Origin of the sequence: Stenotrophomonas sp. LM091 (genome assembly GCF_001806305.1) — a bacterium.
GTDB lineage: Bacteria > Pseudomonadota > Gammaproteobacteria > Xanthomonadales > Xanthomonadaceae > Stenotrophomonas > Stenotrophomonas bentonitica_A.
Map to the genome: position 1 here is coordinate 2,056,211 of NZ_CP017483.1, position 56,290 is coordinate 2,112,500.

Here is a 56,290-nt window from a genome sequence, read left to right on the forward strand (position 1 = left end):
TTTCGGGAAGCTCAAGCATCCTCGCGGATTACTTGATCTTGCCTTCCTTGTACAGGACGTGCTTGCGCACGACCGGATCGTACTTCAGGAATTCCATCTTCCCGGGGGTGTTCTTCTTGTTCTTGTCCGTCGTGTAGAAGTGGCCAGTGTTGGCCGTCGAAATCAGACGGATCTTATCGCGCTTGCCTGCCATGATCGTTTACTCCTCAGACCTTTTCGCCGCGCGAACGCAGCTCAGCCAGAACGGAGTCGATGCCGTTCTTGTCGATGGTGCGCAGGGCATGCGCGGAAACACGAAGCTTGACCCAGCGGTTCTCGCTGGCAACCCAGAAGCGGCGCTCGTGCAGGTTGGGCAGGAAACGACGACGGGTCTTGTTGTTGGCGTGCGAGACGTTGTTACCCGTCTGCACTCGCTTGCCGGAAACTTGGCATACGCGGGACATTGCGCACCTCGATAAAGTAGTTGTCAGCCCATAGCCCGGGCGACGGCGGCCTCGGCGGTTTCCCGCCACACGTCATGAGAATCAAAGGGTTACGTTGTCGAGGGCGGGCCGGATGACGTGTTCCCGGCCACCGATCCAAAGGTTTTTGGACACAGCGAGCCGCGCATTATGCCCGCTTGAAGGGCCTGCGGCAAGCTGGCATGGCCCGGCGGAGCCATGCCGGTTCCATGACGGCCCCTCCGCTAGGCTGCCCGGGCATCGAACCCGGACTGAATAGATGACCCCAGCGCCTCCCCTCCCCCTCGCCCGCGGCCTTTCATGAAGCTGCTCGCCCTGACCTACGGCACCGAAGGCGACACCCGCCCGCTGGTGATGCTCTGTCATGGGCTGATCGGCGCCGGCCATGAGGTGCTGCTGCTGGCCGAGCGCGGCACGCTCGATACCGCGCGCCAGCTGGGTGTCCCGCATGCCGCGCTGGAGGGCGACATCCATGACGAGGTGGTGGCGCTGGTGTCGCGCGGCAACGCCCGCCTTGCGGCCTCGCGGGGCTTGGCGCGGATGGCGCAACGGCACGTGCCCGGCTGGATGCGCCAGGCCGACGCGGCCGCCGCCGGGTGCGATGCGGTGCTGAGCGGCGGGCTGGCCGCGTTCGTGGGCCTGGCCGTGGCCGAACACCATGGGCTGCCGGTGATCGGCACCGGGATGATTCCGCTGACCCCGACCGCCGGCTTCCCCTCTCCGTTCCTGCCACGGCTGCGCCTGCCCGGCGCGCTCAATCGCCTCAGCTACACCTTGGTCAACCAGGCGGTATGGCGCACCTTCCGCGGTCCGGTCAACGCCGCGCGACGGGCATTGGGCATGCCGGGGCGCGCCTCGCCCTGGCGGGATCTACCGATGCTGTACGGCATCTCGCCCAGCCTGCTGCCCCCGCCGCCGGACTGGCCCGCCAACCACCGAATCTGCGGCCAGTGGCGAGCACCGGAGCACGGCTGGCAGCCGCCGCCGGCCCTGCAGGCCTTCCTGGACGCCGGCCCCGCCCCGGTCTACCTCGGGTTCGGCAGCATGACCGGCTTCGATCGCGACCAGGTGCTACCCGCGCTGCTGGCGGCCCTGGCGCCGCGGCGGGTACTGCTGTTCCCGGGCTGGGCCGGGCTGCCCAGCGCCCCGCTTCCGCCAAACGTGTTCGTGCTCGGGCCGACCCCGCACGAAGCCCTGTTCCCGCGCTGCTCGCTCGTCATCCACCACGGTGGCAGCGGCACCACGCACTCGGCCTGCCGGGCCGGGGTGCCGTCGCTGGTGATGCCGTTCGCCGCGGATCAGTTCTTCTGGGCGGACCGGTTGCAGCAGTTGGGCGTGGCACCGGCGGCGCTGTCGCCGAAGCGGTTGGACGCAAGGACACTGAGGCGGGCCATCGCGTTCGCCGAACGTGCCGATACCCGTGCCCGCGCCGCCGCGCTGGGTCACGCGATGACTGCCGAGAACGGCGTCAGCACTGGCGTCGCTGCCATCGAGGCGTGGTTGTCACCTCGATAGCAGCGGCCACGGCGCGCACATATTTTTCTGTGCCGTCTGAAGAATCACCCGACCAATGGTCGGGTGCTACCCCATCGATGAAGGGTTACCCCACCACCTGTGCCGCCTCATCCTTTCCGATGCAGCCAGCGATACAGCACCGGCAGCACCAGCAAGGTCAGCAGCGTGGACGAGACGATGCCGCCGATCACCACGGTCGCCAGCGGACGCTGCACCTCCGAGCCGGCGCCCACGTTGAAGGCCATCGGCAAGAAGCCCAGCGAGGCCACCAATGCGGTCATCAGCACCGGGCGCAGACGGCCCAAGGCACCCTCGCGTACCGCCTGCGGCAATGGCATCCCCTGCTCGCGCAGGCTGCGCACGAAGCTGATCATCACCAGGCCGTTGAGCACCGCCACGCCGGATAGTGCGATGAAGCCGACACCGGCCGAGATCGACAGCGGAATGCCGCGCAGCGCCAACGCCAGCACGCCACCGGTAAGCGCCAGCGGCACGCCGCTGAACACGATCGCCGCATCCTTGACCGAGCCGAACGCCCAGAACAGCAGCGCGAAGATGATCGCCAGCGTCACCGGCACCACGATGGACAGGCGCTGGCTGGCCGAGATCAGCTGCTCGAAACTGCCGCCGTACTCGATCCAGTAGCCGTTGGGCACCTGCACATCGCGCCCGATCGCCTGCTGCAGATCACCGACAAATCCACCAAGGTCGCGGTCACGCACGTTGGCGGTGACCACGATCCGGCGTTTGCCGTTCTCGCGGTTGATCTGGTTCGGCCCTTCGCTGTTGCTCAGCGTCGCCAGCTCACGCAGCGGCACCGTGCGCGCACTGCCACTGGTCCAGCTTCCGGGGCGGCTGGACTCGTCAGCGTCATCGGCCAGTGCAGTCTCCAACGACACCGGCAGGTCCGCCAGCGCGGCCGGATCCTGGCGCAGCGCTTCGGGCAGGCGCACCACGATATCGAAGCGGCGATCGCCTTCGAACAGCTGCCCTGCCACCTGGCCACCCACCGCAGTGGCCACGGTCGACTGCACCTGGCCCGGGTTCAAGCCATACCCGGCCAACGCGGTGCGGTTGGGGGTAACGGTCAGCAGTGGCAGGCCGCTCGTCTCTTCTACCCGCACGTCGGCCGCACCCGGCACGCTGCCGGCCACCGCCGCGATGCGCTTGCCGACCGACAGCAGCGTCTCCAGGTCATCGCCGAACAGCATCACCGCCACGTCGGCACGCACGCCGGAAATCAACTCGTTGGTGCGCATCTGGATCGGCTGGGTGAACTCGTAGTTGTTGCCGGGCAACTGCTCGACCGCGTCTTCCAGCTCGGCCAGCAGCGCCGCACGTGTCTTGCGCGGATCCGGCCAGGCCTTGCGCGGTTTCATCATGATGAAGGTATCGGCGACCGACGGCGGCATCGGATCGGACGCGACCTCCGGCGTGCCGATCTTGGAGAACACCTTGTCCACCTCGGCGAACTGCACCAGCCGGTTCTCGATCTGCTTCTGCATCTCGATGGACTGGGTGAGGCTGGTGCCGGGGATGCGCATGGCGTGCATGGCGACATCGCCTTCGTCCAGGTTCGGCACGAACTCGCTGCCCAGCCGCGTGGCCAGCAGGCCGCAGCCGATCACCAGCACCAGCGCGCCGGCGACCATCCAGCGGCCGCGCCGCAGGGCGAAGGCCAGCATCGGCTCATAGCGCCGCCGCACCCAGGCCATCAGCCGGTTTTCCTTCTCCTGCACACGGCCGCCGAGGAACAGCGCGATCGCGGCCGGCACGAAGGTCAGTGCCAGCACCATCGCGCCGGTCAGGGCCAGCACCACGGTGATCGCCATCGGGTGGAACATTTTTCCTTCCACGCCGGTGAGCGCGAAGATCGGCAGATACACCGCGGTGATGATGCCCAGCCCGAACAGGCTCGGGCGGATCACTTCGGCGGTGGCGCTGGCGGTTTCGGCGAAGCGTTCTTCGCGGGTCATGTCGCGGCCGAGCACGTGCTGGCGTTCGCCGAAGCGGCGCAGGCAGTTCTCGATGATGATCACCGCACCATCGACGATCAGGCCGAAGTCCAGCGCGCCCAGGCTCATCAGATTGGCCGACACACCGCCCCGGGCCATGCCGGTCAGCGTGAACAGCATCGCCAGTGGAATCACCGCCGCGGTGATCAACGCCGCACGGAAGTTGCCGAGCAGCAGGAACAGCACCACGATCACCAGCAGGGCGCCTTCGATCAGGTTCCTGGCGACAGTCTCGATAGTGCGGTCGACCAGCGCGGTGCGGTCGTAGCTGGCGGTGACGGTGACGCCCGCGGGCAGGCTGGCCTGCGCCTGCTGCAGGCGCGCGGCCGCGGCCTGGGCAACATCACGGCTGTTGGCGCCGATCAGCATCACCACCGTGCCCATCACCACTTCATGGCCGTTCTGGGTGGCCGCGCCGCTGCGCAGTTCCGGGCCGTCCTGCACCTGGGCCACATCGTGCACATGGATCGGCACGCCTTCGCGGCGGGCCAGCACGATGTTGCCGATCTCCTCCAGGTTGGCGACCTGCCCGGGGATGCGCACCAGGAACTGCTGGCCGTTGCGTTCGATGTAGCCGGCGCCGACGTTCTGGTTGTTGGTTTCCACCGCCTGGGCGACATCTTCCAGGGTGAAGCCCAGCGCGCGCAGCCGTGCCGGGTCCGGGGTAATGTGCACCTGGCGCTGGAAGCCACCGATGGTGTTGACCTCGGTCACGCCCGGCACGTTGCGCAGCTGCGGGCGGATCACCCAGTCCTGCAGCGTGCGCAGGTCGGTGGCGGTGTAGGGCGTGCCATCGGCCTTGCGCGCCTTGGGATCGGCGTCGATGGTGTACATGAAGATCTCGCCGAGGCCGGTGGAGATCGGCCCCAGCTGCGGATCCAGTCCCTCGGGGATCTGCGATTTGACCTGCTGCAGGCGCTCGGCGACCTGCTGCCGGGCGAAGTAGATATCGGTGCCGTCCTTGAACACCACGGTCACCTGCGAGAGGCCGTAGCGTGACAGCGACCGGGCCTGCTCCATCGCCGGCAGGCCGGCCATCACCGTTTCCACCGGATAGGTGATGCGCTGTTCGGTCTCCAGCGGCGAGTAGCCCGGCGCGGCGGTGTTGATCTGCACCTGGACGTTGGTGATGTCCGGGGTGGCGTCGATCGGCAGCTTGGTGAAACTCCAGCTGCCCAGCGCGATCAGCACCAACGTCAGGGCCATCATCAACCAGCGATGGGCGATGGCGGCGCGGATGATGCGCTCAAGCATGACGGCGCCCTCCGGATGCGGGGCGTGGCGAGGCGTCAATGTTCATGCGATGCCCCCGCCTTGCCGATGTCGGCCTTGACCACGTAGCTCTGCTCGACGACCACCTCTTCGCCGAGGGTCAGGCCATCGAGCACTTCCACCTTGCCGGCATCGCGTGCACCCAGCGTCACCGCGCGTGCGGTGTAGGTCTCGCCTTCGCGCACGAACACCACGTCCTTGCCGTCCATCGTCTGCAGGGCGCTCAGCGGCACCACCTGCGCCGCCGGCGTGGTAGCGACCACGATGCGGGCCTTGACCGCGGCACCGGGCCGCCATTGACCGTCATCGTTGCGCAGCGTGGCACGGGCGACCGTGCTCTGGCTGGCGGTGGCGGTACCGGGCAGCACACGCTCCAGCGTGGCGGCCTGGCTGACGCCATCGGTCATCCGCGACACCGTGACCGGCACACCGGCGGTGATGTGCTGGGTGTCGTTGCCGAAGATATGCAGGTCCACCCACAACGTGGACAGATCACCGATCTCGAACAAGGGGGTGCCCTCGCCGGCCACGCCGCCGACCTGGGCCTGGCGCGCGAGCACCACGCCACCGATCGGTGCGGTCACGGTGTAGGTGGTGAGACTCAGGTTGCTCTCGATGCTGGCCAGCACCTGGCCGGCGCGCACCCGGTCGCCGACATTGGCGCGCAGCGAGCGGATCGGCCCGGGGAAGCGCGCCATCACCTGCGCGACGCGGCCATCGACCGGGGTCAGCAGGCCCTGCACGTCGTGCTCGTCGGCGATGGTGCCGGCCACCACCGGCGCCACCCGGATGCCGGCCTGTTCGGCCATCGCTGCGGCGATGGTGGTGCTTTCCGGGGCGTCATGGTCGTCATGATCATCGGCATGCCCGGCCTCGCCATGGCCGGCGTCCGTCGCAGCGGCCTTGGTCGGCGCTGCCGCGGGGTCACTGCTGCCGCAGCCGGTGAGCGCCATCAGCGCGATCAACAGGCTGCCGGCCAGCACGGTACGGGTCAGGGAAGCGGTCATCGGCGGTCCTCCGTGGACACGGTGTCGGTGGCGGCGACCATGCTCTGGCCGGTCAGCCGCTGGATTTCAATGAGGGCGGTCTGTGCGGCGATGGCCGCTTCCAGCTGGCGCTGGCGTGCTTCGATCCGCATCGCCTGCAGCTGGGCCCATTCCATGTAGCTGATGGCGCCGGCACGCCAGGCCTTCTCGGCGGCATTCTCGGCGCGCTTGAGCTGGGGCAGGACGTCGCGCGCCATGCGCGTGACTTCCAATCGCGAGGTCAGGTAGCGGCCATGCGCTTCAGCGAGCGTGGCGTACAGCTGCAGCCCGCGCGCCTCGCGCTCCACGCTGTTGAGCGCCAGCTCGGCCTCGGCCGCGCGGATCTCCGGCTCGGCGCGGCGCACGCTGCCCAGCGGCAGGCTGAAACCAGCCACCAGCGAGGTATCGCGGGTATCGCGGCTGTTGCGCACGCCCACCTGCCAGCTGACGTCGGGCCGTGCTTCGGTTCGGGCCAGCTGCACCTGCGCTTCGCGGATGCGGCGCTCACCGGCCAGCACCGCCAGTTCCGGCGTGCGCTGGAGTTCGTCGGCGAGCACGGCAAAGTCCTGCAGCGCGGGCAGCTGCATCGGGTCGCCACTCACCACATCGAACCCGGGATCACGCTGGTGCCACAACGCCGACAGTGCCGCACGCGCGGACTGATCCATCTGCGTGGCGCGATCGCGGTCCAGCTCAGCCTGGGCCAGCATCGCCTGGGCCGTCATCAGCACCGATTCCGGCGAGGCGCCGGCCTGCAGGCGCAGCCGCGCGGCGGCCACCGCGCGCCTGCGCTGTTCGATATCGGTCTCGGCGATGCGCAGCTGCTGGCGCGCGTCGGTCACCGCCAGGTAGCGGCGGGCGACTTCGGCCATCAGGTCCAGCCGCGCGGTTTCGCGCTGGGGGGCGAGGCTGTCGAGGTTGGCCTGGGCCACGGCGCGGCGGGCATCCAGCTTGCCGCCCCGCTCCAGCACGCCGGCCAGGGTGACGGTGACCTCGGCGGCATCGACGCCGCGGGCCTCGCCGGTGCCGAGCGCGTTCTCCAGTTCCACGCCCACGGTCAACGGCGGCGACAGGCCGGCCGCGTCACGGCGGGCTTCCCACACCGGGCGCTGGGCCTGCGCCAGGCGCAGGTCGGGGTGGTACTGGGCGACGCGCGCGATGGCGTCGTCGAGGGTCAACGGTGCAGCAGGTGTCGTGCCCTGTGCGTATACGCACGGCACGAACGCAATGGCAGCCAACGCTGCCAGACGCATCCACATGGGAGTCTCCAGAAAACAATCAGATGGCAAACGGCGGCACGCGGCCGCAGGGCATCAGATCGCTATCGGAGGACGCAGCAGGTTCTCGGGCGGCTGGGTGCGCAGTTGCGCGACCAACCCGGCAGGGACGCCGTGGCTGGGGGCGGCGGGCAGGCTCCAGGCCATCGCCGCCATCGGCAGCACGCCGCCGTGGCCATGGCAGTGGCCGCAATGCACCAGGGCATGCAGCCAGTCTTCGTTGCCGTCGTCGTCGCTGGAGGCGGTGCCGGCCGTGTCATCGCTGCCATGCAGCTCGCTGCTGTCGGCATGCACGCTCAGGTGGATATCGGCCAGGGCCGAGGCCAGCGAACTGCCGAACACGCCCACACCGACCACCACCAGCATCAGCAGGCGGAGCAGCAGGGACGGACGCGGGCGGGCACGACGGAGCATGGCCCGCAGGGTAGCCGGGCGTGAAGCCGTTACACAATCGCAGGCCGGCAGGTCGGTTCACGTTGACGGGGCCGGCGCGACGGCCGGCCCCCGCGCACCTCAGCTGGCGGCAGCCTTGCGCTGGGCGATGAAGGCCTGGATCTGCGCCTCCAGCACCGGCAGCGGCACCGAGCCCTGGCTCAGCACGGCGTCGTGGAAGGCCTTGACGTCGAAGCGGTCACCCAGCTCCTGCTCGGCCTGCGCACGCAGGCGCACGATCGCGATCTCACCGAGCTTGTAGCTCAGCGCCTGGCCCGGCCAGGAGATGTAGCGGTCCACTTCGGTGGTCACTTCATGCTCGCTCAGCGCGGTGTGGTCGCGCAGGTAGGACAGCGCCTGCTCGCGGCTCCAGCCCTTGTGGTGCACGCCGGTATCGATCACCAGGCGCGCGGCACGCCACATCTCGTAGGTGAGGCGGCCGAAATCCTCGTACGGGGTTTCGTAGATGCCCATCTCCACGCCGAGCTTCTCGCAGTACAGGCCCCACCCTTCGCCGTAGGCGGAGATGTAGTTGTTGCGGCGGAACGCGGGCTGCTCGCCCTGCTCGGCCGCCAGCGCGCCCTGCAGGGCATGGCCCGGATCGGACTCGTGCAGGGTCAGCGCCGGCAGGTTGTACAGCGGCCGTGCCGGCAGGTTGTAGGTGTTGAGCCAGTAGGTGCCCATGCCACCGCGGCCGGCGGTCCAGAACGGGGCGATGTCCGGCGGTACCGGCACGATGGTGAAGCGCGCGCGCGGCAGGGTCATGTACTTGCCGATCACGCCATCCACGCGCTTGGAGATCCACGCCGCGCGGTGCAGCAGCTCGTCCGGGGTCTTGGCATAAAACTGCGGATCGGTGCGCAGGAAGGTCAGGAACTCGGCGAAGCTGCCCTTGAACTCGACCTGCTTGATGATGCCGTCCATCTCGGCCTGGATGCGCGCCACTTCCTTCAGGCCGATCTCGTGGATCTGCTGCGGGGTCAGGTCCAGCGTGGTGTACTCGTGGATCTGCTGCTTGTAGTACGCCTTGCCGCCGGGCATCGCTTCGGCGGCCAGGGTGGTGCGTGCCTGCGGCACGTACTCGCTGACGAAGAAGGTGCGCAGCTTGGCGAAGGCCGGCACCACGCTGCCGCCGATGGCCTGGCGGGCCTGCTCCTGCAGCTGTGCCTGCTCGGCGGCCGGGATGCTGGCCGGCAGCTTCTTGAACGGCGCGTACAGCGGCGACTGGGTCGGGTCCTTCAGTTCGGAGACCGTGGCGATGGACACCTCGCGGCCATCGAGCACCGCGCGCGGCACGCTGAAGCCACGCTTGAGGCCGGCACGCATGTTGTCGGTCTGCTGGTCGAAGTAGCGCGGCACATCGTTCAGGCGCGCGATGTAGTTGCGGTAGTCCTGCGCGGTCTTCATCTCGCGCCGGGCCATGAAGGACAGGTTGGACCAGAACGAGGAGTCCGCGTTGAACGGCATTTCGTAGGCGCGCAGGCGCACATCGGCGGCCAGGTTGAACACCTGGTCGCGGTAGATCGCGTAGTTGATGCGGTTCTCGGCCGAGAGCGCCTGGGTGTCGACCTTGTCCAGCTGGGCCAACACGTCGTCCCAGACCTTCAACCGGCCCTGCTGCGCGGCCGCGCCGACATCGGGCATGCGGGTGGCGTTGGCCGGGCCGTCGCCGTCTTCGCTGGCCTCACCGCCACCGGCTTCGCGCCAGGCCCATTCCTTCTCGTAGATGGCGCGGAACTGCGCATCGGCGGGGCTTTCGGTGGCCAGGCTGGCCGGGGCGGCGGCCGGGGCAGCTGGAGGCGCGGCCAGGGCGGCGCCGGCAGGAAGGGCCAGGGCGAGCAGCAGCGCAGCAACGAGCGGTGATTTCACGATCAGGGTTCCCGGGGGACGGCAAACCCCGATCATGGCACCCGGCGAAGGGGCCGCGCATGGATCAAAGGTCCTGCCCGCGTCGTGGGCAGGACCGGGGACCGGCCGCAGGCTGGGACCCCAGCGCCGAAAGCGCGAGGTAGCCACCGACCGTTGGTCGGTCGGCACGCCCTCAATGCGCCGCCTTGTCCCGCTTCCACCCACGATGGTCGATATCCAGCTTCAGGCTGTACAGCGCGGTGAACGCCGGGAACAGGTTCTGCAGCACGCCCACCGAGTCCTGCTTGGCCGAGAACAGGAAGTAGCTCAGCGTCATCAGGCTGCCGACCACGCTCATGTACCAGAACAGGCGCGGGATCACCGGCTTGCCGGCACGGCGCGAGGCGATGAACTGGACCAGCCAGCGGCCACCGAACATCAGCGCGCCGGTGTAGCCGATCAACTTCCAGCCGGTGACGTGCAGGCCGGTCCAGTAAAGCCACGTCAGTGGCTGGTCGAGCCAGTGCAGTTCCATCAGCGCTCTTCCACGGCGGTGCGCTTGCTGCGCGTGATCAGCCAGGCGACCCCGCGCAGGTCGCGGATGCCGACCAGCGCGCGGCCCAGGTTGTTGTACTTGGACACACCCGCGGTGCGGTGCCGATGGTTGACCGGCACGCTGGTGCTCTTCCAGCCGGCCCGTTGCATCAGCGCGGGCAGGTAGCGGTGCATGTGGTCGAAGTACGGAAGCTCCAGGAACGCCGCACGCTCGAACAGCTTGATGCCGCAGCCGGTATCGGGGGTATCGTCGTGCAGCATGCGCGCGCGGATCGCATTGGCCCACTTGCTGGCCCAGCGCTTGCTGCCCGAATCCTGGCGGTTCACACGCCACCCGGCGAACAGCTTGACCTCGGTGGCGGCCGCCGCGCGCGCGGCGAGCAGCTTGGGGATGTCGGCCGGATCGTTCTGGCCGTCACCGTCCAGGGTGGCGATCCACGGCGCGCGGGCGTGCTTGACGCCGTTGCGCACCGCGGTGCTCTGCCCGCTCTGGGTGACGTGGTGCAGTACCCGCAGCTCGGGCGTGGTGGCCTTCAGGGCCTGCAGGACCGCCAGGGTGTCGTCGCGCGAGTGGTCGTCGATGTAGACGATTTCGAAATCGACCTGCCCGCGCAGCGCGGTGGTGATCTCGTTGATCAGGGGCGTGACGTTGTCGCGTTCATTGAAGACCGGGACGACGACCGACAACTGGGGTTGGCTCATGGTCGGGCTCTGCGAATGGCCAGGATCGAAAAAGAGCGCGCATTTTCCGCACCCGAGGTTATCCGAAGATGAATCGAGGCGTGTGTGTCAGGCGTGATCCCCGAAATAATCCCGGCACCAGGCCACCACCGGCGGCAGACCGCGCTCGATCGGCATCGCCGGCTCGTAGCCGAAGGCGTCATGTGCCCGCGTGGTATCGGCCATCGTGCGGACCATGTCGCCGGGCTGCATCGGCTTGTAGACCTTCTGCGCCGGGCGTCCGGCGGCGGACTCGATGACCCCGATGAAGTGCTCCAGTTCGATCGGCGTGTGGTTGCCGAGGTTGAACACCCGGTGCGGCACCGTGTCGCTGGACGGATGCGCCAGCGCGCCGAGGATGCCATCCACGATGTCGGAGACATGTGTGAAGTCGCGCTGCATTTTTCCGTCGTTGAACACGTCGATCGGACGGCCGGCCAGGACCGCGCGCGAGAACAGCAGCGGCGCCATGTCCGGGCGGCCCCACGGGCCGTACACGGTGAAGAAGCGCAGCCCGGTGGCATGCAGGCCGAACAGCTGGGCGTAGGTGTAGGCCATCAGCTCGTTGGCGGCCTTGGTCGCGGCGTACAGCGAGCGCGGCTTGTCGATGCGCTGGTCTTCGGAGAACGGCGGGGTGGCCGAATCGCCGTACACCGAGCTGCTCGAGGCATACACCAGATGGGCCACGCCGCGGTGGCGGCACAGCTCCAGCATGTTGACGAAGCCGGTCAGGTTGCTGTCGACGTAGGCATGCGGGTTTTCCAGCGAGTACCGCACGCCGGCCTGGGCAGCCAGGTGGATGACCCGGGTCGGCTGCACCTCGTCGAACAGCGCGGCCAGGCCGTCGCGGTCGGTCAGGTCGAGCACGCGGATATCGGCCTGCGGGCACAGCGCAGCCACGCGATCGCGCTTGATCTGCGGATCGTAGTAGTCGTTGTAGTTGTCCAGGCCGACGACGCGCTCACCGCGCGCGAGCAGGGCCTTGCAGGTGTTGGCGCCGATGAAGCCGGCAGCGCCGGTCACGAGAATGGTCATGGGGTCCGTCCGTCCTACTTGCCACGTATCAATACAGTGCTTTCCCGGGACGCCCGCGTGGCGTTGCACACGTCCCGGTGGTCCGCTTCACCAGAGGCTGAGCGGCGCTTCCTTGGCCAGGGTGGCCTTGCGTTCCTTGCTGAAATCCCACCACGGCCGCGGCGCTTCGCCCTGCATGAAACGCAGCACCGACAGGAATACATCGATCACGCAGGGGTCGTGCATCACCCCCGTGCGCAGGCACAGCTGCGCGTACATGTCATAGGCATCGCGACCGCGCAGATGCGCTGGCACGCGGATGCCGATCAGACGGAGATCTTTCTCACAGGCCGGCCCGACATTCGGCAGGTCGGTCAGACGCAACAGATGGTTGCGGTCGACCTTGGTGGGGTTCATTGCTGGGGGGAAATCCTCTGACGCCTGCGGGGGACTCAGCCCTTCTGTGCGCGAAGTCGGTCGAGCACGCCATCCAGCGTGTCCAGGTCGGTGTAATGGATGATCAGCTTGCCCTTGCCGCCGCGGCCGTGGTTGATTGCCACGCGGGCGCCCAGCGACTCGGACAGTTCGGTTTCCAGCGAGGCGATGTCGGCCTGCGGTGCAGCGGCGGAGGGCTTCTTGCGCAGCGCGCCGGGCACCTTGCCGGCAGCGAACTGCTGCGCGCGGTGTTCCACTTCGCGTACCGACCAGCCCTGGTCGGCCGCTTCCTGGGCGAGCTTGCTGGCCAGTTCCGGCGCCAGGGTCAGCAGTGCGCGGGCATGGCCCATTTCCAGCCGGCGGGTTTCCAGCAGCAGGCGGATCGCGATCGGCAGCTCCAGCAGGCGCAGCAGGTTGGACACCGCCGCACGCGAGCGGCCCACGGCCTGGGCGGCCTCGGCATGGGTCAGGGCGAATTCGCTGATCAGCCGCTGCAGGGCTTCGGCTTCCTCGAGCGGGTTGAGGTCTTCGCGCTGGATGTTCTCGATCAGCGCCATCGCGATGACGGTGCGGTCTTCCAGCTCGCGCACCACCACCGGCACTTCGTCCAGGCCGGCCAGCTGCGACGCGCGCCAGCGGCGTTCGCCGGCCACGATCTCGAAGCTGTCCGGGCCGAGCTGGCGGACCAGGATCGGCTGGATCACGCCTTGGGCCTTGATGGACTCGGCCAGCTCGGCGAGCTTGGTTTCATCCATGTCGCGGCGCGGCTGGTATTTGCCCGGCTGCAGATGGCCCACCGGCAGCTTGCGCAGGAGTTCACCCGGCTGCGGTTCGACCACGGCCGCTGCCTGCACCTGTGTCACCGCCCCCTTGGGCCCCAACAGCGCGTCGAGGCCACGGCCGAGGCCGCGTTTCTTGCCGAGGGCAGGCTTGGTGCTCATCAGGCGGTCTCCATGGCCTTGTCGGCCTTCTTGCGTTGGTTGTTGCGACGGATGATCTCGCCGGCCAGGCCGAGATAGGCAACGCCACCGCGCGAGGCACGGTCGTACCCGACGATGCTCTGGCCATGGCTGGGCGCCTCGGCCAGGCGGACGTTGCGCGGCACGATGGTGCGGAACACCTGCTCGCCGAAGTGCTCGGTCAGCTCGGCCGACACGGCATTGGCCAGGTTGTTGCGCACATCGAACATGGTGCGCAGCACGCCCTCGATTTCCAGCGCGGGATTGAGGTTGGCGCGCAGCGCTTCGATGGTTTCCACCAGCGCGCTCAGGCCTTCCAGCGCGTAGTACTCGCACTGCATCGGCACGATCACCGAATCGGCGGCGGCCAGCGCGTTGAGCGTCAGCAGCGACAGCGCCGGCGGGCAGTCGATCAGGATGTAGTCGTATTCGTCGCGGATCGGGGCCAGCGCGCGCTTGAGGCGCTGCTCGCGCTCGCTCTGGTCCATCAGCTGGATCTCGGCGGCGGTCAGGTCGATGTTGCCCGGGAGCAGGTCGAAGCCCTCCGGCGTCTTGACCCGGACCTCGGCCGCGGTGCTTTCGCCCAGCAGCAGATCACAGGTGGAGGCGGCGACTTCGCGCTTGTCCACGCCGCTGCCCATGGTCGCATTGCCTTGGGAATCGAGGTCGACAAGAAGCACGCGCTTGGGTGCAGCAGCCAGGGAGGCGGCCAGATTGACGGCGGTCGTGGTCTTGCCGACGCCACCTTTCTGGTTGGCGATGGCGATGATGCGGGCCATGCGGGTGAGCCTCATCGGCAGGGAGTGGGACTGGTCATTATGCGTATATGGGGCGTGTCATGCACTGTGAGATGCGCGGCAGGCATGCGCCGCAATGCCGCAACGACGCCCACGGGCACGCCGGTGGCGCCGCATGGGGCCACCGCGGGAGGGCGCCGGGACGACGCTGGGGCGGGCGATGCGGGCGCGGGAGTCACCGGCTCACGGGCCGGTGACCACCACCAGATGGCGCTCGCCGGTCAATCCAGGGACGCTCAACGGCAGCACCTGTTCGACCGACCAACCGGCCGGCAGCTGCGCGATCTCGTCGTGCGGGTACACGCCTTTCATCGCCAGCAGGCGGCCGCCCGGGCGCAGCAGGTGCCCACCGACGCGGATGATCCCGGCCAGGGTGTCCATCGCGCGCGCGGTCAGATGGTCATACGCGGCCGGTTCGGCCAGCGCCTCGGCGCGCGACTCGGCTACGCGGGCGTTGCCCAGGCCCAGCTGGCGCACGGCCTCGCGCATGAAGCGGGCCTTCTTGCCATTGCTTTCGACCAGGGTCACCTGCAGCTGCGGGCGCGCGATCGCCAGCGGGATGCCGGGCAGCCCGGGGCCGGTGCCCAGGTCCGCCAGGGTGCCGCTCTCCAGGTACGGCTGCATCGCCAGCGAATCGAGCAGATGGCGGGTGACCATCTCCAGCGGGTCGCGGATCGCGGTGAGGTTGTAGGTGCGGTTCCAGCGATCGAGCAGGGTCAGGTAGATCAGCAGCGGCGGTGCCAGCGCGGCGTCCAGCTGCATGGCGGCCAGGCCGCGCTCAAGCGCGTCGGCCACGCCAGCGGGGAGGATGTGTTCAGTCATGGCACCATTATCGCAGGTCGGTAGAGCCGACCGTTGGTCGGCTGCCTCCGCCCGCACACCCAATCGTTGGCCACGCCCTCGATTTCACATCGCATGCCAGGCCAGCGCCGCGCGGAAATCATCCGCCGCCTGCCACTCATGCAGGTGCCAGCGCTCGGCCGGCCCCAGTTCCGGGTCGCACCAGGCCAGGTACAGGCCTCCGTCGATGCCGGGGGCCAGCTGCAGCCGGTGCAGACCAAACGAGATGCCCTGCCCCTGCGCCTTCAGCAGCGCCTCCTTGGCGCACCACACCCGGAAGAACCAGTGGTTGCGGGCGTTCTCGTCCAGCGATTCCAGCCAGGCGATCTCGGCCGGGTGGAAGAAGCGCTGCACGATCTCCAGCATCCGCGGCCGCGGGCGCAGCGGTTCCAGGTCCACGCCCAGCCGCACCCCCTCACCCATCGCGACCAGCAGCAGGCCGTGGCTGTGACTCCAGCCGGTGCCCACATGGGCCAACGGGCCATGCAGCGCCGGGCGGCCACGCGGGTCACGCTGCAGCGGCAGGTCCTGCGGCGCCCCGCCCAGCTGCTCGGCCAGCAGCACCCGGGCTTGGGGCTCGCCGCGGGTGCCCGGCACATGCGGCAGGCGCCAGACCGTGACCGGGCCGAAGCGCCAGGGGCCGTCCAAGGTCGCCGGCAGGGTCATGCCACGCCCCCGCCATACCGGCTGCACGACGACTTCACGGGGTGTGCCGTCAACTGCACAGGTCGCATCCGCACAGAGGGAGTCAACGCTATGGGCATCATCATCTGGTTGATCGTCGGCGGCATCGTGGGCTGGCTTGCCAGCATCATCATGAAGCGGGACGCGCAGCAAGGCATCATCCTCAACATCGTGGTCGGCATCGTCGGCGCATTGCTGGCCGGTTGGCTGTTCGGCGGTGGCATCAATGAAGCGATCACCATCCGCACGTTCCTGTTCTCGTTGATCGGCGCAGTCATTCTGCTGGCGATCGTGAATCTGTTTACGCGTCGAAGCGTCCGCTGACGCGCTCACGTACTTCGTTCGATCAACAAGGCCCGGCACTGTCGGGCCTTGTTGTTTACGGCGCCAGCTCCACCCACGCCGGCGCATGGTCGCTGGGGCGCTCCCAGGTGCGCGGCTCGCGGTCGATGCCCGAGGCCAGCGCGCGCGCCTTGAGCGCGTCGGAGACCAAGGTCAGGTCGATGCGCAGGCCCAGGTTGCGGCGGAAGCCGGCCGCCCGGTAATCCCACCAGCTGAACACACCTTCTTCCTCGCTATGCAGGCGGAACGCATCGTGCAGGCCCAGCTGCAGCAGCTTGTTCAGGGCGCCGCGCTCGGCGGTGGAGGTCAGGATGTGGTTCTCGTTCCAGACCAGCGGGTCGTGCACGTCGCGGGCATCGGGGGCGATGTTGAAGTCGCCCATCACCACCAGTTCCGGGTACCTGGCCAGTTCGGCCTCGACCCAGGCATGCACGGCCTCCAGCCAGCGCAGCTTGTAGGCGTACTTGTCGGTGCCGACGTCCTGACCGTTGACGACGTACAGATTGATGATGCGCACGCCGTTGACGGTCCCGGCGATGACGCGCTTCTGCTCATCCTCGAAACCGGGAATGCCGATCTGCACGTCCTGCGCCGGTTCGCGCGAAAGCAGCGCGACGCCGTTGTAGGTCTTCTGCCCGGCAAACACGCTGCGGTAGCCCAGCCCGGCCAGCACCGCATCGGGGAACTTGTGGTCCTCCATCTTGGTTTCCTGGATACCGACCACGTCCGGCGCGAACGCCGTGAGCCATTGTTCCAGGTGCGGCAGGCGCACGTTGAGCGAATTGACGTTCCAGGAGGCGATTTTCATGCGGGCATTCTACCGGTAGCCACCGACCGTTGGTCGGTGGGCGCACGCCCTGCCGGCTGCTGGCCGGCAGCCTCTCGCGTCCGGGCACGCAGATTTTTGCCACACGCCTGCGTCGCCGCTAGGCTGTGGCCCACCCCCGGTAGCGCAGATATTCAATGAACGCAGATGCCTTCGTAGCAAGGTGGTACGCGGAGAAAGCGAACCTGCTCGCCATGGCATGGACCGAAGGCACGGCGTGCGCAGCAAGGATCGCCGCGATGGACCTGTCGCCCGAGCAGACCCAGCTGTTGCGGGAGATGCTCGATGTCTTCACCACCGACACCCTCTATACCCTGCTGCTCGGGTTGGATGGCAGCGCTGCGCTGGGCGGTGACCAGCGCCACTACACCCTGCTGGACGAGGACGGTTCGGTGATCGCCGAGGAAGGCGATCTGGAAGCTGCGGCCCATGCGTGGTTCCACGAAGACCGATCGCCGCAGCCGGGGCGTTGAGGGTGCTTTGCGCCACATGACCTGATTGGCCCGCAGCGCCACTCGCTAGCGGAGGTGCCGGGGCCAGCGGCGCAACACGTTATCCAGTGGGCAAGGGAATATCACACTGCAAATGTTGCAGATGACTCGCAGTTCTGTAGGTGCTTTCGCACATGAAAGCGAGGAGCTTCCCCACTTGCATCGCTGTCGACTGGAGGAAGATTCTCGAGATGTCGCCCGTGACCGCGACATATGCCAGAAGGAGTTCCGCATCCATGCCAGCTGAATTCGCGATCCACGCGTTGAATTACAAGACACTCGCTGCGGTGCTGCTGATCGGCGTCGTCCCGCTGCTGTTGGTCGGCGCGGCGGTCTACTTCCTCGGGCAGGACAGGATGTCCCAGTTGGCCGCGCTCGGCACCACCTCTCTGGCCGTCACCATCGGCCTGCTTGGCGTCTGGCAACTCAGCGCGATCCGGCTGACGGCGGACGCCACGACCCTGACCGTCGGCGGCGGCGCGTATTCCGTTTCCGTTCCGATGGCACAGATCGATCATGCCGGCGCGCGACGGCGTCTGCCCGGCAGCGATGACACTGCGTTGGGTCTACGCACCAATGGCATTGGCATGCCGGGCCTTTCACTGGGGTGGTTCCGCACCGGCAAGGGGAAAGCATTTGCAGCAGTGACCGATCCCGCGAAGGTGGTGATCCTGCCGACCACGGCCGGTTACACGCTGCTGGTATCCCCGGAGGATCCCGACGCGTTCCTGGCCGCGCTCAGGCGTCTGTAGCGGGCGTCCATGCCGGCGGCTCTCACCGCACCATCGCCTTCAACATCCCGGCGATCTTCGAATACGGCGGCTTGAGCAGATCGCTGGCCGCCCAACGTGACTGCCACAGGATCGGCAGCTGCTTGCTCATCGCATCGAAACCGGCGCGCGCGTGGTACGCGCCCATGCCACTCGGGCCGACCCCGCCGAACGGCAGGCCATTGACCGCAAAATGCAGCAGCGTGTCGTTGACGGTGACGCCGCCGGCCACGACCTGCGCCAGCACCCGTTCCACCTGCGCACGTTCGTGACTGAAGACGTACAGCGCCAACGGGCGGTCACGGGACTGTACCTCTGCGATGGCGGCGTCCAGATCCGGATACGCGCAGACCGGCAGGATCGGACCGAAGATCTCTTCGCGCATCAGCGCCAGATCCGCCGGCGGATCGAGCACGATGGTGGGCACGATCAGCCGCTCGCGCTGCGCTCGCTCGGGATCGACCGTGGCCAGTTCGATCACCGGCACGCCCCGCGCGCGGGCCTCTTCGAGATAGCCACGCAGGCGCTGGTACTGGCCGTCGTGGATGATCCGGGTGTAATCGGCGGCGTCGCTGAAATCGCCATAGCGCGCCTGCACCTGGGTCTGCAGCTGCTGCACCAGTTCGCGCTGGCGATGGCCGTCGATCAGCACGTAGTCCGGCGCGATGCAGGTCTGGCCGGCATTGAAGAACTTGCCGGTGGCCAGCCGCGCGGCCGCCTTCTCCAGCGGGTAATCGCTGCAGACGATGGCCGGGGATTTGCCCCCCAGCTCCAGCGTGAGCGGGGTCAGGTGCTCGGCGGCGGCCGCCATGACCTTGCGGCCGATGGCGGTGGAGCCAGTGAACACCAGGTGGTCCAGCGGCGAGCCGGCCACGGCGCTGGCGAGGTCTCCATCGCCCTGCACGACCGCCACGCGATCGGAGGGGAACACCTCCGCCAGCAGCGACTGCAGGAAGGCGCTGGTGCGCGGCGTGTGCTCGGACGGCTTGAGGATCACGTGGTTGCCGGCGGCGATCGCGGTCGCCAGCGGAATCAACGCCAGGTTGACCGGGTAGTTCCAGGGCGAGATCACTCCGACCACACCCAGAGGAACCGGCCGGGTCTGGGCGCGTGCCGGCCAGAACCGCCAGCCGACCCCGACCCGGCGCGGCCGCATCCAGCCGCGCAGGTGGCTGCACAGATGGTCGATGTCGCCGAGCACGGTCATGCCGTCGGCGATCTGCGATTCGTGGGTGGAGCGGTGGCCGAAGTCGGCCGAGATCGCCGTGGCCATCTCCGGCAGGCGGGCCTTGAGGGCCGCGCGCAGGCGCTGCAGGTCATCGCGGCGCTGTTCCAGCGTCGGGCGGTTGGCCTGCCACGCGGCGCGCAGGGTCTGCACGATCGCGGGAAGCGCGGCAGGATCGGTGTGGGCATCGCTCATGGGCCGACTATAGCGGCAGGCTGCGTGATGGCGGGATCGGTAGTGCCGGCCGCTGGCCCGCAGCCATGCACGCGTCTCCGGAATCTCATGCAGAGCCGGCCAGCGGCCGGCACTACCCAGGACATAGAAAGGGCCGCGATTCGCATCGCGGCCCCTTCGTCCTGCCGGGTGGATCACCGTTACTTGGTGATGTCCACGTCCTTGGTTTCATGCAGGAACAGGCCACCGACCACGACCGTCATCAGCGCGATGATGATCGGGTACCACAGGCCGTAGTAGAGGTTGCCGGTACCGGCCACCAGTGCGAACGAGATCGCCGGCAGGAAACCACCGAACCAGCCGTTACCGATGTGGTACGGCAGCGACATCGAGGTGTAGCGGATGCGGGTCGGGAACAGCTCGACCAGGTAGGCGGCGATCGGGCCGTAGACCATGGTCACATACAGCACCAGCAGCCACAGCATGAAGATCGTGCCGGGGATGTTGATGCGCGCATTGTCGGCCTTGGCCGGGTAACCGGCGGCACCCAACGCACCCTTGAGCTCTCCGCCGAAGGCATCACCCTTGGCCTTGAGGTCTTCCTTGGTCAGGCCTGCAGCCTCGTAGGAGGTCACCGCGGTGGTCCCGACGTTGACCGTCGCCAGCGTACCAGCCGGTGCCGGCTTCACGTCATAGGGCACACCGGCTTTGGTCAGGGCCGCGGTGGCCACGTCGCAGGAGCTGGTGAACTTGCGCAGGCCGACCGGATCGAACTGGAACGAGCAGGTGTTCGGATCGGCATTGACCAGCGCCGGCGAGTTGGTGCGGGCTTCTTCGATGGCCGGGTTGGCGAAGTGGGTCAGGCCCTTGAAGATCGGGATGTAGGTGATCGCGGCCAGCAGACAGCCGGCGAGGATGATCTTCTTGCGGCCGATACGGTCGGACAGCCAGCCGAAGAAGATGAAGAACGGCACGCCCAGCGCCAGCGCTGCAGCGATCAGCAGGTAGGAGGTGGTGGCGTCGACCTTGAGCATGCTGCTCAGGAAGAACAGCGCGTAGAACTGGCCGCCGTACCAGACCACGGCCTGGCCGGCTGCGGCACCGAGCAGGACCAGCAGCATCAGCTTGAGGTTGCCGTCCTTGAGGCTGTCACGGAACGGGGTCTTGGAGCCCTTGCCTTCAGCCTTCATCTGCTGGAACAGCGGGGATTCGCTCAGCTGCAGGCGGATCCACACCGAGATGCCCAGCAGCACGATCGAGACCAGGAACGGAATACGCCAGCCCCAGGCTTCGAACGCTTCATTGCCCAGGAAGTAGCGGCAGGCCAGGATGATCAGCAGCGACATGAACAGGCCGAGCGTGGCGGTGCACTGGATGAAGCTGGTGTACAGGCCACGTTTGTCGGCCGGTGCGTGCTCGGCGACGTAGGTCGCGGCACCACCGTATTCGCCACCCATCGCCAGGCCCTGGGCCAGGCGCAGGATGATCAGGATCACCGGGGCGGCGAAACCGATCGAGGCGTAGTTGGGCAGCACGCCGACCAGGAAGGTCGAGATGCCCATGATCAGGATCGTGACCAGGAAGGTGTACTTGCGGCCGATGCGGTCGCCGAGGCTGCCGAAGAAGGCCGCGCCGAACGGGCGCACGAAGAAGCCGGCCGCGAACGCCAGCAGGGCGAAGATCATGCCGGTGGTTTCATTGACACCGCTGAAGAACTGCTTGGCGATGATCGCGGCGAGTGAGCCGTACAGGAAGAAGTCGTACCACTCGAAGACGGTCCCCAGGCTGGACGCGAAGATGACCTTCTTGTGTCCCTGGGTGAGTTGGGCTTTCGCCGGTGCAGGTGTTGTTGACATGGGACGCTTCCCCTCCGAAGCAATCGTTGTTGGTAGGTGCCGACCGTTGGTCGGCACGCATTTAGAAGCTGTATTTCGTCGTGAACTGCAGGCGGCTGATATCGCCCTTGCGGCCATCCTCGATCTCGCGCACGCCGTACATCAGCTCGGCGCCGACATCGACCTTGGGCATCGGCGTGTAGAACACGTTGCCGCGGATGCTCTGCACGCTCTTGGTGACCAGCGGGCCCAGACTGCCGTCGTTGTCGTAATCACTGCGCGCGTAGATCAGGTTGGTGCGCAGCTTCGGGGTGAAGGCGTGGCGCCAGCCCACGTAACCGGCCAGCACACCGGTCGGGTTGAGTTCGTCACGGGCGATGTCATACGCGGTATCGGCGGTGACACCCAGGCCGATGTAGCGCGCGATGCCTTCGCCGCCGGTGACCTGGTAATGCAGGGTGTCGGTCGGGCCCATCACCCACTTGCCGCCGAGGGTCAGGCCGCCGGCGATCTTGTCCGCGTCGGCACCGGTGGTCTGGTTGTCGACCTTGAGCTGGCGAACCACGCCGCCGACCCCGAAGGTGCCCCAGTCACCCTTCCAGCCATACCGCAGCGTCAGGTCCGGCAGTGCACCACGGTCGGAGTTGCTGGCCACGTTGGTCCACACGCCGGTGACCGGGTTGCGGGTGCCGGTGAGCAGCGTGGTTTCCGGGTTTTCCAGCGCGACACTGAAGCCTCCCTGGGTGTAGCGGATCTGGGCCTGGCGCACGAAGATCACGCCATCGGTCGGGCCGACGAAGTCGGCCGCTTCCGGCAGCGAGGCCGCGTCCATGAAGTTCGACCAGGTCTGGCCGGCCATCCAGTTGTTCCAGTACATGTAGGCGTGACGCAGGGTCGCACCGTAGGTATTGGTCGCGGTCTGGTTGCCCAGCGAATTGCCGAAGAAGTCCATCTCGAAGAACGCACCGGACTTGTTGCCGGCCTCGCTGACATTGTCGATGCCAAGGTTGAAGCGCGAGAACTTGGCGTGGGCGTTGTAGTCCACGTCCGAGCGCTTGCCGCTGCCGCCGGCACCGGCCACCGGGGTCTGGCCCGGCAGGTACAGCGCGCGACCGGTAGCGTCGTCGGCCAGCTGGCCATCGCCGGTCTGGGTGGCCAGGAAGTCGGCCTTGATGAAGCCACCGATCTTGACCGTGGTGCCCGGCGCGGCGCCGGGGGTGATGGTGGTGACCTGGATCGGCTGCTTGCCGGCCGGCACGGTGGCCGCCACCGGCTGCTGCGCCTGCACCGTGCGCACGGCGGTGACATCGGTCTGGGCCTGGCTGATCTGGGCCTGCTGTTGCTGCTGGTTGTTCAGCAGCAGCTGGACCTGGCGTTCAAGCTCGACGACGCGGGCTTCCAGCGCTTTCTCTTTTGCGGTTTCAGCGAACGCCATGCCTGGCGCGATCAGTGCGACGAACAGGGCGGCGGCCAACGGTCGGCGTGTCGTCCTCAGCAAACGGTGGCTCATGTTGCCCTCTCTCCCGGGTGGCAAAGTGATGCCGCGCGTGGGGCACGGTCGAGCCGAGGGTGCGGCGCGTTGACGCACCGAAGCTATTGGCCATTAGTCGTACTCGCCCCAAGGGGCGAGTACGACCCGGGCGCCGGCAGGCGACCGGCAGGTGCCGCAGGCACCGCGCAGGTACCGACCGTTGGCCGGTACGCAGTGCCTCACGACCAATGGTCGCGAGCTACCGCAGCGAACGGTCGTGAGCTGCCGGGCTCGACGGCCCTGTCATACCAGGGCATGCGGCGTTCGACCATGGTCTAACCACCTCGACACCGCGCAGGCGGGTGGATGCGGCAAACTGAGGGGGAGAGGTCGCCGCTTATGCTGCGACCGCACAACCCAAGTCAACGTGCAAGTGAGGGTGCCATGGCTGATCTTTACCCCGTCGACGCCGCGTTCGCCGCGGCATCGCGGATCGACAGGAACACGTACCAGCAGCGCTACCGTGAATCGGTGGAGCACCCGGACGCCTTCTGGGGCAAGGCCGCCGAGCGCCTGGACTGGTTCAAGAAACCGACCCGCATCAAGAACGTCAGCTACCAGCTCGATGATTTCCGCATCAAGTGGTTCGAAGACGGCGAACTCAACGCCAGCGTCAACTGTTTGGACCGGCAGCTCGACAAACGCGGTGACAAGGTCGCCCTGCTGTTCGAACCGGACAGCCCCGATGCACCCGCCCAGGGCGTGACCTACCGCGAGCTGTATGAGCGCACCTGCCGCCTCGGCAACGCGCTGCGCAACCTCGGCGTCAAGAAGGGCGACCGGGTCACCATCTACCTGCCGATGATCGTCGACGCCGCCGTGGCCATGCTGGCCTGCGCACGCATCGGTGCGATCCACTCGGTGGTGTTCGGCGGCTTTGCCCCGAACTCGATCGCCGACCGCGTCATCGACTGCGGCAGCAAGCTGATCATCACTGCCGATGAAGGGCTGCGCGGTGGCAAGAAGATCCCGCTCAAGGCCAACGTCGATGCGGCGCTGAAGCTGCCCGGCACCACCACCGTGGAAACGGTGCTGGTGGTGCGCCACACCGGCGGCGCGGTGGACATGCAGGCCCCGCGCGACCGCTGGTTCCACGATGTGGTGGACCCGCAGCCGACCCAGTGCGAGCCCGAGCGCATGAATGCCGAGGATCCGCTGTTCATCCTCTACACCTCCGGCTCCACCGGCAAGCCCAAGGGCGTGCTGCACACCACCGGCGGTTACCTGCTGTATGCGGCCTACACCCATGAAGCGGTGTTCGACCTGCGCGAGGACGACATCTACTGGTGCACCGCCGACGTGGGCTGGGTCACCGGCCACAGCTACATCGTGTACGGGCCGCTGGCCAATGGCGCAACCTCGGTGATGTTCGAAGGCGTGCCGAACTTCCCGAACACGTCCCGCTTCTGGGAGGTGATCGACAAACACCAGGTCACCATCTTCTACACCGCCCCCACCGCGATCCGCGCGTTGATGCGCGAAGGCGATGCACCGGTCAAGCGCACCTCGCGCAGTTCGCTGCGCCTGCTTGGCAGCGTCGGCGAGCCGATCAATCCCGAAGCCTGGCGCTGGTACTACGAGGTGGTCGGCGACAGCCGCTGCCCGATCGTGGATACCTGGTGGCAGACCGAAACCGGCGGCATCCTGATCTCGCCGCTGCCCGGCGCGGTCGATCTCAAGCCGGGCTCGGCCACCCTGCCCTTCTTCGGCGTGCAGCCGGCCCTGGTCAACGCCGATGGCGAGATCCAGGAAGGGGCCACCGAAGGCAACCTGATCATCCGCGATTCGTGGCCGGGTCAGATGCGCACGGTCTACGGTGACCATCAGCGTTTCATCGATACGTATTTCCGCACCTACCCGGGCAGCTACTTCACCGGCGACGGCTGCCGTCGTGATGAGGATGGCTACTACTGGATCACCGGCCGCGTGGACGACGTGATCAACGTCTCCGGCCACCGCATTGGTACCGCCGAAGTGGAAAGCGCGCTGGTCTCGCATCCCAAGGTGGCCGAAGCGGCCGTGGTCGGCTTCCCGCACGACATCAAGGGCCAGGGCATCTATGCCTACGTGACCCTGATCGCCGACGAGACGCCGAGCGAGGAGCTGCACAAGGAACTGGTCGCCTGGGTGCGCAAGGAGATCGGGCCGATCGCCGCGCCGGACCACCTGCAGTGGGCCCCTGGCCTGCCGAAGACACGCTCGGGCAAGATCATGCGCCGCATCCTGCGCAAGATCGCCGAGAACGCCCCGGATCAGCTTGGCGACACCTCGACCCTGGCCGATCCGTCGGTCGTGGCCTCGCTGGTGGAAGAACGCAAGGTGAAGTGAGGGGTCCGCAAGCGGACCGTGGGCCCTTTCTCACGATCACCCACACCCCCGCCGCCGCGCGGCCGCCCCCTGACTCAGGGGGCTGCCGTCTCGATACACTCGTTCCGTTTCAGCGTGTTACCCCTTTCGCAACATGGCCCCCACCATGCCTACCCTCCTGATTGCCGATGACCACCCGCTGTTCCGCGAAGCCCTTCGCGGCGCCGTGAGCCGTGTCATCCCCGGCGTGCAGCTGTACGAAGCGGACAGCGTGGAAGCGCTGTACCAGCTGGCCGACCAGCACACCGACGCCGACCTGGTCCTGATGGACCTCAACATGCCCGGTGCGCAGGGCTTCAATGCGCTGGTGCACATGCGTGCCCTGCACCCGCAGCTGCCGGTGGTGGTGGTCTCCGCGCGTGAGGAACCGACCGTGATGCGCCGCGCGCTCGACCACGGTGCGTTCGGCTTCATCCCAAAATCCGCCGATTCGGACACGATCGGCCATGCGCTGGGCACCATCCTCGATGGCGAAACCTGGGCCCCGCCGGAGGCACACAACGTGCCGCCAACCGGCCGCGAAGAGCGCGAGATCGGCCAGCGCCTGCGCGAGTTGACCCCGCAGCAGTTCCGCGTGCTGCAGATGCTCGGCGCCGGCCGCCTCAACAAGCAGATCGCCTACGACCTCAATGTCTCCGAGGCGACGATCAAGGCGCACGTCACCGCGATCCTGCGCAAGCTGGGCGTCACCAACCGCACCCAGGCGGTGCTGATGGCCGGCAAGCTGGCCATTGATGACGAGCAGATCGTGTTGCCGCCCGAAGAGGAGTGAGGGCACCACGCGGATCGGTGGCGTAGAGCCGACCGTTGGTCGGCTGCAGAGCCCGATCACGCCGTGCAGCCGACCAACGGTCGGCTCTACCCGTCACGGCTTATAGCCGGGGCTATGAAATCCAGCGTGACCTGCGCAATTGCCGGTAAACGCGCAACGCCACAACCCCGGTGCTAAGCTTCGCGTCCCCTTGGGGAGTAGCCGGATTCCTGCTGCAGGAATCGCCCGCATCAACATACTCGGCCAGTGCGCCGTGGTGCGGGCAACCATCGTGGTTGGCGAGACCAGCGGTCCGCGTGCGCAACGACAGGTTGGGCGCGTTCGCGGTCCGTTGCTCGATATCGCCCGACCTGCCGCGTACCCCAATGTCGCCTGTTTCGATCCTGCTGATCGGCTTTGCCATGTCCACCGATGCCTTCGCCGCGGCGATCGGCAAAGGCGCGGCGATGCGCAAGCCCCGTTTCTCCGACGCGCTGCGCGCCGGCCTCATTTTCGGTGTCATCGAAGGCATCACCCCGGTGATCGGCTGGCTGCTCGGCCGCGCCGCGCTGCAGTACGTGGAGGCCTTCGATCACTGGATCGCCTTCGGCCTGCTCGGTGCGCTGGGCGTGCACATGATCATCAATGGCCTACGCCCAGACGACGGCGCGGACGACGAGGACACCAGCAAACACCATGGCTTCTGGCGCCTGGCGGTGACCGGCTTCGCCACCAGCATCGATGCGATGGCGGTGGGCATCGGCCTGGCCTTCCTCGATGTGCATATCGGCGTCATGGCGCTGATCATCGGCCTGTGCACGCTGACCATGGTGACGATGGGCATCATGCTCGGCCGCGTGCTGGGCGGCATGGTCGGCAAGCGCGCGGAGATCATCGGCGGCCTGATCCTGATCATCATCGGCTCGACCATCCTGTACGAACATCTCAGCGGCGCCATGGCCTGACCGCCTGCCGCCGCCTCCCCAGGACGCCTGCGGCTAGAGATCGCCGCGGGTGTCGTGGAAGGCCGCCAGGAAGGCGCGCAGCGAGGCCGGCTTGATCGGCTTGGTCAACAACCGGTAGCCACGGTCGCGCGCCATCCGCTTGAGCTCATCGCGCCCATCGGCGGTGAGCAGCGCACCCGGAATCGCACGGCCGGCCTTCTGGCCCAGCGCCACCAGCGTATCCAGCCCATCCAGGCGGTCATGCAGGTGGTAATCCACCAGCATCACATCCGGGCGCTCGACGACTTTCTCCAGCGCCTGGTCGACGGTACTGGCAGTGATCACCTGCACCTGCCAGCGCCCCAGCAGCGCGCGCATGCCGTCCAGGATTTCCTGGTCGTTGTCCACGCACAGCACGCGCATCCCGGCCAGCGAATCGGCACGGGTGACCGGGCTGGGCGCCGGCGAGGACGTCGCGGCCGGCAGCTGCGGTGCGGCCACCAGGGGCAGCAGGATCGAGAACATGCTGCCGCTGCCCACGCGGCTGCGGGCGTTGAGGCGGTGATCGAGCAGGCGCGAGATGCGCTGGCAGATCGACAGGCCCAGCCCCAGGCCCTGCTCGCCCCAGTCGAACGGCTGCTGGTAGCGGTGGAACTCGTCGAAGATCTGCTGCATGTGGTGCTCGGGGATGCCCGGGCCGGTATCCCAGACCTGCAGCTCTACTTCCGGCCCGCGATGGCGCACGGCCAGCACGATGCGCCCCTGGCGGGTGTAACGCAGTGCGTTGGCCAGGAAGTTCTGCAGCACGCGCCGCAGCAGGCGGCGGTCGCTGCGCACCCAGGCCGGGCGCGCGAACAGATCCATGCGCAGGCCGCGCCCGGCGGCGACGGGCGAGTACTGCGCCGCCAGCTCGCGCATCAGCAGGCTGACATCGAAATCGCCGATCACCGGGTGCAGGCCGCCGGCGTCCAGGCGGGAGACATCCAGCAGGCCATCCAGCAGCTCCTCGGCGGCGCGCAGCGAGGCATCCACGCGCTCGGCCAGGTGCCGCTGCTCTTCGTTGTTGTGGTGGCTCTCACGCAGCGCCGAGGCGAACAGGCGCGCGGCATTGAGCGGCTGCAGCACATCGTGGCTGATCGCCGCCAGGAAGCGCGTCTTGGACTGCTGCGCCATCTCGGCCTCGTGCGAGCGCTCGGCTACGCGCTGCTCCAGCGTCTCGTTGGCTTCCAGCAGCGCGCGCTCGGCGTGCTTGTAGTCGGTGATGTCGTTGTAGCTGGTGACATAGCCACCGCCGGGCAATGCCTGGCCGCGCATCTCGATCACTTTGCCGTCGCTGCGGGTGCGCTCGAAGATGTGCGGCGAACCGGCGCGCATGTAGCCGATGCGGCGGTTGATCTGCACCTCGATGTCGCCCTCGCCCAGCTCGCCACGCTCGGCGTTGTAGCGGATCAGGTCGGCCACCGGGCGGCCGACGTAGAGCATCCCGTCGGGGTACCCGAACATCTGCTGGTAACGGCGGTTCCAGGCGGTCAGGCGCATGTCCGGGTCGACCACGCTGACCCCGGCACTGATGTTCTCCAGCGTGGTGGACAGAATCTCGCGGTTGAAGCGCAGCTCCTGTCCGGCTTCGTCGAGCACCGCCACCACTTCCCCCAGGTCCATGCCCGAGCCGCGCAGCAGGCTGGTCAGCAGCAGGCGTGCGGAGGCGGCGCCGATCGAGGCCGCCAGCAGGCGCTCGGTGAACTGCACCCACGCCCGGTCCGCCGGCGCGGAGGCCTGCAGCTCGCGATCCATCGACTGCGCCTGCTCGAAGAAGGACCGGCGCGCATGGCGGTCACCGACCACCCGTGAGGCCAGCGCCAGCAGGTCGCCCACATGCACGTTGCCGGGCCACACACCGGCCACTGAAGGCCGCTGTGCGTATGGATCCAGGAACGGCGCGGCACGCAGGCGCTCGTCCACGCCCGGGCGCCAGCGCACGGAAACCAGCACCATCGCCGCGACATTGACCAGCAGCGACCAGAACGTGCCGTGGGTCAACGGGTCCCAGCCGCTCATGCCGAACAGATGCTGCGGCTGCAGCCAGCCGATCCCGAACGGCCCGTGCACCAGCCAGGCCTCGTCCATCCAGCCGGCATGCGTGAGCGCGGGCAAGAGCAACGTGTACACCCAGGTGGCGAAGCCGAACAGCATGCCGACCTCCACGCCCCGGCGGCTCGCTCCCCGCCAGTACAGGCCGCCGATCAAGCCTGGCGCGAACTGCGCCACGGCAGCGAAGGCCATCAGCCCGTACGAGGCCAGGGTGCTGTCGTTGCTGCTGCCGCGGTAGTAGCTGTAGGCCACCAGGGCCAGCAGCAGGATCGCCGTGCGCCGGATCCACAGCACGCGCGAGGCAACGTCGGCCGCCTCCTGGTGGTCGCCACTGCGGCGCAGCAGCACCGGCATCACCAGATCGTTGCTGACCATGGTGGCCAGCGCGATCGAGGCCACGATCACCATCCCGGTCGCGGCCGAGAAGCCGCCCACGTAGGCCACCAGCGCCAGGAACTTGCGCCCCTCGGCCAGCGGCAGCGCCAGTACCATGCTGTCGTCGGCGACGCTGCCGCCGGTGCCGAACAGGGTCACGCCAGCCGTGGCGATCGGAATCACCATCGCCGAAATGATCACCAGATAGGCCCCGAACATCCAGCGCGCGCGGCGGATGTCGCGCACGTCGCCGCACTCCACCACCGCTACATGGAACTGGCGCGGCAGGCAGATGATCGCCAGGAAGCTGAGCAGCGTCTGCGAGATGAAGCCGACCGGTGGCAGCCCGGTGAACAGCGTATGCGCCGACTCGATCACCGCATCGGTGCGGTCGTTGAGCCACAGGTAGGCGAACAGGCCCAGCGCCACCATCGCGATCAGCTTGATCATCGATTCCAGCGCGATCGCCAGCATCATGCCGTGGTGGTGCTCGGTGGCGTCCACCTGGCGGGTGCCGAACAACGTGGCGAACAAGGCCATCAGCAGCGCCACGTACAGCGCCGGGTCGGTGAAGAAGCCGGTCGGGCCGACGTTGCCGGTCAGCACCTGCAGGCTCATCGCCACGGCTTTGTACTGCAATGCCAGGTACGGCACGATGCCGATCAGTGCGATCACCGCCACCAGCGCGGCCAGGCGCCGCGAGCGGCCGAACCGCGAAGAGATGAAATCGGCGATGGACACCACGTTCTGGCTGCGTGCGATCAGTGCCAGGCGCTCGATGATGCGCCAGCCGAACACCCACAGCAGCAGCGGCCCCAGGTAGATCGGCAGATAGCCGATGCCGTTGCGCACCGCCGTGCCGACCGCCCCGTAGAACGTCCACGACGAGCAGTACACCGCCAGCGCCAGGCTGTAGACCACCGGGCGCAGCCATGGCCGGTCCGGATACATCGGGCGGCGGTCGCCCCACCACGCCACGGCGAACAGCAGCGCGGCGTAGACCACCGAGACCAGCAGCAGGATCCAGCTAGAAACCACAGGGTTGTTTCCGCAAGAGCAGCCCGCAGTGTAGGCCACGACCGTTGGTCGTGGCGCCACAGGGCCGGCCGGCGTCGCTTACTCGGCGGGGACGCCCATTTCCTTCAACAGCTCCGGCGCCGGGTAGACCTTGGCCAGCAGCCAGCGCAGGTAGCGCATGTCCACGTGCACCGCGCGCTTGAAGCGCGGGTCGAACCACCAGCTGGCGCTGACCGACTCCCAGTTGCTGTCGAAGTTGAGGCCGATCAGCTCGCCCTTGGCATTGAGCACCGGCGAGCCGGAGTTGCCGCCGGTGGTGTCCAGATTGGTCAGGAAGTTGACCGTCTGGGTCTTGAGCACCGGGTCGGCGGTGGAGCCGAAATCGCCCTTGGCGATCGCGGCCAGCAGCGGCTTGGGCGCATCGAACGGGTAGGCGTTGGTGTTCTTCTCCACGATTCCGGCCACGGTGGTCACCGGGTCGAAATGCACGGCATCGCGCGGCGAGAGCGCCTCGACCTTGCCGTAGCTGATGCGCAGCGTACGGTTGGCGTCGGAGTACACCGCGCGGCCCTGCTTGGCCCGCCAGGCGAACAGCGCCTGCATGTAGGCCGGGCGCAGGCGCAGCTGCTCGCCTTCGCGGGTCTTGCGTTCGTCATCCAGGCGCAGCTGCGCGGCCACCAGCGGGCCGGCCAGGTCGATCAGCGGATCGCGCGCCAGCGCCTTGCCCTCCTTGGCCGCGGCAAAGCGCGACAGGCGCTCGGCTTCGTCGCCCAGGCGGGTGCTGGCGTACAGCGTATCCAGGGTCTTGGCCAGCGCAGCCGGGGTCCGGCCGAAGGCAGCGTCGAACTCGGGCACGCGCTGCGCGTCGGGCAGCTGCTGGTAACGGGTCAGCAGCGTGGTCAGCAGGGCTTTTTCGATGGCCGGATCGTAGCGGCGCTGGACCTGCTTGAGCACGCCTTCGATCAGCGCCAGATCGCGCTGCTGGTAGCCGCTGTCGCGCTCGGCGTCGGGCTTGGCCGATTCGATGCGCAGGCGCTCCAGGGTCAGTGCCGAGCGCAGCAGCTGGCTCTGCGCCGCCATCAGGTCGAGCAGCAGATCGCGCTCCCCCACCGAGGCACCGCTGGACAGCGAGGTCAGCAGCGACTGGATGTCGTCCTGGTAGCGCGCATCCGTGGCCTGCAGCATCGCCGCTTCATCCGCGGCGCGCTGGGCCTTGGCATCGCTGCGCAGCAGCCCTTCCAGCTCGCCAGCGGCACGCTTGCGGTTGTTCTTCAGCGACTGCAGCTGCGAGGCGTACCGGGTACGCGCCTGCGCGTCCTTGGCACTTGCCGACTCGATGGTGTCGATCATCTGCTGGAACACCGACACGCGGCGCGGCAACACCGCATCGATCTGGCTGGCGAATTCGGCGGCGGTGCGATGGCGGTAGGTGATGCCCGGGTAACCGGCCAACATCGCGTAATCGCCGGTCTTCGGGCCGTCGACCGCCATCTTCAGGTGCGCCGGCGGGTGGTAGGGCACGTTGTCCACGCTGTACGGCGCAGGCTTGCCGTCCTTGCCGACGTAGGCACGCAGCAGGGTGAAGTCGCCGGTGTGGCGCGGCCACATGAAGTTGTCGATCTCATCGCCGTAGTTGCCGATCGCGCGCGGCGGCGCGTAGACCAGGCGCACATCGCTCAGCTCGAGCTGGCGGATGCGGTAGAAATCGGTGCCGTAGTACATGTCCGCCACGCTGCAGCGGATGTTGCCTTCCTTCTCGCACTCGGCCACCAGCTGCTTGCTGGCGCGGTCGACGGCATCGAAGTACGCCCGCCCGGTCTTGCCGCGCGCATCGCGCAGCACCTCATCGGTGACCTTGTCGAACCCGACCGTGACCAGCACGCGGAAATCCGGATTGGCCGCGCGCTCGTCGCTGCGGCCCTTGGCGATAAAACCGTCGTTGATCAGGTTGTGGTCGGGCGAGGTGTTGTACTGGATCACACCCATGGCCACGTGGTGGTTGGTCAGCAGCAGGCCGTCGTCGGAGACGAATGAACCGGTGCCGCCCCCGGCCCGCACCACCGCGCTCAGCGGGGGCGCCGTAACGTTGGCCAGGTCGCCCGGGTTGCCCTTGAAGCCGGCTGCCTTCAGCGGTTTGGCCAGGTCCGGCAGCTGGGTCGGCATCCACATGCCTTCATCGGCATGGGCGCCGGCGGCGAGGGTCAGGCCAAGCGCCAGCGCGGCGGTGAGGGGTTTGCGTGAAGACATGGGCACTTCCGGTACGTCAGAACAGCCCGAGACCTTAGCCACTGAGGCCCGGCAGGGCAACGGCCGATGGTCAGGGGCACCTGAACCACCGGCCGCGGCTTACTTCTCCCGCCGCCAGTTCAGCGACCCGCGGTTCTCCACCGTGCTCGATTCCAGCTCCACATCGAAGCCACGCCGCAGCAGGTACTTCAGCGTCAGTACCGAACCACTGCCGACCAGCGAGACGCCGTAGCCGATGTAGAGCTTGGGCGAGATGTACTTGCCGAAGCCGATGACCGAGCCGCCCAGCGCGCGCGACTGGCTCACGCCGGCATCGTCCAGGCCGAGCTTGGCCCCCAGCTGGGAAGCGAGCAGGCCACTGCCGGCCGACAGCGCCGCCGAGGCCGCGTTGACCTGCTGGGCCTGGTCGCTGCTGGCACCGGTGAGGCTGCGACCCAGCACCAGGTAGGCCAGTGCTTCGGACTGCGACATGGCCGGGTCCGACCACACGTCCACGCGCGGCGACTGCGCCCGCCCGGTCACATCGATACCGGCGGTGATGTCGCCGACGGTGCGCTGGGCACGGATGTTGATGCGCGGATCGGAGACCGCGTTGTAGTTCCAGTTCAAGTTGCCGCGGGTGATGGTCAGATCCTGGCCGTAGGCCTTGTAGCGGCCACTGACTTCGAGCCCGCCGTTGGCAGTCATCTCGCGTCCGGGGCGCGCCCACACCTGCATCTTGCCGGTCAGCGCGCCCTTCAACCCGAATCCGGCCATCTTGACCTGGTCGCCCAGGCTGACGGTCAGGTCCATGTCCAGCGGCGAACTGGGGCCCTCTTCCGGATCGACCGGGTCCAGCACCACCACGTCTTCAGAGACCGAGGTACCGCGATCCAGGCGCTCCAGGTCCAGGTCTGCTTCGGGCACATGCACCGTGCCGCGCAGCTGCATCGCGCTGCCGGCCAGGGTGAAGTCCAGGTTGGGGTTGGCCACCACGCGCAGTTCGCTGGTATTGGCCAGCAGCACGTTCTCGCCGTGGATATGCAGCTGCAGCGGCTGCGCGTCACCGAACCAGGACAGCCCGCCATCGACGTACAGCGTGCCCTTGCCGGAGTTGGCCTGGGCGGTGATCTTGGCCGAGCCGTCCGGCTGTGCGGTGAAGCTGCCCTTGCCCTCGGCGAAGGTCAGGCCCAGCGCGGGGAACTCGCCATTGAACTTGCTCAGCGTCGCCTCCCCACCCAGCGAGGGCGTGCCACGGGTACCGCGCAGGCTGACGTGGCCTTCGATCAGCCCGGTCGGGCGCACGATATCCGGGGAGAAGAGTTCGAGCCAGTACAGCCGCGCGATGTTCATGTAGAGCTCGCCGGTCAGCGGTGCGTTGGCATCCCAGCCGGTCTGCACCTTGGCATCGACGAAGCCATCGCCCTGGAAGCCGACACCGAGCTTGGCGTTGATCTGCTGCGGGGTCATCTCCAGATTCACCGAGAACTGGTCGTAGCGCACCAGTTCGCCACGGGCGTTGTCGCCCAGGCGCACGCCGCCTTCGCGCGAGGTGACCGAAGCGCTGCCTTCCCACGCGTTGCCGCGCGGGCGGATGCGCCCGTCCAGATTCACTTCACCGCGCAGGAAGATGCGGCGGCCGGACTGCGGCGGCAGCCAGGGCTGCACCAGCGCCAGCGGCAATGCATCGCCACGTACGAGCAGGCCTTCGCGCGGCCAGTTCGCGCTGGCGCACAGCGCACCACCGGTGGCCGCCCCCAGGCAGGCATCGCTCAGGGTGACGTTGCTGCCCTGCACGCTGAAGGTGGCCGGCGCACGCAGGCTCCACGCATCGCCCTTCATCGGTGCGATGCGCAGCGCGGTCAGGTCACCGCGCCAGGCCTGGCCCTGCTGGCGCACACCGCCCTGCAGCGCGACGGCACCAAGTTCGTTTTTCGTCTGCGCATCCACGCGCAGGTTGGACAGGCTGCCGCGCGCATCCACGTTGAGCGTGTCCAGCAGCATGCCCACCTGCAGCTTGCTGCCCTGCACCGCCAGCGTGCCGCTGTCGCCCTGCCATGGCAGGCGGCCCTTGATGCTGATCGCCTCGGCGCTCCAGTCGTCCCAGCGCAGGCCACTACCGACCAGATCGGCGGTGATATCCGGTGCGGTGCGAGCGCCCTTGATCAGCACGTGGCCGCGCAGGCTGCCGGTGCTGTTGGGCAACAGGTCCGCCAGCTGCACCGGTTCCAGCTGTGCATCGATATCCAGGCGGTCACCGACCGAGCCCTTGGCGGTCAGGCGGCTGTTGCCCAGCGCGAGCCTGAGGTTGCCCTCGCCCTGCTCGCCGCGCAGGGCGAACCTGCCCTGTGCATCCAGCGCGCGCTTGCGCAGCGTGCCCTTGATGCCAGGTACATCGACGGTGGCTTCGTAGCTGCCGGCGGTACCGGCCGGACTGCCCGCGGGCGGCGGCAACTGGCGGCCCTTCGATGCGAACGAACCGGACAGCTTGCCGTCCCAGCCCGGCGCGAAGTAACCCGGATCGAAGCCGGCCAGTTTGGCGGCGACGTCCCAATCCAGCTGCGGTGCCCAGGCGACCTGGCCGGTGACATCCAGCGAGCCGCCCGGCGTGCTGGCCTGCAGCTGCTTGATCACGGCGGCCTGGTCGTTGCCGCGCACGTCGAACGTCAGGTCGGCGACCTGCTTCTCGCGCTCAACCGAGGCACGGCCAACCGCCGCCCAGGCCTTCAGCGTGCCGGCCAGGCCCATGCGCGCTTCCTTGAGCGTCACCGGCACCGGCGCAGCGGCGCCCGGGGTGGTGGTGTCGGCGGCGGGCACGAAGGTCAGGTCGTTGGCGACGACGGAGAACCGCAGGCTCGCGTTTTCCTTGTCGGTGAAATCGGCGATGCCTTCCAGCCTCGCCTGGCCACCGAAGCCCTTCACCTGCAGCGGCGCCACGGTCAGCACCTGGTCGGCCAGGCCGACCTTGGAGGGCGCCAGTTCCACCGCGATGTCGCCCTGCTTGAAGCTGCCCTGCAGATTGGCCTGGCCGCCCTTGCCGTCGGCCTGCACATCCAGCGCCATCGGCGTGCTGGTACTCGCGTCCATCCCCGGCACCAGCAGTGCCAGGTCGAGTTCCTTGCTGCGTGCGGTGAGTTTCCAGACCGGATCGGTGCGGCCATCAAAGACCAGGCTGGCCTGCAGCGGCGCCGGTGCGTTGCCGGCGATCGCCACTTCCATGTGCCCCAGGTCGCCGCGTGCGACCAGCCCCAGCCGCGCCGGGGTACGCCCGCGCGGGGCCGGCATCAGCGCGCCGATGGTGATGTCGGTGTCGTAATCGCTGCGTGGCAGGTAACGGCCGTCCACGCGGAAATCGCCCATGTCGCTGTCGACCTTGAGCTGGGTCGCGCGGAATTCGCCATTGGCGATCTCCACGCCACCGCGCACCTTGGCGATGTCGATCAGCGGCTGCTGCGCCTGGGTGATGCGGAAGCCATCGATGATGATCGTGTCGGCCTGGATCGCCAGGGGCATTTCGATCTGCGGCAGCGAGTCCGGCCAGGAGGGCAGCTCGAACGGCTCATCGCTCTTGGCCAGGTTCAGCGTCGCGTTCTTGATCTGCAGGGCATCGAGCTGCAGCTTGCGCCCCAGCAGCGGGCGGATGTCCGGATCCAGATAGGCGCGCTCGGCGGTGAAATGGATATCGTCGTAGCGGAAGTCCAGATCGTGCAGCACCAGCGGCCCGGCGACGGGACCATCCACCTTGCTCCACGTCAGCGACGCGCCGACCGGCAAGCGCGCGACCACCTGCGCCAGCAGCACATCGCGGCCGGCCACGGTCTGCAGCAGCCAGTACACCAGCAGCAGCGCGAGCAGCACCAGGCCGAGCACGGTGAAGCCGGACCACGCCCAGAAGCGGCGTCTGCGGTAGAAACGCACGCGCGGCGGCGGCGGGGTGGCGGGTGCGGAAGGCGTCGGCGTGCTCACAGGTCCGCTCCGATGTTCAGGTACAGCTGGAACTGCGAATCCGGGTTGTTCAGGCCGTGCGCGATATCCACGCGCACCGGGCCCACCGGCGATTTCCAGCGCACGCCGAAGCCCACGCCGGTGTGCAGGTCGATGGTGTTGTCGAACGCGCTGCCGGTATCGACGAACACCGCCGCGCCCCACGGCCCGCCCTTGAAGTAATGCTCATACTCGGCCGAGCCGACCACCAGGTTCTTCGCGCCGAGCGCGTACTTGTCCGGCGGTGCGGTGCGCGGGCCGACTTCGCGGAAGGCATAGCCGCGGATGCTGCGGTCGCCACCGGCGAAGAAGCGCAGGCTCGGCGGCATCGCCACCAGGTCGCTGGTCCAGGTGGTGCCACCTTCACCGCGCAGGATCAGGCGGTCGGTGTCGCCGATCGGCACATACCAGCGCAGCACCATGTTGGCCTGCACGAAGCTGGTGTCCGAGCCGGCGCCTTCGATGCCGCCGCGCAGCGTCGCACTGCCACTCAGGCCGCGACGCGGGAACATTTCATCGTCAACGTTGACGTAGTCGGCCACCAGCTGCGGGTAGACCAGCGTGGAGGTGTTGTAGACCGCATCGGTGAACTCGGTGCCCGAAGCGTAACGCCAGCGCTCGCGCAGGGCGTTGATCGAGGCGATCGCGGTCCAGTACTCGTTGATCTCGCCACTGCGGCTGGCCGACAGCTTGAAGTTGCGCAGGTCGATGTAGTCGGTCTGCTCGTCATACGCGCTGGCGGTGAACGCATACCAGCCATCGAGCCAGTTGAAGGCCGGAATGCGGTAGCTGGTGACCAGGCTCTTACGCTTCTGCGCATAGTCGAGCTGGGTATTCATCTTGTGCCCGCGGCTGTTGAGGAAGCGCCGCTCCAGGCCGCCGCGCACACCGGCGCCACTCTCGCTGCCGTAGCTCAGGCCGGCCGTGTAGATCGTGCGCTTGGCGCGGGTGAGGTTGACGTCCACCGGCACATCGCCGTTCTCATCGGCCTGGTCCGGGCGCGGCTGGATGTCGATCACGCTGAAGTAATCCAGCTTGGTCAGTGATTCGCGCAGGCGGTCCAGCTTGCCTTCGTGGAAGTAGCTGCCTTCGTCCCAATACACCAGCGGGTCGAACAGCTTGTCGACGAAGTAATCCTGGTGGAAGCGGATTTCGCCCATGTTGTAACGGCGGCCGCTGTCCCAGGTGAGATCGACGTCGGCCGCGTTCTCGGCACGGGTGATCTGGACCTGGCGCTGGGTGAAGTCGGCATCGAAGTAACCACGTTCGGCCAGGCGCCGGGTCACCCGGATCTTGCTGGCTTCGTACTCGGTGTGTTCGAAGCGCTGGCCCTTGCGCGGCTTGAAGTTCTCCAGGTCTTCCTGGAGGTACTGGTCCAGCTGGGCCGGGCCGGTGATGTCGATGTGCTCGCGACGGACCACAGTCGGCGGGCCCTTGTCGACCTGGATCACCACGCGCAGGTTCTCGCCTTCGCGGGGGCTTTCCACCGTGATGGTCGGGTTGTAGTAGCCGAACGGTTCCAGCGCCTCGCGGGTCTGGCGCTCGGCCTGGGACAACAGGTACTCCAGCCGCGACTCGCCCTGGACCTTGCCGATGGTGTCGTACAGGGACAGCGAGACCTCGATGTTCTCGATCATCTCGGCGTCGTCGCCCTTGTCCAATCCTTTGATGTCCACTTTCTCGATGGTCCCCCGTGCATGTGCCACCGAGACGGTGGCAAAGGACAGGAACATCAGCGGAAGGGCGAATTTCGTTGGCTGCATGGCGACAGCATAACGGGCCATCGCGAGCATGCGAAATCGGCGTGGCTGTTTCAGAACGGCGGTGAAGAAGCCGTTAAATTCCGCGAGAAAGTCGCTGCGGACGCATCGGCCCTGAGCGATGCCGACACGGTGTCGGACAGAACCGTCCGCGACGGCTCATGACGTTCCCGGCGCGAATGGTGCGCATTGCGACGGCCACCCCTTGGAAACGCAGAAGGCGCGAACCGCCGAAGCCGTCGCGCCTTCTGGTGAGCCTCGGGGCGTCCTGCCCCGCAGCGTCAGTTGGACAGGTGTTCGATCGCCGCCACGCTGCCCAGGCGGTCGCCCAGGCGCTTGAGCAGGGCCAGGCGATTGGCCCGCAGCGCCGGGTCCTCGGCATTGACCATCACCGCATCGAAGAACGCATCCACCTGCGGGCGCAGGCGCGCCAACCGGTTCAACACGCTCACGTAGTCCTTCTGGTGCAGGCTGGCGTTGCTGTCATCGATGGCCGCTTCCACCGCTTCGGCCAGTTCGCTCTCGGCCGGCTCGGCCAGCAGCGCCGGGTCAATCATGCCCGGGATCGCGCCCTCGGCCTTGCGCAGGATGTTGCGGATGCGCTTGTTGGCCGCGGCCAGTGCTTCCGCTTCCGGCAGCGCGGCAAAGGTGCCGATGGCATCGATGCGGCGGTCGAAGTCGTACAGCGAGACCGGCTTCAGCTCGGCGACCGCGTTGAAGTGCGTGGCCGGCACGCCCTTGTCGGCGTAATAGCCGCGCAGACGATCGATCACGAAGTCGTACAGCTCCTGCGGCAGCGCCTCGGTCTTGCGCTCGGCACTGGGCTGCACGCCCGCCGGCAGACCGGCGATGGCGGTGGCGACCAGCGCGCGCAGATCCAGATCAAACCCGCTCTCGATCACCGTGCGGGCCAGGCCCAGCGCATTGCGGCGCAGCGCGAACGGATCCTTGTTGCCGGTCGGCTTCAGGCCTGCGGCAAAGCCACCGGCCAGCGTGTCCAGGCGCTCGGCGATGGCCAGCACCTTGCCCAGCGGCGAGAGTGCGATGTCATCGCCACCGAAGCGCGGCTGGTAGGCCTCGTCGATGGCCAGCGCCACCTCCGGCGACTCGCCGCCGACCACGGCGTAATGCCGGCCGGCGATGCCCTGCAGTTCCGGGAACTCGTTGACCATGCGCGACTGCAGGTCGTTCTTGGCCAGCAGTGCCGCGCGCTTGGCCAGCACCGGGTCCACGCCGACCTGCGGCGCGATGGCCTCGGCCAGTGCGGCCACGCGGGCGACCTTGTCGGCCACCGAGCCCAGCTTGGCCTGGTAGGTGACGGTCTTCAGGCCGTCGCCCATGGCGTCCAGGCCCTGCTTCAGATCTTCGTCGAAGAAGAACTTGGCATCGGAGAAACGCGGACGGATCACGCGCTCGTAGCCCTTGGCCACTTCGGCCACGTCCTTGGATTCGATGTTGGCGATGCCGATGAACTTCTCGGTCAGCGTGCCGCCGGCATCGAGCACCGGGAAGAACTTCTGGTTGATCTCCATCGTCTCGATCAGCGCTTCCTGCGGGACCGCCAGGAACTCGCGCTCGAAACTGCACAGCACCGGCGCCGGCCACTCGACCAGGTTGACCACCTGCTCCAGGTTGTCCGGGGTGATGCGCGCCTGGCCGCCGGCCTGCGCGGCCGCCGCGTTGACCTGTTCGACGATGCGCGCGCGGCGCGCGTCGGCATCGACCAGCACGTAGGCGGCCTGCAGCGAGGCGACGTAGTCCTCCGGCGCGCTCAGCCGCACGGTCTTGTCGTGCATGAAGCGATGGCCGCGGCTCATGCGGTCGGCCTTCAGGCCCAGCACCTCGGCCTCGATGATGTCCGGGCCGTGCAGCAGCACCAGCCAATGCACCGGGCGCGCGAAGCCGTAGGTGTGGCTCCCCCAGCGCATGGGCTTGGGAATCGGCATCGCCGCGATCGCCTCGCGCAGGATCTCCGGCAGCAGGGTCGCGGTGCGCGCGCCCGGCGTGGTGGAGCGGTGCACGAAGCGCTCGCCCTTGGCATCGGTGGTGCGCTCCAGCGCGGTCCAGTCGATCCCGGCCTTGGCGGCGAAGCCCTGCAGCGCCTTGGTCGGCTGACCCTCGGCATCCAGCGCGATGTTCAGGTACGGGCCCAGCACTTCGCTGTGCTGTTCCGGCTGCTCAACGGCCACGCCGGGCAGCAGCACGGCCAGGCGGCGCGGGGTCGACAGCGGCTTGGCATCGCCACGTTCGATGGCCACGCCACGCTTGGTCAGGCCGTCGACGATGCCATCGAAGAAGGCCTGGGCCAGGCCCGGCAGCGCCTTGACCGGCAGTTCTTCGGTACCCAGTTCAATCAGCAGCGGCTGCATCGTGCTCATGCCTGCACCTCCTTGGCGGCGACGGCTTCCAGGCGCTTGGCCTCGTACAGCCTGGCCACGGCCTGGGCCAGCGCGCGCACGCGCAGGATGTAGCGCTGGCGTTCGGTCACGCTGATCGCGCGGCGCGCATCCAGCAGGTTGAAGGCATGGCTGGCCTTGCAGACCTGCTCATAGGCCGGCAGCGGCAGGCCGACATCGACCAGCTTCTGCGCCTCTTTTTCGCAGGCATCGAAGCGATGGAACATTTCATCCACGTCGGCGTATTCGAAGTTGTAGGTGCTCTGCTCGATCTCGTTCTGCAGGTACACATCGCCGTAGGTGACCGGGGTGCCGTCCGGACCGTAGGTCCAGATCAGGTCATAGACGTTGTCGCAGTTCTGCAGGTACATGCACAGGCGCTCCAGACCGTAGGTGATCTCGCCGAGCACCGGCTTGCATTCCAGGCCACCGGCCTGCTGGAAATAGGTGAACTGGGTGACTTCCATCCCGTTCAACCACACTTCCCAGCCCAGGCCCCAGGCACCGAGGGTCGGCGATTCCCAGTTGTCCTCGACGAAGCGCAGGTCGTGCACCAGCGGGTCGATACCCAGCGCCTTGAGCGAATCCAGATACAACTGCTGGATGTTGTCCGGGCTCGGCTTCATCGCCACCTGGTACTGGTAGTAGCGCTGCAGGCGGTTGGGGTTCTCACCGTAGCGGCCGTCGGTCGGGCGGCGCGAGGGCTGCACGTACGCGGCGTTCCAGCTTTCCGGACCGATCGAGCGCAGGAAGGTGGCCGGGTGGAACGTACCGGCACCGACCTCCAGGTCCAGCGGCTGGATCAGCACGCAGCCCTGCTGCGCCCAATACTGGTTGAGGGTCTGGATCAGGCCCTGGAAAGTGATCGGAACGCTCTTCGTGACGGACATGCGGCGGATTCTTGCCTGCAGGAGGGGTGCGCTAGTATAGCGACCGACCGCACGGGCCTTCCGTGCCTTGGGGAATTGGAGGATGGATCCACGCCTGCCCGCGGCCAGTGCCCGTGTTCCTGCGCCGGCCGTGCCCCTGCCGCACGGCCGCCTGGACTTCGACCAGGTCGCCGCAGCACTGGTCGCCGATGGCCTGGTTGCCCCTGCCGATCTGGAGCGGATCCGCTTCTCCTCCCCGGGCGCACGCAATGCCAGCGAGGTCCATCCACTGGTTCTGCTGGCCAACCTGAAGCTGGGCGCCAGCGGCGGCGGTGAACTCGGCCTGGAGCGCCTCAGCGAATGGCTGGCCCAGCGCGCGGGCGTGCGCTACCTGCGGGTGGACCCGACCCGGGTCGACGTCTCGGCGGTCACCGCCCTGGTCTCCCATGCCTATGCGCGCCGCCACCGCTTCCTGCCGCTGGCCGTGGACAGCGAGCGCGTGCTGGTCGCCACCAGCGAGCCGCTGGCCCAGGAGTGGCTGCGCGACCTGCAGCACCTGAGCCGCCGCCGGATCGAGCTGGCGATGGTCAACCCGCTCGACCTGCACCGCTACACCATGGAGTTCTACGGGGTCACGCGCTCGGTGCGCGGCGCCCGCGGCGATGTCCGGGGCGAGGCCAGCAGCACCCTGCCCAGCTTCGAGCAGCTGGTCGAGCTGGGCCGCGCCGGCGATGTCAACGCCGACGACCAGCACATCGTGCACATCGTGGATTGGCTGCTGCAGTACGCCTATGAGCAGCGCGCCTCGGACATCCACCTGGAGCCGCGCCGCGACATGGGCCGCATGCGCTTCCGCATCGATGGGGTGCTGCACAAGGTGTTCGAGGTGCCGCCGGCGGTGATGACCGCCGTGGTCAGCCGCATCAAGGTGCTGGGCCGGATGGACCTGGCCGAGCGTCGCCGCCCGCAGGATGGCCGCATCAAGACCCGTTCGCCGGGCGGGCGCGAAGTGGAGATGCGCCTGTCGACCATGCCCACCGCGTTCGGCGAAAAGTGCGTGATGCGCATCTTCGACCCGGATGCGGCGTTCAAGAGCATCGACCAGCTGGGTTTCAGCCCGCAGGAAGCGGCTGGCTGGAGCGCCCTGGTCGAGCGCCCGCACGGCATCGTGCTGGTCACCGGGCCGACCGGCTCGGGCAAGACCACCACTCTGTATTCCACGCTGAAGCGGCTGGCCACACCGGACGTGAATGTCTGCACGGTGGAAGACCCGATCGAAATGATCGCGCCGGAATTCAACCAGATGCAGGTGCAGACCAACATCGATCTGGACTTCGCCAGCGGCGTGCGCACCCTGCTGCGGCAGGACCCGGACATCATCATGATCGGCGAGATCCGCGACCTGGAGACCGCGCAGATGGCGGTGCAGGCCTCGCTGACCGGCCACCTGGTGCTGTCCACCCTGCACACCAACGATGCGCCCTCGGCGATCACCCGCCTGCTGGACCTGGGGGTGCCGCACTACCTGCTCGCCTCCACCCTCAACGGGGTATTGGCCCAGCGTCTGGTGCGCACCCTGTGCACCCACTGCAAGGTGCCCGCGGTGCTCTCGGCCGAGCAATGGGCGGTGTTGGCTGATGCCGATGCGGCATTACCTGAGGCACCCACGCCATATGCACCGGTCGGCTGCATCGACTGCCGGCGCACCGGTTTCCTCGGCCGCGTGGGCCTGTATGAGTTGCTGCCATTGGGTTCCAGCCTGCGCCGGCACATCCGCGCGGACATGGATCTGGCCGCCTTCAACCGTGCCGCACGTGCTGAAGGGGTACGAACCCTGCGCCGCGCAGGGCTTGAAAAGGTAGCGGCAGGGCTGACTACAATCGAGGAAGTCCTCTCGGTCCTGCCTCCCCCGGATGAATTCCGCCCCGTTCCTGATTCTTGAAACCGGCCAACCCGTCGCCTCGCTGCGCCGCTACGGGCGGTTTTCGCACTGGATCCGGGTCGCGGCCGGGCTCGGCGCCGACGAGACCGTGGTGGTCGATGTCGAGCACGGCGGCACCCTGCCCAGCCACCGCGATTTCGCCGGCGTGATCGTCAGCGGCTCGGCCGCCTATGTCACCGACCGCGCCGACTGGAGCGAGCGCAGCGCGCAATGGCTGCGCGATGCCGCCCACGACGACCGCCCGGTGTTCGGCATCTGCTACGGCCACCAGCTGCTGGCCCACGCGCTGGGCGGCGAAGTCGCCTACAACCCGGCAGGCCGCGAATCGGGCACGATCGAGCTGGCGCTGGATCCGTCAGCGATCGACGATCCGCTGTTCAGTGGCCTGCCCGCGCGCTTCCCGGCGCACGCCACCCACCTGCAGACGGTCCTGCGCGCCCCCGAGGGCGCGGCGATCCTGGCGCGCTCGGCGCAGGACAACTGCCACGCCTTCCGCTGGGGCGCGCATGCCTGGGGCGTGCAGTTCCACCCCGAGTTCGCCACCCACCACATGCGCGGCTATGTCCGCGCCCGCGCCGAGTGCATCCGCCAGCACGGCGGCTGCGCGCGCCGCGTCGCCCGCGAGGTCAGCGCCGCGCCGCTGGCCCGCCAGCTGCTGCGCCGTTTCGTCCGCCAGGCGCGCAACGCCTGAGGCCAGCACCGGCAAGGCACCGGGCGCAACGCAGCGTCCGCGCCGCGCTGGGCGGCCTTCAGGTCACGCGCCGGGAAAACAGGGATAATCGACCGCAATCGGGCGTTCGCGCCTCCTCCCCTGTCCCCGGAATGTTATGAGCGAGATTCGCAAGCTGCCGGCCTCCGCCGGCGCGGAATGGCTGGTGTCGGGTTTCACCCTGCTGCGCAAGGCGCCGCTGGCGCTGGGCCTGCTCGGCGTGATCTGGGCCGTGGCCGCGTTGCTGGTGATGTCGCTGGCGATGGTGAGCCCGGCGCTGAGCACACTGGCGCAGCTGTTGATGGCGCTGGCCGGCCCGTTGTTCTTCGGTGGCCTGGTCTGGGCCGTGCGCGAAGTGGACCAGGGGCGCGTTGCACAGCCTGCGCACCTGCTGCAGGGGCTGCATGAAGGCCGCGCCCTGAACCTGCTCGCCTCGCTGCTGCCGCAGCTGGTGGCCGGCCTGTTCCTGGGCGTGCTGCTGCTGGTGCTGATCGGTAGCAGCGGCCTGCAGCACCTCAGCGAGGTGATGGTCCAGCTCAACACGATCAGCCAGTCCGGCGCGCAGCCGGACCCGGCGCAGATCGAAGAGTTGATGGCGAGCCTGCCGGCGATGCGCATCCTGCTGTGGCTGGCGCTGGTGGTGGTCACCTTCCTGGCCATGGCGCTGGCGCTGTTCACCCTGCCGCCGCAGGTGATGTTCGAGCACCGCAACGGCCTGCAGGCGATGCGCCTGAGCCTGCGCGCCTGCCTGCACAACGTGCTGGCGATGGTGGTGTTCTTCCTGCTCGCCTTCGTGGCGGTGTTTGCGATCTACTTCGGCGTGATGCTGGTGGCCCTGATCGCGCAGCTGATCGGCGGCACCATGCTCGCCCTGTTCGTCGCGCAGCTGCTGCTGATGGGGGTGGTGATGCCGGTGTTCGCCGGTGCCATCTACACCGCGTGGAAGCAGATGTTCGGCCAGCAGGGTCCGCAGACCCCGCCGCCGATGCCCGGCCCGAACAACGTTTTCGCGGCCTGATCAAAACAAAACCCCGGCCAAGGCCGGGGTTTTTGTTTGTGCCTCACTCCGGCTGTGCTTTCCCACCGGGGCGTGGCACCAGCCAGCGTGCCGCATGGATGCCCAGTTCGTAGAGCAGGCACATCGGAATGGCCAGCATCAGCTGCGAGACCACGTCCGGCGGCGTCAGCACCGCGGCCAGCACGAAGATGCCGACGATCGCGTAGCCGCGGCCTTCCTTGAACTGCTGCGGCGTGATCCAGCCCAGCAGCACCAGGATCACCATCGCCACCGGCAGCTCGAAACTGGTGCCGAAGGCGAAGAAGATCGCCAGCACGAAATCCAGGTAAGCCGTTGCGTCCGGAGTGATGGCGATCACCTCCGGGCGGAACGTGGTCAGGAAGTGGAACACCGCCGGCAGCACCAGGAAGTACGCGAACGCGCAGCCCAGATAGAACAGCAGGACCGACGAGGCCAGCAACGGCACGGCCAGGCGTTTTTCGCGGGCATACAGGCCCGGTGCCACGAACGACCACAGCTGGAACAGCAGCCACGGCACGGCGATGAACACCGCCACGAAGAAGGTCAGCTTCAACGGCGCGAAGAAGGCACCCGCAGGATTGGTCGCGATCATCGTCTGCCCGTTCGGCAGCTGCGAGATCAGCGGTTCGGCGACCATCGTGTAGATCTGCCGCGAGAACGGCATCAGCCCCAGCAGCACCACGCCCAGGCCGATCAACGCGCGCACCAGGCGCGCACGCAGTTCAATCAGGTGTTCGACCAGCGAGCTCTCGCTGCTTTCATGCTCGCTCATCGCGGTGCCTCGTCGTTGGGCGGCGTGGGCGTGGGCGCAGGCGCCGCGGTATCCGTCGATGGCGGCAGCGGTGCCGACACGTCCGCACGGGGCGCACTGCCATCGATCCCGGGCGGAGCCATCGCATCGCGCGGCGGCTCGACCTCATCGGTCGCCACCGCATGCTGGGCCACGCTGGCCGGAGAACCCGGCGCCGGGCCGGTCATCACCGGCGCGTCGTCCGCGGCGGCAACACCCTCGCCGTGACGCGCCACGTCCTGGCGCATCTGCTCAGCCTCGCGGCGCACCGCTTCGCCGCTGGCGCGCAGCTGCGACTCGGTATCGCGTACCGAAGACTTCACATCATCGAACTGGCGCTTGATCTCTTCGGCATGCAGCTCGCGCTCAAGCTCCTGCTTCACCGAATCCCACTGGTTGCGGGCACGGCGCACCCACAACCCGGCGAAGCGGGCCGCCTTGGGCAGCCGCTCGGGGCCGAGCACGACCAGGGCCACCACCGCGATGACCAGCAGTTCACTGAAACCGATATCGAACACGCCAAGCCGCCCGGATCAGCGCGGGTCGCGGTCGTGCTCGGTCTGCGACGTCGTCGTCGAGTCCTGCGGACGCGAGCTGTCGCTGAGCTGCGCGTTCGGCTTGTCCTCGTCGCGCATGCCCTTCTTGAATTCCTTGACGGCGCTGCCAAGGTCCTTGGCGCCGCTGGTCAGTTTCTTGGTGCCGAACACCAGCAGAACGATGACCAGCACGACCAACCAATGCCAGATGCTGAAAGTGCCCATGAGCCGCTCGCGTTACGTAGTGATCAGACGGTTGAGCATAGCGCACCGGCGGTAAGCCGGCGCGCGTGACGAAAGTCAGTTGCCGTCCAGCGATTCGGTACGGACTTCACCGTCACCGACCGGCTGGAAGCCCTGCTGCGGGGCCGGCTGTGCCGGCACGGACTGCAGCGGGGCGGTGGTCGCGCCGGCAGCGGCCGGGGCCGGTGCCTGTTCAGGTCGAACCGGCACGGTGGCCGCGCGCGGCGCCGGGGCGGGGGCCGGGGCACTGCCTGCGGTCCCGCGCTTCTCGCGGGCGGTGTAGGTGGCTTCTTCCAGGCGATCGCGGAAGGCGACCACGTCCACCGACGGCGGCTCGCCGACGCGGCCTTCGAACACCATGCGCGGCGTGGTGTTGCTGCCGTAGGCATCCAGATTGGCGGCATCGTCGATCTGCAGCACGGCGCCATCCAGCGCCACACCGGCGAACAGCCCGCGGGCGCGCGACCAGGACCAGATTTCGGCCTTCAACTGGCCATCGGTGGCGGCCGCGGCGTTGCGGCCGACAGGACCGGCTGCGACACCGGCATCGGCGCCCAGGGTGAATTTGCCGTTGACGAGATTGTCCAGGCTGCGGTCATTGCGGAACACCAGCACCACGTCGGAGGACTGCACACCGGCCTGGAAGCCGATGCTACCGCCGGTGAGCTTCACGAACACCGGGTTGGACCAGCTGCCGTCGGGCGTCTTGACCGACATCAGGCCGTGGCCGCGGCGGCCACCGATCACCAGGCCGGCTTTGATGGTGTCAGGGATGACGACGACCGCGCGACCTTCGTCGAGCAGCTTGTCGGGGATTCCCTGCTCGGGGATGCCCTGGATTTCATTCAGGACGCGCACGGCATTGCGGGCGCGCTGGTCCTCCTGTGGCCCGGCCATGGCCTGGGTCGACAGCAGGCTGGCGGTGATCAGCAGTACAAGGCTGAGGCGGCGCATGGGTGGGCTCCAGAAAGTCGATTCATACAAGATAGCGGCACGTTCGACCGGGGTCGATACGCTTCTGGACGTTAGAAGCCCGGCGATGAATCGGCAATGAGTATTCCGGGCTATCGATATGCCTGCTGGATCGTGTTCATCATCCAAATCCATCCCGCCAATCGCGCAGACCTGCGAGAATGGCGACATGCTCGACGCACCCGACACCGCCGTGCTGGCGGTCAATCTAGGCACGCCCGAGACGCCAACCGCCCCGGCGGTGCGTCGCTACCTGGCTGAGTTCCTCAGCGATCCGCGCGTGGTCGCGATTCCGCCACTGTTCTGGAAACCCTTGCTGTACGGGCTGATCCTGCCATTGCGCAGTGGTCGATCGGCCGCCAAGTACGCCCAGGTCTGGCTGCCGGACGGCTCCCCGCTGATGGTCTACACCCGCCGGCTGGCCGAGGCCATGCAGAGCCTCATGCCGGACCTGCGGGTGCGTCATGCGATGCGCTACGGCGCGCCGGCGCTGCCGGCCGAGCTGGATCGGCTGGCCGCCGAGGGCATCAAGCGGATCGTGGTGCTGCCGCTGTATCCCCAGTATTCGACCACCACCACCGCCTCCATCGAGGACCAGGTGCGCCAGTGGCAGCCGGCACATCCCGGCGTCACCGTGACCCTGGTGCGCGATTACGCGGTCGATCCGGACTGGGTCGCCGCCGTCGCCGGCAGCATCCGCCAGTGGTGGGAGCACCACGGTCGCGGCGAGAAGCTGGTGTTCTCTTTCCATGGCATCCCGCAGCGCCTGGCCGATGCCGGCGATCCGTATCCGCAACGCTGCGAGGCCAGTGCCCGGGCGATCGCGCAGGCCCTGGAGCTGACCGACGATGCCTGGCAGTTGACCTACCAGTCGCGGTTCGGCCGCGAGAAGTGGCTGCAGCCCTATGCCGAGCCCACCCTGTGGGCAATGGCAGACAGCGGCGTGCGCAGCATGGACGTGGTCTGCCCGGGCTTTGCCACGGACTGCCTGGAAACGCTGGAGGAAGTGGCGATGGGCTTTACCGAAACCGTGGCCCAGCGCGGCGCGACCATGCGCTACATCCCCTGCCTCAACGATGCGCAGGCGCATGCACTGGCGCTGTCGCGACTGAGCATCGCGGCGCTGGCATGACCCTGCAGCCGTTCTCCCTGGCGGTTGCCGGCAGCACCGTGGCCGGCCTGCGGTCGCCTGTGAGCGGTGGCCTGCGTGTGCTGGCGCTGCACGGCTGGCTCGACAACGCGGCCAGCTTCGTGCCGTTGGCCGCGCAGCTGCCCGGGCTCGAGCTGGTGGCGATCGATCTGCCCGGGCACGGCCACAGCGCGCATCTGCCGCCCGGCACGCAATACAACACACCCGGTGCGATCTGCCATGTCCTTGAAGTCGCCGATGCGCTGGGCTGGGATCGCTTCGTGCTGCTCGGCCATTCGATGGGCGCGGGCATCGCCAGCCTCACCGCGGCAGCCGCACCGGAGCGCGTGGAGCGCCTGATCGCGATCGAGGCGCTCGGCGGCCTGCGCGGTCCGGAGAATGAGACAGCACAGCGTCTTCGCGAACACGTGCGCGCCGCGCGTGCACTGTCCACCCGCAGGCTGCGTGTGTTTCCCGATCTGGCTGCGCCGATCCGCGCCCGCATGATGGCCAACCAGCTCAGCGAGCCGTGCGCGCGCCTGCTGGTCGAACGTGGCGTCAAACCGGTCGAGGGCGGGTACAGCTGGTGCAGCGATCAACGCCTGATGCTGCCCACCGCAATGCGCCTGAGTGAGGCGCAGATCGACGACCTGCTCGCCGCGATCGAGTGCCCGACCCAGGTGATCTACGCCACGCCGGCGCAGCCGTATTACCCCGAGCCGCTGCGCAGCCAGCGCATCGGGCTGCTGCGCGAAGGCCGCCTGGCCGTGTTCCCGGGCACCCATCACCTGCACATGGAGCACCCGCAGGTGGTGGCCGAGGTGATCCAGGGCTTCCTCGCCGGGTAAGCCTGCACGGTGCGACACACGGTCGCACTCAACTTATCCCGGCAGCGACCGATACCGAGGGTGCAGGCGATTTTCTCGACTGCACTGTCGTCGCTTGCTCCGCCGTTGCGAAGCCGCGCATCACCCAGGCTTCCAGGGAACGTCGTCGCAATGCCGGATTGGCCGTGCCATCGCCCACAGGACCGGGCCATGCCGGCGGTGATCGCCACCGCCGACGCGGCGTTCGCTGTGTGCTCCCTACGCGCCTCCCTGCTTCCTTTCGCTGCTGCGCCCACCGGATCGCCGGTGAGGGGTGCGGCACCCGCCTGTGCGCGCGAGCGCCGCAGGATTTCTGCTTTCTGATGATTCTGGAGCCGCCATGTCCGCCCTTCCCGTTGCCTCGACCCGCCCACCCGATCTGCTGCGCACGCACACGTCCCGACCGTTCGCGGACGCGGCCTGTCTGATCACCGCGGGGCTGCTGATCGCCGCGGCCGTGATCGCTGCGGTCTGGCAGCGGCAGCCCTGGGCGCTGCTTCCGGTCGCCATCGCGGGGCTGCTGCTGGGCCTGGTGGCGCTGCGTGTGAGGCAGCAGGGTCATGCCCTGCGGCAGGCAGAGACGCGAGCGCTTTCGCTGGGCACAGAGGCGGCGCGCGCGCAGGCGCGCGACAGCGTCGACCACGCCCACGATGCCCAGGTGCGGCAGGCGCTGGATGTCTCCCGCACGGCGATGATGATTGCCGACAACGACCACGTGATCCGCTACGTCAACCAGTCGGTGGTGACGCTGCTGCGCAACCAGCAGGCCAGTCTGCGCGAGGCCTTCCCCGATTTCGACGCCGAGCGCCTGGTCGGCAGCAGCATCCACCGTTTCCATGCCAACCCGGACCGTATCCGCGGCATCCTCAACACCCTGATGGCCACCCATCATGGCCGCGTGCGGATCGGCCCGGTGCATTTCGCCCAGGTGGTGACGCCGGTGTTCGATGCGCAGGGCCAGCGCCAGGGCTTCGCGGTGGAGTGGCATGACCGTACCCACGAGCTGCTGCTGGAGAACGCCGTGGCCGACATCGTCGAGGCGGCCAGCAAGGGCGACCTCGATCGTCGCCTGCAGGCCACCGACGGCGGCGCCGGCTTCCTCAATGGCCTGACCGGCGGCATCAACCAGTTGCTGGACAGTGTTGGTGGTACGGTCGGCGAGATCCGCCGCATGCTTTCCGCGCTGGCCGACGGCGACCTGGGCCAGCGCATGCGCGGCGACTTCCACGGCTCGTTCCAAGCCATGCAACGCGATGCCAACGCGACCGCCGAACAGTTGACCGCGATGGTCGAGCGGATCAAGCGGTGCACCGGCTCTATCTCGCTGGCCGCCAGCGAGATCGCCAGCGGCAACGATGACCTCTCCGAGCGCACCGAACGCCAGGCCGCACATCTGGAGGAAACCGCCGCCTCGATGGAAGAGCTGACCTCGACCGTCCGCCAGAACGCCGAGCATGCGCGCCAGGCCAGCGCGCTGGCCCACGGCGCACATGACGTCGCCACGCGCGGCAGTCAGGTGGTGGGCCAGGTGGTGACCACCATGGACGCCATCCAGAGCGCCTCCCACCGGATCGGCGACATCACCCGGGTGATCGACGGCATCGCCTTCCAGACCAACATCCTGGCACTCAACGCGGCGGTGGAAGCCGCGCGCGCCGGCGAGCAGGGCCGGGGCTTCGCCGTGGTGGCCAGCGAAGTGCGCAGCCTGGCGCAGCGGTCGGCCGAAGCGGCCAAGGAGATCAAGGGCCTGATCGAGGCCTCCGTGGAGCAGGTCGCGGATGGCGCGCGCCTGGTCCAGGACGCCGGGCAGACCATGGGCGAGATCGTCACCCGCGTCGCCAGTGTCAGCGGCATCATGGCCGAGATCTCTTCTGCGTCGCAGGAGCAGGCGGCCGGCATCGACCAGGTCAACCAGACCGTGGCGCAGATGGACGATGCCACCCAGCAGAACGCGGCGCTGGTCGAGGAAGCCAGTGCTGCGGCGCGGTTGCTGGAAGCGCAGGCTGCCGACCTGACCCAGGCGGTCGCGGTGTTCCGCCATCAGGAACAGGCCTACCGCGCGGCCGCAGTGGCCTGATCGGCGTCAGTTCAGCACGCGCCGCGGCGCGTCCTGCAGTCAGGCGGCGATGCGTTCGACCGCCTGGCTGAAGGCATCGCGATCGTTGCGCTCGGTGACTTCGCCCCATTGCCGCGTCGCCAGTATGTTCTGCTGGCGAACAGCGCCTGCCTGGATACCACCAGGTGCACGCCGGCGGCCCCTGCTTGGCCAGCATCCAGATTCGAACGCCAAGCACTGACCTGCAGGCCGACTCCCGGGCCGAACCGCGCGACCCGCTGACCGATCCCGCCCAGTCGGCAGCCCCAGGCGTGCGCCGTGCAGATCACGACCGACGCTCTGCTGCCACGGTCCTTGCGCACGCAGCGCGTTCGCCTCCGGCACCAGATGCCGCATTACCGCCAGGATCAGCACCCAGGTCTGTTCCATCGCCGGTTCGGGATGGCTTGTCGGTTCCGCACACGACCACGCCTTGCGCCTTCGCGGCGGTGATCGGCGTGCGCATGCGCATCACCCCCGTGTCCCGGCATCCTGCGAGTGCGGTCACCAGCGCATCCCCGGTGTGGGGCGTCGTCGGCGTACGTATCTGCACCGCATCGCCGAGCCGGTACCAATCGGCGGAGGAGATTGCCACGCCCGGGTGGTCGTCGAGAATCACGCAGGTCAGCGGCGTGGAGTTGTCCGTCATCAGCAGCCATGACGGTACGTCTGCATGGCGACGTGCTTTACAGACAGCTGCGCCAGACACCGGCAGGGCGTACCTGGGTTGCCGGAAGGCGGCGGAGCCAGGCGCTGAATCGCGGACAAAAGGAAAACCCCGCTGCGTGAGCAGCGGGGTTTTCGGGGTAAAAACCCTGGCGATGACCTACTCTCGCATGGCTTAGGCCACACTACCATCGGCGCAGCTGCGTTTCACTTCCGAGTTCGGGATGGGATCGGGTGGTTCCACAGCGCTAATTTCACCAGGGAGACAGTTGGAGCGTCGCCATCCTAAGGAACGGATAAGGCGCCTGCCTCTCGTAAGTCTTGTGACGTAGCGTGCACTTGGGATCTATCGACATGTCATGTCGGCCAAGGCAACTTGAGGTTATATGGTCAAGCCACACGGATCATTAGTATCAGTTAGCTCAATACATTGCTGTACTTACACACCTGACCTATCAACCACATAGTCTATATGGTTCCTTCAGGGGGCTTGTGCCCCGGGAGATCTCATCTTGAGGCGCGCTTCCCGCTTAGATGCTTTCAGCGGTTATCGCTTCCGAACATAGCTACCCGGCAATGCCACTGGCGTGACAACCGGAACACCAGAGGTTCGTCCACTCCGGTCCTCTCGTACTAGGAGCAGCCCCTCTCAAATCTCCAACGCCCATGGCAGATAGGGACCGAACTGTCTCACGACGTTCTGAACCCAGCTCGCGTACCACTTTAAATGGCGAACAGCCATACCCTTGGGACCGACTACAGCCCCAGGATGTGATGAGCCGACATCGAGGTGCCAAACACCGCCGTCGATATGAACTCTTGGGCGGTATCAGCCTGTTATCCCCGGAGTACCTTTTATCCGTTGAGCGATGGCCCTTCCATACAGAACCACCGGATCACTAAGTCCTAGTTTCCTACCTGCTTGATCCGTCGATCTTGCAGTCAAGCACGCTTATGCCTTTGCACACAGTGCGCGATGTCCGACCGCGCTGAGCGTACCTTCGAGCTCCTCCGTTACTCTTTAGGAGGAGACCGCCCCAGTCAAACTACCCACCATACACGGTCCCCGATCCAGATTATGGACCTAGGTTAGAACGTCAAGCACGACAGGGTGGTATTTCAAGGATGGCTCCACCACAGCTAGCGCCATGGTTTCATAGCCTCCCACCTATCCTACACAGACGAACTCAACGTTCAGTGTAAAGCTATAGTAAAGGTTCACGGGGTCTTTCCGTCTTGCCACGGGAACGCTGCATCTTCACAGCGATTTCAATTTCACTGAGTCTCGGGTGGAGACAGCGCCGCTGTCGTTACGCCATTCGTGCAGGTCGGAACTTACCCGACAAGGAATTTCGCTACCTTAGGACCGTTATAGTTACGGCCGCCGTTTACTGGGGCTTCGATCAAGAGCTTCGCCTTGCGGCTGACCCCATCAATTAACCTTCCAGCACCGGGCAGGCGTCACACCCTATACGTCCACTTTCGTGTTTGCAGAGTGCTGTGTTTTTGATAAACAGTCGCAGCGGCCTGGTTACTGCGGCCCTCTTCAGCTATAGCTCGCATGAGCCACCAAAAAGGGCGCACCTTCTCCCGAAGTTACGGTGCCATGTTGCCTAGTTCCTTCACCCGAGTTCTCTCAAGCGCCTGAGAATTCTCATCCTACCCACCTGTGTCGGTTTACGGTACGGTCTGCGTAAGCTGAAGCTTAGGAGCTTTTCCTGGAAGCGTGGTATCAGTGACTTCGTCTTAAAGACTCGTCTCGGTGCTCGGTCTTAAAGGATCCCGGATTTGCCAAAGATCCAAACCTACCGCCTTTCCCCCGGACAACCAACGCCGGGTACACCTAACCTTCTCCGTCCCTCCATCGCACTTACGCGAGGTGCAGGAATATTAACCTGCTTCCCATCGACTACGACTTTCGTCCTCGCCTTAGGGGCCGACTCACCCTGCGCCGATTAACGTTGCGCAAGGAAACCTTGGGCTTTCGGCGTGCGGGTTTTTCACCCGCATTATCGTTACTCATGTCAGCATTCGCACTTCCGATACCTCCAGCAGACTTCTCAATCCACCTTCAACGGCTTACGGAACGCTCCTCTACCGCGTACATATAAATATGCACACCCCAAGCTTCGGTTCACTGCTTAGCCCCGTTAAATCTTCCCCGCAGACCGACTCGACCAGTGAGCTATTACGCTTTCTTTAAAGGGTGGCTGCTTCTAAGCCAACCTCCTGGCTGTCTGTGCCTTTCCACATGGTTTTCCACTTAGCAGTGAATTTGGGACCTTAGCTGTGGGTCTGGGTTGTTTCCCTTTTCACGACGGACGTTAGCACCCGCCGTGTGTCTCCCATACAGTCCGTCTCGGTATTCGGAGTTTGCAATGGTTTGGTAAGTCGCGATGACCCCCTAGCCATAACAGTGCTCTACCCCCGAGAGGATACATATGAGGCGCTACCTAAATAGCTTTCGAGGAGAACCAGCTATCTCCGGGTTCGATTAGCTTTTCACTCCTAATCACAGCTCATCCCCGTCTTTTGCAACAGACGTGGGTTCGGGCCTCCAGTACCTGTTACGGCACCTTCACCCTGGCCATGACTAGATCACCCGGTTTCGGGTCTACTGCCCGCGACTATGCGCCCTTATCAGACTCGGTTTCCCTTCGCCTCCCCTATACGGTTAAGCTTGCCACGAACAGTAAGTCGCTGACCCATTATACAAAAGGTACGCAGTCACTCTTTCGAGCTCCTACTGCTTGTACGCACACGGTTTCAGGATCTATTTCACTCCCCTCTCCGGGGTTCTTTTCGCCTTTCCCTCACGGTACTGGTTCACTATCGGTCGGTCAGTAGTATTTAGCCTTGGAGGATGGTCCCCCCATGTTCAGACAGGGTTTCACGTGCCCCGCCCTACTCGTCTTCACTGGAGTGGCCCTTTTAAATACAGGGCTATCACCTTCTATGGCCAGCCGTTCCAGGCTGTTTTTCTAGAACCATTCCAGCTTAAGGGCTAGTCCCCGTTCGCTCGTCGCTACTCAGGGAATCTCGGTTGATTTCTTTTCCTCTGGTTACTTAGATATTTCAGTTCACCAGGTTCGCTTCCAGCAGCTATGTATTCACTGCAGGATACCCGCAAGCGGGTGGGTTTCCCCATTCGGACATTACCGGATCAAAGCTTGTTGCCAGCTCCCCGATACTTTTCGCAGGCTGCCACGTCCTTCATCGCCTCTGACCGCCAAGGCATCCACCGTGTGCGCTTATTCGCTTGACCATATAACCGCAAGTTGCCTTGGGTTATATATATGACCTGGGGGTACAAAGCCCAGATACGAAATATAACGACTCAATTAATAAGAAGACATTCAAGTCTTCCGCCTTAGCCTCACGACACGTCTAAGATAGAATCTCAAAACGCTCGCTACGTCACAAGTTTTAAAAGAACACGTACCAGCCACAATGCTGATCCGTAATAAATTCTTTGTATGC

43 protein-coding genes and 2 rRNA genes are annotated in these 56,290 nt (G+C 67.0%); 13 read left to right on the forward strand and 32 right to left on the reverse strand.

Annotated features, from left to right (window positions below; translation table 11 throughout):
* Window positions 1-28: 28 nt before the first annotated feature.
* A complete protein-coding gene (gene rpmG / locus BIZ42_RS08990) occupies window positions 29-196 on the reverse strand; it encodes a 50S ribosomal protein L33 (protein WP_172407465.1) in 168 nt (55 codons plus the stop codon).
* 10 nt (window positions 197-206) lie between these two features.
* Window positions 207-443: a 50S ribosomal protein L28 gene (gene rpmB / locus BIZ42_RS08995; protein WP_019185625.1), complete on the reverse strand. Its 237-nt coding sequence runs from the start codon at window positions 441-443 to the stop codon at window positions 207-209.
* Between the two features lie 318 nt (window positions 444-761).
* Here rpmB and BIZ42_RS09000 point away from each other — a divergent pair, with 318 nt between their 5' ends.
* A complete protein-coding gene (locus BIZ42_RS09000) occupies window positions 762-1,976 on the forward strand; it encodes a glycosyltransferase (protein ID WP_070426226.1) in 1,215 nt (404 codons plus the stop codon).
* A 107-nt stretch (window positions 1,977-2,083) separates the two neighbouring features.
* On the opposite strand, the gene BIZ42_RS09005 is transcribed toward BIZ42_RS09000, so the two are convergent.
* The 13 genes from BIZ42_RS09005 to BIZ42_RS09065 form a co-directional block, all read right to left on the reverse strand.
* The gene (locus BIZ42_RS09005; RefSeq protein ID WP_070426227.1) at window positions 2,084-5,245 is read right to left on the reverse strand and encodes a CusA/CzcA family heavy metal efflux RND transporter; all 3,162 of its coding nucleotides are present in this window, start codon (window positions 5,243-5,245) and stop codon (window positions 2,084-2,086) included.
* A 35-nt stretch (window positions 5,246-5,280) separates the two neighbouring features.
* On the reverse strand, window positions 5,281-6,270 hold the full coding sequence (locus BIZ42_RS09010) for an efflux RND transporter periplasmic adaptor subunit (RefSeq protein WP_083279825.1): 990 nt from the start codon (window positions 6,268-6,270) through the stop codon (window positions 5,281-5,283).
* A complete protein-coding gene (locus BIZ42_RS09015; RefSeq protein ID WP_070426228.1) occupies window positions 6,267-7,547 on the reverse strand; it encodes a TolC family protein in 1,281 nt (426 codons plus the stop codon). Before BIZ42_RS09015 ends, BIZ42_RS09010 begins: the two co-directional genes overlap by 4 nt.
* Before the next feature lie 54 nt (window positions 7,548-7,601).
* Complete coding sequence (locus BIZ42_RS09020) at window positions 7,602-7,979, reverse strand: DUF2946 family protein (protein WP_070426229.1); 378 nt, start codon at window positions 7,977-7,979, stop codon at window positions 7,602-7,604.
* 99 nt (window positions 7,980-8,078) lie between these two features.
* Window positions 8,079-9,866: a DUF885 family protein gene (locus BIZ42_RS09025; RefSeq protein ID WP_070426230.1), complete on the reverse strand. Its 1,788-nt coding sequence runs from the start codon at window positions 9,864-9,866 to the stop codon at window positions 8,079-8,081.
* Window positions 9,867-10,038: 172 nt separating this feature from the next.
* Window positions 10,039-10,380, reverse strand: coding sequence for a lipid-A-disaccharide synthase N-terminal domain-containing protein (locus tag BIZ42_RS09030; protein ID WP_019185618.1), 342 nt, complete (start codon window positions 10,378-10,380; stop codon window positions 10,039-10,041).
* Window positions 10,380-11,102 (reverse strand): glycosyltransferase family 2 protein, encoded by a 723-nt coding sequence (locus BIZ42_RS09035; protein ID WP_070426231.1) that lies wholly within the window; start codon window positions 11,100-11,102, stop codon window positions 10,380-10,382. Before BIZ42_RS09035 ends, BIZ42_RS09030 begins: the two co-directional genes overlap by 1 nt.
* Window positions 11,103-11,189: 87 nt before the next feature.
* Window positions 11,190-12,155 carry an SDR family NAD(P)-dependent oxidoreductase gene (locus BIZ42_RS09040; RefSeq protein WP_070426232.1) on the reverse strand — a complete coding sequence of 322 codons (966 nt, stop codon included), beginning with the start codon at window positions 12,153-12,155 and terminating at the stop codon, window positions 11,190-11,192.
* An 87-nt stretch (window positions 12,156-12,242) separates the two neighbouring features.
* Window positions 12,243-12,551 (reverse strand): helix-hairpin-helix domain-containing protein, encoded by a 309-nt coding sequence (locus BIZ42_RS09045; protein WP_019185615.1) that lies wholly within the window; start codon window positions 12,549-12,551, stop codon window positions 12,243-12,245.
* A 35-nt stretch (window positions 12,552-12,586) separates the two neighbouring features.
* Window positions 12,587-13,510, reverse strand: coding sequence for a ParB/RepB/Spo0J family partition protein (locus BIZ42_RS09050; protein ID WP_019185614.1), 924 nt, complete (start codon window positions 13,508-13,510; stop codon window positions 12,587-12,589).
* A complete protein-coding gene (locus tag BIZ42_RS09055) occupies window positions 13,510-14,307 on the reverse strand; it encodes a ParA family protein (protein ID WP_019185613.1) in 798 nt (265 codons plus the stop codon). The genes BIZ42_RS09050 and BIZ42_RS09055 overlap by 1 nt, the downstream gene beginning before the upstream one ends.
* Window positions 14,308-14,508: 201 nt before the next feature.
* On the reverse strand, window positions 14,509-15,147 hold the full coding sequence (rsmG, locus tag BIZ42_RS09060) for a 16S rRNA (guanine(527)-N(7))-methyltransferase RsmG (RefSeq protein WP_070426233.1): 639 nt from the start codon (window positions 15,145-15,147) through the stop codon (window positions 14,509-14,511).
* Between the two features lie 84 nt (window positions 15,148-15,231).
* Window positions 15,232-15,831, reverse strand: coding sequence for a 4'-phosphopantetheinyl transferase superfamily protein (locus tag BIZ42_RS09065; protein WP_070426234.1), 600 nt, complete (start codon window positions 15,829-15,831; stop codon window positions 15,232-15,234).
* A 90-nt stretch (window positions 15,832-15,921) separates the two neighbouring features.
* Between BIZ42_RS09065 and BIZ42_RS09070 the strand changes: the two genes are divergently transcribed.
* A complete protein-coding gene (locus tag BIZ42_RS09070) occupies window positions 15,922-16,173 on the forward strand; it encodes a GlsB/YeaQ/YmgE family stress response membrane protein (RefSeq protein WP_070426235.1) in 252 nt (83 codons plus the stop codon).
* 55 nt (window positions 16,174-16,228) lie between these two features.
* On the opposite strand, the gene xth is transcribed toward BIZ42_RS09070, so the two are convergent.
* On the reverse strand, window positions 16,229-16,999 hold the full coding sequence (gene xth, locus BIZ42_RS09075) for an exodeoxyribonuclease III (protein ID WP_019185609.1): 771 nt from the start codon (window positions 16,997-16,999) through the stop codon (window positions 16,229-16,231).
* Between the two features lie 257 nt (window positions 17,000-17,256).
* Between xth and BIZ42_RS09080 the strand changes: the two genes are divergently transcribed.
* Both BIZ42_RS09080 and BIZ42_RS09085 read left to right on the forward strand, forming a co-directional pair.
* The gene (locus tag BIZ42_RS09080) at window positions 17,257-17,490 is read left to right on the forward strand and encodes a hypothetical protein (protein WP_156785711.1); all 234 of its coding nucleotides are present in this window, start codon (window positions 17,257-17,259) and stop codon (window positions 17,488-17,490) included.
* 254 nt (window positions 17,491-17,744) lie between these two features.
* Window positions 17,745-18,260, forward strand: a complete 516-nt coding sequence (locus BIZ42_RS09085; RefSeq protein WP_070426237.1) for a PH domain-containing protein — start codon at window positions 17,745-17,747, stop codon at window positions 18,258-18,260.
* 22 nt (window positions 18,261-18,282) lie between these two features.
* Here BIZ42_RS09085 and BIZ42_RS09090 read toward each other — a convergent pair whose 3' ends face one another.
* From BIZ42_RS09090 to BIZ42_RS09100, 3 genes are all read right to left on the reverse strand, one after another.
* On the reverse strand, window positions 18,283-19,698 hold the full coding sequence (locus BIZ42_RS09090; protein ID WP_070426238.1) for a coniferyl aldehyde dehydrogenase: 1,416 nt from the start codon (window positions 19,696-19,698) through the stop codon (window positions 18,283-18,285).
* A 179-nt stretch (window positions 19,699-19,877) separates the two neighbouring features.
* Complete coding sequence (locus BIZ42_RS09095) at window positions 19,878-21,533, reverse strand: MFS transporter (RefSeq protein ID WP_070426239.1); 1,656 nt, start codon at window positions 21,531-21,533, stop codon at window positions 19,878-19,880.
* A 61-nt stretch (window positions 21,534-21,594) separates the two neighbouring features.
* On the reverse strand, window positions 21,595-23,022 hold the full coding sequence (locus BIZ42_RS09100; protein WP_070426240.1) for a DcaP family trimeric outer membrane transporter: 1,428 nt from the start codon (window positions 23,020-23,022) through the stop codon (window positions 21,595-21,597).
* A 405-nt stretch (window positions 23,023-23,427) separates the two neighbouring features.
* Between BIZ42_RS09100 and acs the strand changes: the two genes are divergently transcribed.
* The 3 genes from acs (at window position 23,428) to mntP (ending at window position 27,126) form a co-directional block, all read left to right on the forward strand.
* Complete coding sequence (acs, locus tag BIZ42_RS09105; protein ID WP_070426241.1) at window positions 23,428-25,371, forward strand: acetate--CoA ligase; 1,944 nt, start codon at window positions 23,428-23,430, stop codon at window positions 25,369-25,371.
* A gap of 145 nt (window positions 25,372-25,516) precedes the next feature.
* Complete coding sequence (locus BIZ42_RS09110; RefSeq protein WP_019185603.1) at window positions 25,517-26,182, forward strand: response regulator transcription factor; 666 nt, start codon at window positions 25,517-25,519, stop codon at window positions 26,180-26,182.
* 365 nt (window positions 26,183-26,547) lie between these two features.
* The gene (mntP, locus tag BIZ42_RS09115) at window positions 26,548-27,126 is read left to right on the forward strand and encodes a manganese efflux pump MntP (protein WP_019185602.1); all 579 of its coding nucleotides are present in this window, start codon (window positions 26,548-26,550) and stop codon (window positions 27,124-27,126) included.
* A 33-nt stretch (window positions 27,127-27,159) separates the two neighbouring features.
* Here the strand turns inward: mntP and BIZ42_RS09120 are convergent, their stop codons facing one another.
* The 6 genes from BIZ42_RS09120 to glyQ form a co-directional block, all read right to left on the reverse strand.
* Entirely contained in the window at window positions 27,160-30,609 is a 3,450-nt protein-coding gene (locus tag BIZ42_RS09120; protein ID WP_070426242.1) for a PAS domain-containing hybrid sensor histidine kinase/response regulator, read from the reverse strand.
* Window positions 30,610-30,687: 78 nt separating this feature from the next.
* Window positions 30,688-32,835, reverse strand: a complete 2,148-nt coding sequence (locus BIZ42_RS09125; protein WP_070426243.1) for a S46 family peptidase — start codon at window positions 32,833-32,835, stop codon at window positions 30,688-30,690.
* A gap of 99 nt (window positions 32,836-32,934) precedes the next feature.
* Window positions 32,935-36,780 (reverse strand): translocation/assembly module TamB domain-containing protein, encoded by a 3,846-nt coding sequence (locus BIZ42_RS09130; protein WP_070426244.1) that lies wholly within the window; start codon window positions 36,778-36,780, stop codon window positions 32,935-32,937.
* Window positions 36,777-38,561 (reverse strand): autotransporter assembly complex family protein, encoded by a 1,785-nt coding sequence (locus BIZ42_RS09135; protein WP_172838077.1) that lies wholly within the window; start codon window positions 38,559-38,561, stop codon window positions 36,777-36,779. Before BIZ42_RS09135 ends, BIZ42_RS09130 begins: the two co-directional genes overlap by 4 nt.
* A 278-nt stretch (window positions 38,562-38,839) precedes the next feature.
* Window positions 38,840-40,936, reverse strand: a complete 2,097-nt coding sequence (gene glyS / locus BIZ42_RS09140) for a glycine--tRNA ligase subunit beta (protein WP_070426245.1) — start codon at window positions 40,934-40,936, stop codon at window positions 38,840-38,842.
* Window positions 40,933-41,844, reverse strand: a complete 912-nt coding sequence (gene glyQ, locus BIZ42_RS09145) for a glycine--tRNA ligase subunit alpha (RefSeq protein WP_070426246.1) — start codon at window positions 41,842-41,844, stop codon at window positions 40,933-40,935. The genes glyS and glyQ overlap by 4 nt, the downstream gene beginning before the upstream one ends.
* Window positions 41,845-41,926: 82 nt before the next feature.
* Between glyQ and BIZ42_RS09150 the strand changes: the two genes are divergently transcribed.
* The 3 genes from BIZ42_RS09150 (at window position 41,927) to BIZ42_RS09160 (ending at window position 45,492) form a co-directional block, all read left to right on the forward strand.
* Window positions 41,927-43,765 carry a GspE/PulE family protein gene (locus BIZ42_RS09150; protein ID WP_070426247.1) on the forward strand — a complete coding sequence of 613 codons (1,839 nt, stop codon included), beginning with the start codon at window positions 41,927-41,929 and terminating at the stop codon, window positions 43,763-43,765.
* Window positions 43,737-44,456: a glutamine amidotransferase gene (locus tag BIZ42_RS09155; protein ID WP_070426248.1), complete on the forward strand. Its 720-nt coding sequence runs from the start codon at window positions 43,737-43,739 to the stop codon at window positions 44,454-44,456. Before BIZ42_RS09150 ends, BIZ42_RS09155 begins: the two co-directional genes overlap by 29 nt.
* 136 nt (window positions 44,457-44,592) lie before the next feature.
* Window positions 44,593-45,492 (forward strand): BPSS1780 family membrane protein, encoded by a 900-nt coding sequence (locus tag BIZ42_RS09160; RefSeq protein WP_070426249.1) that lies wholly within the window; start codon window positions 44,593-44,595, stop codon window positions 45,490-45,492.
* Between the two features lie 43 nt (window positions 45,493-45,535).
* Here the strand turns inward: BIZ42_RS09160 and tatC are convergent, their stop codons facing one another.
* The 4 genes from tatC to BIZ42_RS09180 all read right to left on the reverse strand — a co-directional run bounded on the left by tatC (window position 45,536) and on the right by BIZ42_RS09180 (window position 48,036).
* Window positions 45,536-46,285: a twin-arginine translocase subunit TatC gene (gene tatC, locus BIZ42_RS09165; RefSeq protein ID WP_019185588.1), complete on the reverse strand. Its 750-nt coding sequence runs from the start codon at window positions 46,283-46,285 to the stop codon at window positions 45,536-45,538.
* Entirely contained in the window at window positions 46,282-46,821 is a 540-nt protein-coding gene (tatB, locus tag BIZ42_RS09170; protein ID WP_070426250.1) for a Sec-independent protein translocase protein TatB, read from the reverse strand. Before tatB ends, tatC begins: the two co-directional genes overlap by 4 nt.
* Window positions 46,822-46,836: 15 nt before the next feature.
* On the reverse strand, window positions 46,837-47,064 hold the full coding sequence (gene tatA, locus BIZ42_RS09175) for a Sec-independent protein translocase subunit TatA (RefSeq protein WP_070426251.1): 228 nt from the start codon (window positions 47,062-47,064) through the stop codon (window positions 46,837-46,839).
* Window positions 47,065-47,139: 75 nt separating this feature from the next.
* Entirely contained in the window at window positions 47,140-48,036 is an 897-nt protein-coding gene (locus BIZ42_RS09180; protein ID WP_019185585.1) for a YSC84-related protein, read from the reverse strand.
* Between the two features lie 187 nt (window positions 48,037-48,223).
* Between BIZ42_RS09180 and hemH the strand changes: the two genes are divergently transcribed.
* The 3 genes from hemH (at window position 48,224) to BIZ42_RS09195 (ending at window position 52,126) form a co-directional block, all read left to right on the forward strand.
* Window positions 48,224-49,186: a ferrochelatase gene (gene hemH, locus BIZ42_RS09185; RefSeq protein WP_046272957.1), complete on the forward strand. Its 963-nt coding sequence runs from the start codon at window positions 48,224-48,226 to the stop codon at window positions 49,184-49,186.
* Window positions 49,183-50,031 (forward strand): alpha/beta hydrolase, encoded by an 849-nt coding sequence (locus BIZ42_RS09190; RefSeq protein ID WP_070426252.1) that lies wholly within the window; start codon window positions 49,183-49,185, stop codon window positions 50,029-50,031. Before hemH ends, BIZ42_RS09190 begins: the two co-directional genes overlap by 4 nt.
* Window positions 50,032-50,389: 358 nt before the next feature.
* Window positions 50,390-52,126: a methyl-accepting chemotaxis protein gene (locus BIZ42_RS09195; RefSeq protein WP_070426253.1), complete on the forward strand. Its 1,737-nt coding sequence runs from the start codon at window positions 50,390-50,392 to the stop codon at window positions 52,124-52,126.
* Window positions 52,127-52,430: 304 nt separating this feature from the next.
* On the opposite strand, the gene BIZ42_RS19525 is transcribed toward BIZ42_RS09195, so the two are convergent.
* The 3 genes from BIZ42_RS19525 to BIZ42_RS09205 all read right to left on the reverse strand — a co-directional run bounded on the left by BIZ42_RS19525 (window position 52,431) and on the right by BIZ42_RS09205 (window position 56,075).
* A complete protein-coding gene (locus BIZ42_RS19525; RefSeq protein ID WP_156785712.1) occupies window positions 52,431-52,793 on the reverse strand; it encodes a hypothetical protein in 363 nt (120 codons plus the stop codon).
* 164 nt (window positions 52,794-52,957) lie between these two features.
* Window positions 52,958-53,072, reverse strand: a 5S ribosomal RNA gene (gene rrf / locus BIZ42_RS09200).
* 124 nt (window positions 53,073-53,196) lie between these two features.
* Window positions 53,197-56,075 (reverse strand): 23S ribosomal RNA (locus BIZ42_RS09205).
* Window positions 56,076-56,290 lie beyond the last annotated feature (215 nt).

Coding starts and splice junctions, on each gene's coding strand:
- rpmB (WP_019185625.1), bottom strand. CDS start 443: ATGTCCCGCGTATGCCAAGTTTCCGGCAAGCGAGTGCAGACGGGTAAC.
- BIZ42_RS09000 (WP_070426226.1), top strand. CDS start 762: ATGAAGCTGCTCGCCCTGACCTACGGCACCGAAGGCGACACCCGCCCG.
- BIZ42_RS09005 (WP_070426227.1), bottom strand. CDS start 5,245: ATGCTTGAGCGCATCATCCGCGCCGCCATCGCCCATCGCTGGTTGATG.
- BIZ42_RS09010 (WP_083279825.1), bottom strand. CDS start 6,270: ATGACCGCTTCCCTGACCCGTACCGTGCTGGCCGGCAGCCTGTTGATC.
- BIZ42_RS09015 (WP_070426228.1), bottom strand. CDS start 7,547: ATGTGGATGCGTCTGGCAGCGTTGGCTGCCATTGCGTTCGTGCCGTGC.
- BIZ42_RS09020 (WP_070426229.1), bottom strand. CDS start 7,979: ATGCTCCGTCGTGCCCGCCCGCGTCCGTCCCTGCTGCTCCGCCTGCTG.
- BIZ42_RS09030 (WP_019185618.1), bottom strand. CDS start 10,380: ATGGAACTGCACTGGCTCGACCAGCCACTGACGTGGCTTTACTGGACC.
- BIZ42_RS09035 (WP_070426231.1), bottom strand. CDS start 11,102: ATGAGCCAACCCCAGTTGTCGGTCGTCGTCCCGGTCTTCAATGAACGC.
- BIZ42_RS09040 (WP_070426232.1), bottom strand. CDS start 12,155: ATGACCATTCTCGTGACCGGCGCTGCCGGCTTCATCGGCGCCAACACC.
- BIZ42_RS09045 (WP_019185615.1), bottom strand. CDS start 12,551: ATGAACCCCACCAAGGTCGACCGCAACCATCTGTTGCGTCTGACCGAC.
- BIZ42_RS09050 (WP_019185614.1), bottom strand. CDS start 13,510: ATGAGCACCAAGCCTGCCCTCGGCAAGAAACGCGGCCTCGGCCGTGGC.
- BIZ42_RS09055 (WP_019185613.1), bottom strand. CDS start 14,307: ATGGCCCGCATCATCGCCATCGCCAACCAGAAAGGTGGCGTCGGCAAG.
- rsmG (WP_070426233.1), bottom strand. CDS start 15,147: ATGACTGAACACATCCTCCCCGCTGGCGTGGCCGACGCGCTTGAGCGC.
- BIZ42_RS09065 (WP_070426234.1), bottom strand. CDS start 15,831: ATGACCCTGCCGGCGACCTTGGACGGCCCCTGGCGCTTCGGCCCGGTC.
- BIZ42_RS09070 (WP_070426235.1), top strand. CDS start 15,922: ATGGGCATCATCATCTGGTTGATCGTCGGCGGCATCGTGGGCTGGCTT.
- xth (WP_019185609.1), bottom strand. CDS start 16,999: ATGAAAATCGCCTCCTGGAACGTCAATTCGCTCAACGTGCGCCTGCCG.
- BIZ42_RS09080 (WP_156785711.1), top strand. CDS start 17,257: ATGGACCTGTCGCCCGAGCAGACCCAGCTGTTGCGGGAGATGCTCGAT.
- BIZ42_RS09085 (WP_070426237.1), top strand. CDS start 17,745: ATGCCAGCTGAATTCGCGATCCACGCGTTGAATTACAAGACACTCGCT.
- BIZ42_RS09090 (WP_070426238.1), bottom strand. CDS start 19,698: ATGAGCGATGCCCACACCGATCCTGCCGCGCTTCCCGCGATCGTGCAG.
- BIZ42_RS09095 (WP_070426239.1), bottom strand. CDS start 21,533: ATGTCAACAACACCTGCACCGGCGAAAGCCCAACTCACCCAGGGACAC.
- BIZ42_RS09100 (WP_070426240.1), bottom strand. CDS start 23,022: ATGAGCCACCGTTTGCTGAGGACGACACGCCGACCGTTGGCCGCCGCC.
- acs (WP_070426241.1), top strand. CDS start 23,428: ATGGCTGATCTTTACCCCGTCGACGCCGCGTTCGCCGCGGCATCGCGG.
- BIZ42_RS09110 (WP_019185603.1), top strand. CDS start 25,517: ATGCCTACCCTCCTGATTGCCGATGACCACCCGCTGTTCCGCGAAGCC.
- mntP (WP_019185602.1), top strand. CDS start 26,548: ATGTCGCCTGTTTCGATCCTGCTGATCGGCTTTGCCATGTCCACCGAT.
- BIZ42_RS09125 (WP_070426243.1), bottom strand. CDS start 32,835: ATGTCTTCACGCAAACCCCTCACCGCCGCGCTGGCGCTTGGCCTGACC.
- BIZ42_RS09135 (WP_172838077.1), bottom strand. CDS start 38,561: ATGCAGCCAACGAAATTCGCCCTTCCGCTGATGTTCCTGTCCTTTGCC.
- glyS (WP_070426245.1), bottom strand. CDS start 40,936: ATGAGCACGATGCAGCCGCTGCTGATTGAACTGGGTACCGAAGAACTG.
- glyQ (WP_070426246.1), bottom strand. CDS start 41,844: ATGTCCGTCACGAAGAGCGTTCCGATCACTTTCCAGGGCCTGATCCAG.
- BIZ42_RS09150 (WP_070426247.1), top strand. CDS start 41,927: ATGGATCCACGCCTGCCCGCGGCCAGTGCCCGTGTTCCTGCGCCGGCC.
- BIZ42_RS09155 (WP_070426248.1), top strand. CDS start 43,737: ATGAATTCCGCCCCGTTCCTGATTCTTGAAACCGGCCAACCCGTCGCC.
- BIZ42_RS09160 (WP_070426249.1), top strand. CDS start 44,593: ATGAGCGAGATTCGCAAGCTGCCGGCCTCCGCCGGCGCGGAATGGCTG.
- tatC (WP_019185588.1), bottom strand. CDS start 46,285: ATGAGCGAGCATGAAAGCAGCGAGAGCTCGCTGGTCGAACACCTGATT.
- tatA (WP_070426251.1), bottom strand. CDS start 47,064: ATGGGCACTTTCAGCATCTGGCATTGGTTGGTCGTGCTGGTCATCGTT.
- BIZ42_RS09180 (WP_019185585.1), bottom strand. CDS start 48,036: ATGCGCCGCCTCAGCCTTGTACTGCTGATCACCGCCAGCCTGCTGTCG.
- hemH (WP_046272957.1), top strand. CDS start 48,224: ATGCTCGACGCACCCGACACCGCCGTGCTGGCGGTCAATCTAGGCACG.
- BIZ42_RS09190 (WP_070426252.1), top strand. CDS start 49,183: ATGACCCTGCAGCCGTTCTCCCTGGCGGTTGCCGGCAGCACCGTGGCC.
- BIZ42_RS09195 (WP_070426253.1), top strand. CDS start 50,390: ATGTCCGCCCTTCCCGTTGCCTCGACCCGCCCACCCGATCTGCTGCGC.
- BIZ42_RS19525 (WP_156785712.1), bottom strand. CDS start 52,793: ATGACGGACAACTCCACGCCGCTGACCTGCGTGATTCTCGACGACCAC.